The organism is Microbacterium xerophyticum, assembly GCF_053543555.1.
The window spans coordinates 137,322-193,618 of record NZ_JBLVOB010000006.1; the positions used below are offsets into that span (position 1 = coordinate 137,322).

Annotated in this window: 53 protein-coding genes and 3 tRNA genes (1 of these 56 only partly in view); 34 read left to right on the forward strand and 22 right to left on the reverse strand. The window is 68.1% G+C overall.

Annotated features, from left to right (window positions below; translation table 11 throughout):
• Nucleotides 1-47 precede the first annotated feature (47 nt).
• Entirely contained in the window at nucleotides 48-626 is a 579-nt protein-coding gene (locus ACNPNP_RS07230) for a hypothetical protein (RefSeq protein WP_448965378.1), read from the reverse strand.
• 13 nt (nucleotides 627-639) lie between these two features.
• The gene (locus ACNPNP_RS07235; RefSeq protein ID WP_448965379.1) at nucleotides 640-1,449 is read right to left on the reverse strand and encodes an inositol monophosphatase family protein; all 810 of its coding nucleotides are present in this window, start codon (nucleotides 1,447-1,449) and stop codon (nucleotides 640-642) included.
• 103 nt (nucleotides 1,450-1,552) lie between these two features.
• On the opposite strand from ACNPNP_RS07235, the gene ACNPNP_RS07240 reads away from it, so the two are divergent.
• Nucleotides 1,553-1,625: transfer RNA gene (locus ACNPNP_RS07240), tRNA-Lys, on the forward strand.
• 88 nt (nucleotides 1,626-1,713) lie between these two features.
• Here the strand turns inward: ACNPNP_RS07240 and ACNPNP_RS07245 are convergent.
• Genes ACNPNP_RS07245 through ACNPNP_RS07270 form a run of 6 tightly spaced genes read right to left on the reverse strand, consistent with a single transcriptional unit; the run spans nucleotide 1,714 to nucleotide 6,038 of the window.
• Nucleotides 1,714-2,154: a hypothetical protein gene (locus ACNPNP_RS07245; protein ID WP_448965380.1), complete on the reverse strand. Its 441-nt coding sequence runs from the start codon at nucleotides 2,152-2,154 to the stop codon at nucleotides 1,714-1,716.
• 3 nt (nucleotides 2,155-2,157) lie between these two features.
• Complete coding sequence (locus ACNPNP_RS07250) at nucleotides 2,158-2,997, reverse strand: SDR family NAD(P)-dependent oxidoreductase (RefSeq protein ID WP_448965381.1); 840 nt, start codon at nucleotides 2,995-2,997, stop codon at nucleotides 2,158-2,160.
• Between the two features lie 29 nt (nucleotides 2,998-3,026).
• Entirely contained in the window at nucleotides 3,027-3,509 is a 483-nt protein-coding gene (locus ACNPNP_RS07255) for a YbaK/EbsC family protein (protein ID WP_448965382.1), read from the reverse strand.
• Nucleotides 3,510-3,544: 35 nt separating this feature from the next.
• Nucleotides 3,545-4,777 (reverse strand): MFS transporter, encoded by a 1,233-nt coding sequence (locus ACNPNP_RS07260; protein ID WP_448965383.1) that lies wholly within the window; start codon nucleotides 4,775-4,777, stop codon nucleotides 3,545-3,547.
• Complete coding sequence (locus tag ACNPNP_RS07265) at nucleotides 4,774-5,217, reverse strand: MarR family winged helix-turn-helix transcriptional regulator (protein WP_448965384.1); 444 nt, start codon at nucleotides 5,215-5,217, stop codon at nucleotides 4,774-4,776. Before ACNPNP_RS07265 ends, ACNPNP_RS07260 begins: the two co-directional genes overlap by 4 nt.
• A 35-nt stretch (nucleotides 5,218-5,252) precedes the next feature.
• Nucleotides 5,253-6,038: an IclR family transcriptional regulator gene (locus ACNPNP_RS07270; protein ID WP_448965385.1), complete on the reverse strand. Its 786-nt coding sequence runs from the start codon at nucleotides 6,036-6,038 to the stop codon at nucleotides 5,253-5,255.
• A 104-nt stretch (nucleotides 6,039-6,142) separates the two neighbouring features.
• Between ACNPNP_RS07270 and ACNPNP_RS07275 the strand changes: the two genes are divergently transcribed.
• From ACNPNP_RS07275 to ACNPNP_RS07285, 3 genes are read left to right on the forward strand one after another with little or no spacing between them, the layout of a single operon-like run.
• Nucleotides 6,143-6,919: a CoA transferase subunit A gene (locus ACNPNP_RS07275; protein ID WP_448965386.1), complete on the forward strand. Its 777-nt coding sequence runs from the start codon at nucleotides 6,143-6,145 to the stop codon at nucleotides 6,917-6,919.
• 2 nt (nucleotides 6,920-6,921) lie between these two features.
• Nucleotides 6,922-7,575 carry a 3-oxoacid CoA-transferase subunit B gene (locus ACNPNP_RS07280; protein ID WP_448965387.1) on the forward strand — a complete coding sequence of 218 codons (654 nt, stop codon included), beginning with the start codon at nucleotides 6,922-6,924 and terminating at the stop codon, nucleotides 7,573-7,575.
• Entirely contained in the window at nucleotides 7,572-8,750 is a 1,179-nt protein-coding gene (locus ACNPNP_RS07285; protein ID WP_448965388.1) for an acetyl-CoA C-acyltransferase, read from the forward strand. The genes ACNPNP_RS07280 and ACNPNP_RS07285 overlap by 4 nt, the downstream gene beginning before the upstream one ends.
• Before the next feature lie 27 nt (nucleotides 8,751-8,777).
• On the opposite strand, the gene ACNPNP_RS07290 is transcribed toward ACNPNP_RS07285, so the two are convergent.
• Nucleotides 8,778-9,059: a hypothetical protein gene (locus tag ACNPNP_RS07290; protein WP_448965389.1), complete on the reverse strand. Its 282-nt coding sequence runs from the start codon at nucleotides 9,057-9,059 to the stop codon at nucleotides 8,778-8,780.
• Between the two features lie 134 nt (nucleotides 9,060-9,193).
• On the opposite strand from ACNPNP_RS07290, the gene ACNPNP_RS07295 reads away from it, so the two are divergent.
• The 7 genes from ACNPNP_RS07295 to ilvC are packed head-to-tail and all read left to right on the forward strand — an operon-like array spanning nucleotide 9,194 to nucleotide 17,871.
• Entirely contained in the window at nucleotides 9,194-10,429 is a 1,236-nt protein-coding gene (locus tag ACNPNP_RS07295) for an MFS transporter (RefSeq protein ID WP_448965390.1), read from the forward strand.
• Nucleotides 10,430-10,465: 36 nt separating this feature from the next.
• Nucleotides 10,466-11,878: an alpha,alpha-trehalose-phosphate synthase (UDP-forming) gene (locus ACNPNP_RS07300; protein ID WP_448965391.1), complete on the forward strand. Its 1,413-nt coding sequence runs from the start codon at nucleotides 10,466-10,468 to the stop codon at nucleotides 11,876-11,878.
• A 30-nt stretch (nucleotides 11,879-11,908) separates the two neighbouring features.
• Nucleotides 11,909-12,706: a trehalose-phosphatase gene (gene otsB, locus ACNPNP_RS07305; RefSeq protein WP_448965392.1), complete on the forward strand. Its 798-nt coding sequence runs from the start codon at nucleotides 11,909-11,911 to the stop codon at nucleotides 12,704-12,706.
• A 9-nt stretch (nucleotides 12,707-12,715) separates the two neighbouring features.
• The gene (gene ilvD, locus ACNPNP_RS07310) at nucleotides 12,716-14,434 is read left to right on the forward strand and encodes a dihydroxy-acid dehydratase (protein ID WP_448965393.1); all 1,719 of its coding nucleotides are present in this window, start codon (nucleotides 12,716-12,718) and stop codon (nucleotides 14,432-14,434) included.
• A gap of 48 nt (nucleotides 14,435-14,482) precedes the next feature.
• Nucleotides 14,483-16,285 carry an acetolactate synthase large subunit gene (locus ACNPNP_RS07315; RefSeq protein WP_448965394.1) on the forward strand — a complete coding sequence of 601 codons (1,803 nt, stop codon included), beginning with the start codon at nucleotides 14,483-14,485 and terminating at the stop codon, nucleotides 16,283-16,285.
• A 3-nt stretch (nucleotides 16,286-16,288) separates the two neighbouring features.
• Entirely contained in the window at nucleotides 16,289-16,798 is a 510-nt protein-coding gene (ilvN, locus tag ACNPNP_RS07320; protein ID WP_448965395.1) for an acetolactate synthase small subunit, read from the forward strand.
• Between the two features lie 44 nt (nucleotides 16,799-16,842).
• Nucleotides 16,843-17,871 (forward strand): ketol-acid reductoisomerase, encoded by a 1,029-nt coding sequence (gene ilvC, locus ACNPNP_RS07325; protein ID WP_448965396.1) that lies wholly within the window; start codon nucleotides 16,843-16,845, stop codon nucleotides 17,869-17,871.
• Between the two features lie 51 nt (nucleotides 17,872-17,922).
• Here ilvC and ACNPNP_RS07330 read toward each other — a convergent pair whose 3' ends face one another.
• A complete protein-coding gene (locus ACNPNP_RS07330; RefSeq protein ID WP_448965397.1) occupies nucleotides 17,923-20,772 on the reverse strand; it encodes an FAD-binding and (Fe-S)-binding domain-containing protein in 2,850 nt (949 codons plus the stop codon).
• Nucleotides 20,773-20,834: 62 nt separating this feature from the next.
• On the opposite strand from ACNPNP_RS07330, the gene ACNPNP_RS07335 reads away from it, so the two are divergent.
• Nucleotides 20,835-21,491 (forward strand): GntR family transcriptional regulator, encoded by a 657-nt coding sequence (locus tag ACNPNP_RS07335; protein WP_448965398.1) that lies wholly within the window; start codon nucleotides 20,835-20,837, stop codon nucleotides 21,489-21,491.
• A 2-nt stretch (nucleotides 21,492-21,493) separates the two neighbouring features.
• Here ACNPNP_RS07335 and ACNPNP_RS07340 read toward each other — a convergent pair whose 3' ends face one another.
• Nucleotides 21,494-22,438 (reverse strand): hypothetical protein, encoded by a 945-nt coding sequence (locus ACNPNP_RS07340; RefSeq protein ID WP_448965399.1) that lies wholly within the window; start codon nucleotides 22,436-22,438, stop codon nucleotides 21,494-21,496.
• 70 nt (nucleotides 22,439-22,508) lie between these two features.
• Between ACNPNP_RS07340 and ACNPNP_RS07345 the strand changes: the two genes are divergently transcribed.
• The 4 genes from ACNPNP_RS07345 to ACNPNP_RS07360 all read left to right on the forward strand — a co-directional run bounded on the left by ACNPNP_RS07345 (nucleotide 22,509) and on the right by ACNPNP_RS07360 (nucleotide 25,558).
• The gene (locus ACNPNP_RS07345; RefSeq protein WP_448965400.1) at nucleotides 22,509-22,994 is read left to right on the forward strand and encodes a hypothetical protein; all 486 of its coding nucleotides are present in this window, start codon (nucleotides 22,509-22,511) and stop codon (nucleotides 22,992-22,994) included.
• A complete protein-coding gene (locus ACNPNP_RS07350) occupies nucleotides 22,991-23,326 on the forward strand; it encodes a hypothetical protein (RefSeq protein WP_448965401.1) in 336 nt (111 codons plus the stop codon). The genes ACNPNP_RS07345 and ACNPNP_RS07350 overlap by 4 nt, the downstream gene beginning before the upstream one ends.
• Before the next feature lie 123 nt (nucleotides 23,327-23,449).
• The gene (gene serA, locus ACNPNP_RS07355; protein ID WP_448965402.1) at nucleotides 23,450-25,069 is read left to right on the forward strand and encodes a phosphoglycerate dehydrogenase; all 1,620 of its coding nucleotides are present in this window, start codon (nucleotides 23,450-23,452) and stop codon (nucleotides 25,067-25,069) included.
• A 21-nt stretch (nucleotides 25,070-25,090) separates the two neighbouring features.
• A complete protein-coding gene (locus tag ACNPNP_RS07360; protein ID WP_448965403.1) occupies nucleotides 25,091-25,558 on the forward strand; it encodes a DUF2867 domain-containing protein in 468 nt (155 codons plus the stop codon).
• Here ACNPNP_RS07360 and ACNPNP_RS07365 read toward each other — a convergent pair.
• A complete protein-coding gene (locus ACNPNP_RS07365) occupies nucleotides 25,555-26,097 on the reverse strand; it encodes a TetR/AcrR family transcriptional regulator (protein ID WP_448965404.1) in 543 nt (180 codons plus the stop codon). The two genes, ACNPNP_RS07360 and ACNPNP_RS07365, sit on opposite strands and share 4 nt — an antisense overlap.
• A gap of 47 nt (nucleotides 26,098-26,144) precedes the next feature.
• On the opposite strand from ACNPNP_RS07365, the gene ACNPNP_RS07370 reads away from it, so the two are divergent.
• From ACNPNP_RS07370 to ACNPNP_RS07430, 13 genes are all read left to right on the forward strand, one after another.
• Complete coding sequence (locus ACNPNP_RS07370; RefSeq protein WP_448965405.1) at nucleotides 26,145-27,677, forward strand: MFS transporter; 1,533 nt, start codon at nucleotides 26,145-26,147, stop codon at nucleotides 27,675-27,677.
• Nucleotides 27,678-27,747: 70 nt separating this feature from the next.
• Nucleotides 27,748-28,797 carry a 3-isopropylmalate dehydrogenase gene (locus tag ACNPNP_RS07375; protein ID WP_448965406.1) on the forward strand — a complete coding sequence of 350 codons (1,050 nt, stop codon included), beginning with the start codon at nucleotides 27,748-27,750 and terminating at the stop codon, nucleotides 28,795-28,797.
• Between the two features lie 45 nt (nucleotides 28,798-28,842).
• A complete protein-coding gene (locus ACNPNP_RS07380; protein ID WP_448965407.1) occupies nucleotides 28,843-29,937 on the forward strand; it encodes a branched-chain amino acid aminotransferase in 1,095 nt (364 codons plus the stop codon).
• A 47-nt stretch (nucleotides 29,938-29,984) separates the two neighbouring features.
• The gene (locus tag ACNPNP_RS07385; protein ID WP_448965408.1) at nucleotides 29,985-30,761 is read left to right on the forward strand and encodes a fumarylacetoacetate hydrolase family protein; all 777 of its coding nucleotides are present in this window, start codon (nucleotides 29,985-29,987) and stop codon (nucleotides 30,759-30,761) included.
• Nucleotides 30,758-32,014, forward strand: a complete 1,257-nt coding sequence (locus tag ACNPNP_RS07390) for an MFS transporter (RefSeq protein ID WP_448965409.1) — start codon at nucleotides 30,758-30,760, stop codon at nucleotides 32,012-32,014. The genes ACNPNP_RS07385 and ACNPNP_RS07390 overlap by 4 nt, the downstream gene beginning before the upstream one ends.
• Nucleotides 32,011-32,781 (forward strand): class I SAM-dependent methyltransferase, encoded by a 771-nt coding sequence (locus ACNPNP_RS07395; protein WP_448965410.1) that lies wholly within the window; start codon nucleotides 32,011-32,013, stop codon nucleotides 32,779-32,781. The genes ACNPNP_RS07390 and ACNPNP_RS07395 overlap by 4 nt, the downstream gene beginning before the upstream one ends.
• Before the next feature lie 32 nt (nucleotides 32,782-32,813).
• On the forward strand, nucleotides 32,814-34,319 hold the full coding sequence (gene gltX, locus ACNPNP_RS07400; RefSeq protein WP_448965411.1) for a glutamate--tRNA ligase: 1,506 nt from the start codon (nucleotides 32,814-32,816) through the stop codon (nucleotides 34,317-34,319).
• A gap of 127 nt (nucleotides 34,320-34,446) precedes the next feature.
• Nucleotides 34,447-34,521: transfer RNA gene (locus tag ACNPNP_RS07405), tRNA-Gln, on the forward strand.
• A 74-nt stretch (nucleotides 34,522-34,595) separates the two neighbouring features.
• Nucleotides 34,596-35,576 (forward strand): DNA topoisomerase IB, encoded by a 981-nt coding sequence (locus ACNPNP_RS07410; protein ID WP_448965412.1) that lies wholly within the window; start codon nucleotides 34,596-34,598, stop codon nucleotides 35,574-35,576.
• A gap of 80 nt (nucleotides 35,577-35,656) precedes the next feature.
• Entirely contained in the window at nucleotides 35,657-38,008 is a 2,352-nt protein-coding gene (locus ACNPNP_RS07415; RefSeq protein ID WP_448965413.1) for an FtsX-like permease family protein, read from the forward strand.
• A complete protein-coding gene (locus ACNPNP_RS07420) occupies nucleotides 38,005-40,683 on the forward strand; it encodes an ABC transporter permease (RefSeq protein WP_448965414.1) in 2,679 nt (892 codons plus the stop codon). The genes ACNPNP_RS07415 and ACNPNP_RS07420 overlap by 4 nt, the downstream gene beginning before the upstream one ends.
• A 17-nt stretch (nucleotides 40,684-40,700) precedes the next feature.
• On the forward strand, nucleotides 40,701-41,678 hold the full coding sequence (locus tag ACNPNP_RS07425; RefSeq protein WP_448965415.1) for an ABC transporter ATP-binding protein: 978 nt from the start codon (nucleotides 40,701-40,703) through the stop codon (nucleotides 41,676-41,678).
• On the forward strand, nucleotides 41,675-42,355 hold the full coding sequence (locus tag ACNPNP_RS07430; RefSeq protein ID WP_448965416.1) for an ABC transporter ATP-binding protein: 681 nt from the start codon (nucleotides 41,675-41,677) through the stop codon (nucleotides 42,353-42,355). The genes ACNPNP_RS07425 and ACNPNP_RS07430 overlap by 4 nt, the downstream gene beginning before the upstream one ends.
• Before the next feature lie 11 nt (nucleotides 42,356-42,366).
• On the opposite strand, the gene ACNPNP_RS07435 is transcribed toward ACNPNP_RS07430, so the two are convergent.
• On the reverse strand, nucleotides 42,367-43,062 hold the full coding sequence (locus ACNPNP_RS07435; protein ID WP_448965417.1) for a M23 family metallopeptidase: 696 nt from the start codon (nucleotides 43,060-43,062) through the stop codon (nucleotides 42,367-42,369).
• A 440-nt stretch (nucleotides 43,063-43,502) separates the two neighbouring features.
• Entirely contained in the window at nucleotides 43,503-43,706 is a 204-nt protein-coding gene (locus tag ACNPNP_RS07440) for a cold-shock protein (protein WP_033104556.1), read from the reverse strand.
• A gap of 291 nt (nucleotides 43,707-43,997) precedes the next feature.
• Here ACNPNP_RS07440 and pepN point away from each other — a divergent pair, with 291 nt between their 5' ends.
• Nucleotides 43,998-46,475, forward strand: coding sequence for an aminopeptidase N (gene pepN, locus ACNPNP_RS07445; protein ID WP_448965418.1), 2,478 nt, complete (start codon nucleotides 43,998-44,000; stop codon nucleotides 46,473-46,475).
• Here pepN and ACNPNP_RS07450 read toward each other — a convergent pair.
• Together ACNPNP_RS07450 and ACNPNP_RS07455 are read right to left on the reverse strand one after the other, a co-directional pair.
• On the reverse strand, nucleotides 46,453-47,361 hold the full coding sequence (locus ACNPNP_RS07450) for an aminoglycoside phosphotransferase family protein (RefSeq protein ID WP_448965419.1): 909 nt from the start codon (nucleotides 47,359-47,361) through the stop codon (nucleotides 46,453-46,455). The two genes, pepN and ACNPNP_RS07450, sit on opposite strands and share 23 nt — an antisense overlap.
• Nucleotides 47,362-47,363: 2 nt before the next feature.
• Nucleotides 47,364-48,002, reverse strand: a complete 639-nt coding sequence (locus ACNPNP_RS07455) for an MBL fold metallo-hydrolase (protein ID WP_448965420.1) — start codon at nucleotides 48,000-48,002, stop codon at nucleotides 47,364-47,366.
• A 153-nt stretch (nucleotides 48,003-48,155) separates the two neighbouring features.
• On the opposite strand from ACNPNP_RS07455, the gene ACNPNP_RS07460 reads away from it, so the two are divergent.
• A tRNA-Glu gene (locus ACNPNP_RS07460) sits at nucleotides 48,156-48,228 on the forward strand.
• Between the two features lie 65 nt (nucleotides 48,229-48,293).
• On the opposite strand, the gene ACNPNP_RS07465 is transcribed toward ACNPNP_RS07460, so the two are convergent.
• Nucleotides 48,294-49,313 (reverse strand): aldo/keto reductase, encoded by a 1,020-nt coding sequence (locus ACNPNP_RS07465; RefSeq protein WP_448965421.1) that lies wholly within the window; start codon nucleotides 49,311-49,313, stop codon nucleotides 48,294-48,296.
• Nucleotides 49,314-49,431: 118 nt separating this feature from the next.
• On the opposite strand from ACNPNP_RS07465, the gene ACNPNP_RS07470 reads away from it, so the two are divergent.
• The gene (locus ACNPNP_RS07470; RefSeq protein WP_448965422.1) at nucleotides 49,432-50,016 is read left to right on the forward strand and encodes a TetR/AcrR family transcriptional regulator; all 585 of its coding nucleotides are present in this window, start codon (nucleotides 49,432-49,434) and stop codon (nucleotides 50,014-50,016) included.
• A gap of 8 nt (nucleotides 50,017-50,024) precedes the next feature.
• Here the strand turns inward: ACNPNP_RS07470 and ACNPNP_RS07475 are convergent, their stop codons facing one another.
• The 5 genes from ACNPNP_RS07475 to ACNPNP_RS07495 form a co-directional block, all read right to left on the reverse strand.
• Nucleotides 50,025-51,257 carry an MFS transporter gene (locus ACNPNP_RS07475; protein ID WP_448965423.1) on the reverse strand — a complete coding sequence of 411 codons (1,233 nt, stop codon included), beginning with the start codon at nucleotides 51,255-51,257 and terminating at the stop codon, nucleotides 50,025-50,027.
• Nucleotides 51,254-51,808, reverse strand: coding sequence for an ArsR/SmtB family transcription factor (locus ACNPNP_RS07480; RefSeq protein WP_448965424.1), 555 nt, complete (start codon nucleotides 51,806-51,808; stop codon nucleotides 51,254-51,256). The genes ACNPNP_RS07475 and ACNPNP_RS07480 overlap by 4 nt, the downstream gene beginning before the upstream one ends.
• 59 nt (nucleotides 51,809-51,867) lie before the next feature.
• Nucleotides 51,868-52,932 carry a DUF4349 domain-containing protein gene (locus ACNPNP_RS07485; RefSeq protein WP_448965425.1) on the reverse strand — a complete coding sequence of 355 codons (1,065 nt, stop codon included), beginning with the start codon at nucleotides 52,930-52,932 and terminating at the stop codon, nucleotides 51,868-51,870.
• Entirely contained in the window at nucleotides 52,929-53,507 is a 579-nt protein-coding gene (locus ACNPNP_RS07490) for an RNA polymerase sigma factor (RefSeq protein WP_448965426.1), read from the reverse strand. Before ACNPNP_RS07490 ends, ACNPNP_RS07485 begins: the two co-directional genes overlap by 4 nt.
• A 79-nt stretch (nucleotides 53,508-53,586) precedes the next feature.
• A complete protein-coding gene (locus ACNPNP_RS07495) occupies nucleotides 53,587-54,240 on the reverse strand; it encodes a TIGR00645 family protein (protein ID WP_448965427.1) in 654 nt (217 codons plus the stop codon).
• 182 nt (nucleotides 54,241-54,422) lie between these two features.
• Here ACNPNP_RS07495 and ACNPNP_RS07500 point away from each other — a divergent pair, with 182 nt between their 5' ends.
• Both ACNPNP_RS07500 and leuC read left to right on the forward strand, forming a co-directional pair.
• Nucleotides 54,423-55,412, forward strand: a complete 990-nt coding sequence (locus tag ACNPNP_RS07500) for a TerC/Alx family metal homeostasis membrane protein (RefSeq protein ID WP_448965428.1) — start codon at nucleotides 54,423-54,425, stop codon at nucleotides 55,410-55,412.
• Between the two features lie 174 nt (nucleotides 55,413-55,586).
• Nucleotides 55,587-56,297: the start of a 3-isopropylmalate dehydratase large subunit gene (leuC, locus tag ACNPNP_RS07505; protein ID WP_448965429.1), read on the forward strand. The gene runs 747 nt beyond the window's last position; only the first 711 of its 1,458 coding nucleotides appear in the window; it begins with the start codon at nucleotides 55,587-55,589; its stop codon lies off the right edge, out of view.

The window sequence follows — 56,297 nt, forward strand, 5'->3', positions numbered from 1 at the left end:
CCAGGAGGGGGGGGCTTCTTCGTGCGCTGGCGAGGTCGCGGTCCGGCTCACTCGAACTCGACGAGGATGAGACTCCGCCTCGTGTCCGCGACCGTCACCCAGCCGTCGCCGAACTCGTACGTCATGCCGAAGCCCTCCTCATCGGGCGACATCGCGGTCTCAGGGTTCTCGGTGATGTACACGTGCCCGTCGGCATCGGCGCGCTGCCACCCTTCGGCGATGAGTCGCTGCTGAGCGGCGCTGGACGCCGCCTGATCGATCGGCGCCCATCCGAACACCTGGACATGGTCGGAAGGGACCGTGTAGTCGCCCCACACGCACTGGATGCCGCCTTCGACGATGTCCTCGCCCAAGCGGAAATCGTGCTCCTTGTACGTCCAGCCGTGCTCGCTCAGCGCCGTGATGGTACTGGGCGCGATGATCGTCTCGCACGTGGGTGCGGCGCCCGAGGTCTCTTCGGGAGTCGGTGTCGGAGTCGGTGTCGGAGTCGGTTCTGGTGACGCCGCGGCGGTCTCGGTGGGCGTCGACGTCGGCGTCGGCTCCGGTTCGGCTGCTGCGGCGCACGCCGACAGCGTCAGCGCGATCGTGACCGCCGCGAGTGCGGCGAGGGATATGCGGCGGATCATCTCTGCTTTCGGGTCAGGGCTTCGGCGCCGTGTCGGCGAGTTCGAGGAACGCGTCGTGCAGCAGGCCGTTGCTGGCCAGGGTCGAACGGTCTGCGATGGTGTCGACGCCGCTGAACGAGGTGAAGGTTCCACCGGCTTCGCGCACGATCGGCACGGCGGCGGCGATGTCGTACTCCTTGACGTCGAACTCCGCCACCATCTCGAGCCGCCCCTCGGCGAGAAGCATGTACGAGTAGACATCACCGTAGGCGCGGTCACGCCACACGCGCTCCGCGATGCGCAGCAGCGCAGGCAGGTGTCCGGCATCCGCCCACTGCGTGATGCTCTGGAAGCTCACCGCCGCATCGTCCAGAGATGACACCGCCGAGGTCTCGAGGCGCCGGGGACCGGCCTCCGTCGCCGTCCATGCGCCGGCGCCGGTCGAGGCCCACCAGCGCCTGCCCAGTGCGGGCATGCTGACGACGCCGACGTGGGGTACGCCTTCGACGGCGAGCGAGATCATCGTGCCCCACAGGGGCACACCGCGCATGAAGTTCGCCGTACCGTCGATCGGATCGATGATCCACTGCCGTCGGGTGTCGCCCTCGGTTCCGAACTCCTCGCCCAGGATGCCGTCGGCAGGGCGCTCCTCGGCGAGGAGGGCGCGGATGGCGCGCTCCGTCGCCAGGTCGGCGTCGGTCACGTGCGAGCGATCGGCCTTCGTGGAGATCCTCAGATCGCTCGCATCGAATCGGGGGAGGGACTGCTCATCGGCGACGTCGGCCAGTCGTAAGGCGAGGGCGAGATCGCTCGCGAGATCGATGGCTGCGGGGGAGTCGGTCACCCTTTCAGGATAGTCGTCGCCGGTGCCGGACCGTTGCCGCCTCGATTTCGCATGACGCTCCGAAACTGGTAATGTAATTCCTCGGCCGGGGAAACCGGGCCACGCACCTCTAGCTCAATCGGCAGAGCAATTGACTCTTAATCAATGGGTTCAGGGTTCAAGTCCCTGGGGGTGCACGGATCAGCCTCGTAGACTCTCGCCAGTCTTCGAGGCTTTTCTGCTTTCATGACGCCCGCGCCCCGTCGCCGCGCCCGCGATCCGCCCTCAGCGTGCCGTGCGGAACAGCTGGGATGCCCATCGCGCCGACCACGAGTCCTCGTGCGCCGCACGGCGGGCCATGGCCAGGAGTTCCTCCGAAGGCTGGCGTTCGCGGAAGTACAGATCGATCCCCGCGCTCGTGAACGGCGTGCGTGCGAACGCGGTGACGGCCCAGCCGTCAACGGCATCACCCGCGACGAAGCGCCAGTCGCTGTGAGCGAACCGGGTGACAGGTCCGACGCCGCGCCAACGCCATCCTCCGTCGGGTGAGCGCTGATCGATCCCGATGATCCGGCGCGGCGCACCGCCCCTGGTCCGGAAGGAGACGACGTCGATGAGGGCACCGTCTGGAAGCGCCGCGTACGTCACCGCCGGGCCGCTCCGCGTCCGCCAGAGCGAGAGGCTCGTCTCGACGATGTGCCAGCGGCCGACCGCCAGGGCGTCCATCGGTCAGCTCCTCAGTCCTGTCATCACCGCGCTGCGCTCCCAGAGCTCGTGCGCCAGGTCGTCGCGCGTGCTCTGCGGGTTCACGCGCGCCGCGATGGAGCGCTTCTCGTAGTAGAGACCGGGCACCCATGCCTGGCCGGGAACCGTCTCGGCGAGCCACACGAGCTGGTCGGCGCCCGTCTCCGGCGTGCCGAGGAATCTGCGTGCGAACCTGTTGTTGTACAGGAAGCCCATGGCCCTGCTGCTCGAACCCGCAGCGAATGCCGAGGCGATCACGCCTGGGTGAAACGCCGCCGCGTTCACGCCGTGGGACTGCAGGCGGTTGTGCAGTTCGCGGGTGAACAGGATGTTCCCCAGTTTCGCCGCGCCGTACGCCTTCATCGGCGTGTAATCGCGCCTGTTGTCGAGATCGGCCATGTCGATCCTGCCGAACAGCCTGGCGGCGATGCTCGCGGTCTGGATGACCGTGGCCCCGCTCGTGATCAGCGTGTCCTGCAGCAGATTCGTGAGCAGAAACGGGGCGAGGTGGTTCACCTGGAATGTCAGCTCGAAACCGTCGACGGTCTCGGTCCTGGCGCCGAACATGCCGCCGGCATTGTTGGCGAGGACGTCGATGCGCGGGTGCCTCGAAGCGAGCGATGACGCCAGCTCGCGCACATCGTCGAGCCGTGAGTAGTCGGCGACCAGATGGTCCGCCTTCAGCTCTCCCGCGATCGCGCGCGTCTTCTCGGGCGAACGCCCGACGACGACCACTTCATGCCCGTCGGCGTGCAGTCGCCGCGCGGCGGCGGCGCCTATCCCGTCGCTGGCGCCCGTGATCACCACGGTCTTCCGGTCTCGCATTCGGACTTCTCCCGCTCCTTCTCCGGCGCTCAACTCACGACGGCGATGACCGCGCCGCTGGTGAGGGTCCTCAGGAGCTCGAACGTCAACGGCATCACAGTGTGAGGATGGCCGGCCGCCGCCCAGATCTCGGCGTGGTCCGAGAGCGCCTCGTCGATGTAGGTGCGAAGCGGTGCGGGATGGCCGACGGGTGCGACACCGCCGATCGCCTGGCCGGTCGCCTCGCGTACGACGGATGCCGGTGCCATCGCCACGTCGTCGGCGCCGATGCTCTCGCGCAGCACGTCGAGGTCGACGCGGTGCCCACCGCTGGTCATCACCAGGATCGGTTCTCCGTCCGCGACGAGCACCAGGCTGTTCGCGATCGCCGCGACCTCGCATCCGATCGCTTCGGCGGCCTGGGCCGCGGTGCGGGCGGAATCGGGCAGGACGCGCACGTCGACATCCGCACCCGCGGCTGCAAGGTGCTGCACGACGATGATGCTCCGAGGGGGAAGCACGGTCTCACTCATGGGGCAACCGTACCGAATGGTGCGCTGCGCGGCGTTCAGCCTGCGTCCCCGACAGTGATCGCCTCGGCGTCCTCGAGCTCCGCATCCGTCGGGTGATCGTCGATGTGCGCGAGGGTCCTGCGGCCGAGGATGATCGTCAGCGTCGCCACCAGCACCGATGCTGCGGCGAAGAGGTAGGGCATCGTCGAGTCGAATGCGTGCCACAGCAATGCGGCGACCGGAGGTGCGATCGCTCCACCGATGAAGCGCACGGCCGAATACGCCGACGAGGCGACGGAGCGCGGCAGGTCGGTCGCCTCCATCACGGCCTCGGTCAGCACCGTGTTCATGACACCCAGGAGCAGTCCGCCGACGATGATGCAGATCACGAGCGCAGGTGCGGTCTCCGCCACGAGGCCCGCGATGATCAGATCGAGGGCGAGCAGCGGGAGCACAGTGACGAGCACAGTGGTCCGGCGCATGCGCCGCATCATCCACGGTGCGACCCACACGCTGGTGATCGCGAGCGCCACGCCCCAGCCGAAGAAGGTGAAGCCGATCCCCATGGCGCCGAAGCCCAGCGGGAACGGCGAGAACGCCAGCAGCACGAAGAACCCGATGTTGTAGAACAGTGCGGTGATGGCGAGGACCGCCAGGGCCGGTCTGCGCAGAGCCGTGAACGGCGCCGAGAAGGGCACAGGCCGACGCACCTCCCGTGGTCCTCGCAGCAGTGTGAGGATCGCGATGAACGCGATCGCCATGAGCGTGACGACACCGAAGAACGGACCGCGCCAGCTGAGCTCGCCCAACAGGCCGCCGAGCAGCGGACCGATCGCGATGCCGAGCCCGAGAGCGGCTTCGTACAACACGATCGCGGCACCGCTTCCGCCCGATGCGGACCCCACGATGGTCGCGAGCGCCGTCGAGATGAACAGGGCATTGCCCAGGCCCCAGCCCGCCCGGAATCCGATGATGGCGTCCACGCTGCCGCTCAGCGCGCACGCCAGCGCGAAGGCGACGATGAGTGCCAGCCCGATCATCAACGTGGCCTTGGCGCCGACGCGGCTGGAGATCCAACTGGTGAACAGCATCGCGACGCCGGTGACGAGCAGATAGCTGGTGAACAGCAGCTCGGTCTCGGTGGGGCTCGCCTCGAGCGACTCGGCGATCGCAGGGAGGATCGGATCGACGAGCCCGATGCCCATGAACGCGACGACGCTCGCGAAGGCGACCGCCCAGACCTGCGCCGGTTGCTTCCAGACCGAGGCGGTCGCCGTACCGCCGCTCACTCGCCGGCTCCCTTGCTCGGGAGGGTCTCTCTGCTGTGCGATGCGAGGATCTCCGCGGCGCGCGCCAGCGTTGCCCAGTCGACGACGTCCAGGTCGTCGAAGTGCGGAGCGAGGGTGACGCGGAACTCGTCACGCCATGCTCGGAGAGCGTCCGCTCCGGCGTTCGTGATGTGCACGACGGTCGCCCGGGAGTCAGCGGCATCGGCCGTGCGCGAGATCAGGCCGGCGCGCTCGAGCTCGCCGAGAAGCCGGGTCATGCCCGGCTGCGTGGTGCGCGCGGCAGCCGCGAGCGTTCCGACGCGCTGGCCGTCCTCACGCTCCAGGATGCTGAGCACCCTCCACTGCGCTGACGGCGCCTCGTTGCGCGCCTGCTGCGCAGCGATACGGGCGAGCGCATGAGCCGAGATGACGATGGAGGGGATGATCTCGTCACGTTGCATACCAAGAAGTATATACCTGTTGATATCCAGTGTCCTCAGCGCCTCGCGCTCGCGATGCGCGACGAGAGCTGATGCGCGTGCGCCAGCAATGTGCGACCGAGGTGCGCGATCCGATCGGGGCCGAAGCGGAACTCCACGCCCGTCAGGCTCAGAGCCCACTCAGGACGCCCGGCGCGATCGAACACCGCGGCGCCCATTCCCCAGCTTCCCTCCACGATGAGTCCCGGATTGATCGCGTACCCGCGCTCCTTGGTCTCGGCGAGCCTGGTGCGAAGCGGTTTCACGCCGTGCGTGCGACCCCAGCGCTCGCTGAGCTCAGGATGCCGCTCGAAGTAGGCATCCACATCGTGGTCAGGGAGGAAGGCGAGAATCGCGAGGCCGGCACTCGCGCCGCCGAGAGGGAATCGCACGCCTTCGCTGAGCACGAAGGAGCGGATCGGGAACGAGCCCTCCTCCCGCAGCAGACACACGGTCTCATCCGCACGTCGCACCGACAGGAACGCGCTCTCCTCGGTCTTTACGGCGAGCGAGCGCACGATGTCCCGCGCGAGCGCCGTGATGTCGTATCGGGCGGCAGCCACCGATCCCATGAGGAACAGCTCGGGCCCAGGCATCCATCTGGCTGTCTCGTCGTCGCGGTCGACGAGGCCCTCGGCGCGCAGGGCGCTCAGCAGTCGGTGGGTCGTCGAGCGTGACAGATCGGCGGAGCGCGCCAGTTCGTGCAGGCTCGCGCCTTCTTCACCGCTCGCCGTGACCAGACGCAGCAGACTCGCGGCACGCGCGACGGCCTGCGCGCCGGGCACTGAAGGCATCTTGTTCATGATGTGGACGCTATCCGCACAATCGCCCACATCGCAAGACGCCGTTTCGATTGCGCACGTGACAGGCGGATGCTGGAAGAAGACCTCACACGAAGGAGTGCTGCGTGATCGACAAGCAATGGGCCTCAGCCGCAGAGGCCGTCTCGGACATCCCGGACGGCGCGTCCCTCGCGGTCGGTGGATTCGGACTCTCGGGAAACCCGATCGCTCTCATCGAGGCTCTGCTCGCGCAGGGCACCACCGACCTCAGCATCGTCAGCAACAACTGCGGTGTCGACGACTGGGGACTCGGCGTCCTGCTGAACGCGAAGCGCATCCGCAAGATGACCTCCTCCTACGTCGGCGAGAACAAGGAGTTCGAGCGCCAGTTCCTCTCCGGCGAACTCGAACTCGAGCTGACGCCGCAGGGCACGCTCGCAGAGAAGCTGCGTGCGGGCGGCTCGGGGATCGCGGCGTTCTACACCCAGACCGGCGTGGGCACTCAGGTCGCCGAAGGCGGACTCCCGCGGCGCGACAGCGCCGACGGCTCGATCGCGGTGGCATCACCGGTCAAGGACGTCCGATCGTTCGAGGTGAACGGCACGTCCGAGGAGTTCGTCCTGGAAGAGGCCATCACGACAGACTTCGCCCTGGTGCACGCGATGGCGGGGGACCGGCACGGCAATCTCGTGTTCAACAAGGCCGCCCGCAACTTCAACCCGCTCGCGGCGATGTCCGGCCGGGTGTGCATCGCGCAGGTCGAGCAGCTCGTGGAGCCGGGCGAGATCGACCCCGACCGCGTGCATCTGCCTGGTGTGTTCGTGCACAGGATGGTCGAGGTCGGCACCGACATCGAGAAGCGCATCGAGCGTCGCACTGTCACGAAGACGGAAGGAGCCTGACCATGGCACTCACCCGCGAGCAGATGGCCGCGCGCGCGGCCGCCGAGCTCACCGACGGTTCCTACGTGAATCTCGGCATCGGCCTACCGACCCTGGTGCCCAACTATGTGCCGGAGGGCGTCACGCTGGTGCTGCAGTCGGAGAACGGCATTCTCGGGGTCGGCCCGTATCCGACCGAGGAGAACGTCGATCCCGACCTCATCAACGCGGGCAAGGAGACAGTGACGACCCTGCCCGGAACCGCGTTCTTCGATTCGGCCACGAGCTTCGGGATGATCCGCGCGGGCAAGATCGACGCCGCGATCCTCGGCGCCATGCAGGTCTCAGCCACCGGCGATCTCGCGAACTGGATGATCCCGGGCAAGATGGTGAAGGGCCCCGGCGGCGCCATGGACCTCGTGCACGGCGCCGGCCGTCTGATCATCCTCATGGAGCACGTGGCCAAGGACGGCTCGGCGAAGATCGTGAACGAATGCTCACTGCCGCTGACCGGCAGGGGAGTGGCGCACCGCATCATCACAGATCTCGCGGTGATCGACGTCACGGACGCCGGTCTCGTGCTGGTCGAGACAGCCCCCGGTGTGAGCGTGCAGGAGGTCGTCGACGCCACTGAACCTCCGCTGATCATCTCGGACGAACTCAAGGAGATCTCATGACCGACATCGTCATCGTCGCGGCGGCCCGCACCCCGCAGGGGCGGCTGAAGGGTCAGCTCGCGTCATTCACCGCGCCGCAGCTCGGCGCGTTCGCGATCAAGGGCGCTCTGACGCAGGGCGGCATCGATCCCTCCGCCGTCGACGCCGTGATCGTCGGCCAGGTGCTCGCCGCCGGATCCGGGCAGAACGCCGCTCGCCAGGCGGCGATCGGGGCCGGTATCGGGTGGGATGTTCCCGCGCACTCGGTCAACAAGGTGTGCTTGTCCGGACTCACCGCGATCATCGACGCCGCGCGCATGATCCGCACCGGAGACGCCACGACCGTGGTGGCCGCCGGCATGGAGTCGATGACCCGGGCGCCGCACCTTCTCATGGGATCACGCGACGGCTGGACCTACGGCAGCGTCGAGGTGCTCGATCACATGGCCTTCGACGGGCTCACCGACGCGTACGACAAGGAGAGCATGGGCGCGTCGACCGAGCGTCACAACGAGCGCTACGAACTCACCCGGCAGTCGCAGGATGCCGTCGCGGCGGCTTCGCACCAGCGCGCAGCGGCAGCGACCGATTCCGGGGTGTTCGATGCCGAGATCGTGCAGGTGGAGGTTCCCCAGCGCAAGGGCGACCCGGTCGTGGTGACGAAGGACGAGGGCATCCGTCCCGAGACCACAGTCGAGACGCTCGGAGCGCTGCGCGCGGCTTTCGCCGAGGGCGGGTCGATCACCGCGGGGAACTCGTCGCAGATCTCGGACGGTGCATCCGCGGTGATCGTGACCACGCGCGCGAACGCCGAAGCGCAGGGCTGGCCGGTGCTGGTGACCGTGGGGGCGAGCGGGCAGACGGCCGGTCCGGACAACTCGCTGCAGGCGCAGCCTGCCCGGGCGATCGAGCGTGCGCTGGAGAAGCAGGGCATCACCGCCGCCGATCTCGATCTCGTCGAGATCAATGAGGCGTTCGGCGCGGTCGTGGCGCGATCCGCCTCTGAGCTCGGCATCTCCGGTGACGTGGTGAACATCCATGGCGGCGGCATCGCCATCGGGCATCCGATCGGCGCATCCGGCAACCGCCTCGTCGTGCATATGGCGCACGAACTCGCCCGTCGCGGCAGCGGCACGGCCGCGGTCGGCCTGTGCGGCGGTGGTGGTCAGGGCGAGGCGCTCATCCTCACGCGTTGACAGCCAGTGTCAGGAAGCAGCGCAGGGTCAGTGCTTCTGCGCGGCCTTGAGCCGCTTCTCGAGCTGCTTCGATTCCTTCTTCGACCGTTTCGACTGCACCTTGGCGAAGGGGGAGTCCGCCGCGACCTCGATGCCGCGCTCATCGCGGCGCATGTCCACCGCGGCGCCGATCGCGAGCGCGAGGCTGATGCCCCAGCTGAGCCACGCGAGCGCCGCACGCCAGGTGATCGGCGTCTCGCGAGTGCCGCGGATCAGGGACACGCCCGTGGAGATCGCTCCGAAAAGTCCAGTGCTGAAGACGTAGCGCATACCTTCAACCTACCCGCAGACGCGTAGAATGGAAGGCGACGCTTCGGCGTCCGAAGCTGTGTATCAACCGGCCGCCGGCACCCCGGCGGACAACGGCGGCACCGGATCCCCGCGTCCTCGGACGCGCGAGAGTCATGACCCAGACACACACCGTCGGCCCGTCCCACCTGCTGCGCGAAGCCGGCCTCGCGTACTTCATCGTCGCCTTCGTCGCGCGCCTCCCCTTCGCGATGATGGTCGTCGGCGTCCTCACCGTCGCCGTCTCCGCCAGGGGATCGATCTCGCTCGGAGGCCTCACATCCGCGGCGGTCGGGATCGGCACCGCGTGCTTCGGGCCGCTGCTCGGCGCGGCGGCTGACCGCTTCGGTCAGCGTTTCGTGCTGCTCGCCCTCGCGGTAGCGAATGCCGCGATGCTCGTCGTCTTCACCGCCGTCATCTACAGCGACGCCGCGAATGTCGTGGTGCTGATGTCCGCCGTCGGCATCGGCGCCACCGCACCGCAGGGCGCGCCGATGTCGCGCTCACGACTGGTCACCATCATCTCCGAGCGGATGCCGGAGGCCGCACGTCAGCGCACGCTCTCCGGGACGATGGCATATGAGTCCGCTGCCGACGAGACCGTGTTCGTCTTCGGCCCGTTCATCGTCGGAGTGCTCGCGTCGTGGATCGCACCGTGGGCGCCGCTGGTCGGCGCCGCCGCCCTCACGTTGCTGTTCGTGAGCGCCTTCGCTCTGCACCCCACCGGCAGGCACGTCTCCCGCCACCGCGACGCCGACGGGCGCGCCCCGTCGCGCGTGACGGAGCTGTTTCGCCCCTCGCTGCTCGTCGTCGTGGCCGGCATCCTCGGCGTCGGGATCTTCTTCGGCACGATGCTCACCTCGCTGACCTCGTTCATGGCCGACCGCGGAGCGCCCGAACAGGCGGGGCTGCTCTACGGCGTGATGGGAGTGGGGTCTGCGATCCTCGCCCTCGGCGTGGCCTGGTTGCCGCCGCGGTTCTCCCTGCGTGCACGCTGGTCGGTGTTCTCCGCAACCCTCCTGCTCGGTTCGCTCCTGCTCCTCGTCGTCGACACGATCGGTGCGATGTCGGCAGCGCTGGCGATCATGGGCATAGGCATCGGGCCGACGCTCGTGACCCAGTTCAGTCTCGGTGCCGCACGCAGCCCGCTCGGCAGAACCACGACGGTGATGACGATGCTCGGCTCCGGCGTCATCGTCGGACAGTCGCTCGGTGCGGCGGTCGCGGGTGAGATCGCCGAGTCGGTCGGAACGTCCGCGGCTTTGATGCTTCCGGTGATCGCCGCCTCGATCACGTTCGCCGCCGGAGCCGTGAACTGGTTCCTCAGCCATAAGGGGCCCTCCACTCGATAGCCTGGGAGAAACCGACCGTCGACGTGAGGAATACCCATGACCACCGCAGATTTCGTCGTCGTCGCGAACCGGCTTCCCGTCGACCGTGTGGTGAGCGCCGACGGCGAAGAGGCCTGGCGCACCTCGCCAGGCGGTCTGGTCGCGGCCCTCGAGCCGGTCATGAAGCAGGTCGACGGCGCCTGGGTCGGCTGGGCCGGCCAGGCGGATCTCGAGCTCGAGCCGTTCACGGCGAACGGCATCCGGCTGATCCCGATCGCGCTGAGCGCGCAAGAGGTCGCCGAGTACTACGAGGGTTTCGCGAACGACACGATCTGGCCGCTCTATCACGACGTCATCGCGCCGCCGCAGTTCCACCGCGAGTGGTGGGACGCCTACGTCGCGGTCAATCGGCGCTTCGCAGAGGCGGCTGCGCAGGCTGCGGCCGAGAACGGCACCGTCTGGGTGCACGACTATCAGCTGCAGCTCGTGCCCGAGATGGTGCGGGCGCTGCGGCCGGACGTCACGATCGGGTACTTCCATCACATCCCGTTCCCGATGCACGGCCTGTACGCGCAGCTCCCCTGGCGGGACCAGGTGCTGCGCGGACTGCTCGGCGCAGACGTGGTGGGGTTCCAGCGCGCGCAGGACGCCACGTACTTCCTCGCCGCGGTGCGGCGGCGCCTCAGGTACGACGTGAAGGCGACCACCGTGGCGGTGCCGGGCGAGAACGGCGATCGCACCGTCATCGCCAAGGCCTTCCCCATCTCGATCGACACCTCCCCGTATCTCGAACTCGCGGCGCGTCCGGACGTGCAGGCGCGTGCACTCGAGATCAGGGAGAGCCTCGGCAACCCGAAGCGCATCCTGCTCGGCGTCGACCGCCTCGACTACACCAAGGGCATCAGGCACCGGATCAAGGCGTACGGCGAGCTTCTCGCGGCCGGCAGACTGAAGGTCGAGGACGTCACCCTCATCCAGGTGGCCAGCCCGAGTCGTGAACGCGTGGACGCGTACGTGCATCTGCGTGACGAGATCGAACTCGCGGTCGGCCGGATCAACGGCGACCACGACACCATGGAGCACACCGCGATCCGATACCTTCACCAGGGGTACCCGCGTGAGGAGATGGTGGCGCTCTACCTGGCGGCGGACGTCATGCTCGTCACGGCTCTCAGAGACGGCATGAACCTCGTGGCGAAGGAGTACGTCGCGTCACGGACGGACAATCGCGGAGTGCTGGTGCTGAGCGAGTTCACCGGGGCGGCGGATGAGCTCCGTCAGGCCGTGCGCGTGAACCCGCACGACATCGAGGACCTGAAGGATGCCATCATCACCGCCGTCGAGATGTCTCCCGGCGAGCAGGGAAAGCGGATGCGCTCTTTGCGGCGCCGGGTGCTCGAGCACGACGTGATCGCGTGGTCGTCATCGTTCCTGGAAGCGCTGTCGGCCGCCCGCTCATCCCGCCCATGAGACCGTGACCCGACACCGAGGAGAGACGCTGTGACCCGTACCTGGACCCCCGGCACCCCTGACGATGCTCTGAAGGCGATCGCGGGCACTGCGCGCCTGGTCATCGCACTGGACTTCGACGGCACCGCATCGCCGCTGGTGGACGAGCCCATGGCGGCACGGGCGCTGCCCGAGGTGAAGGCGCAGCTCGATCGGCTCGCGGCGCTCCCCGGCACATTCATCGCCTTCGTCTCCGGTCGCAGCCTGCATGATCTGCAGGCGATCACCGAGCACACGGCCGACTCGCGCATCGCCCTCGCCGGATCGCACGGCGCGCAGTACTGGTTCCCGGGGACCGGCGATGCCGATGCACCGGAGGCCGCCGCGGATGATGGATCGCGCGAGGAGCTCTGGGCCGCCGCGCAGCCGATCGTCGACCGCTATGAGAACGTGCGGCTCGAGCAGAAGACCTACGGCATGGGCATCCACACGCGCCGGGCGACTCCGGAAGTCGAAGCGGCGGTCTTCACCGAGGTCGACGCCCTGATGGCCGAGCGCTTCCCGCAGTGGCGCCGCAGGGCCGGCCATCGTGTGCTGGAGTTCTCCTCACGGGCCGAGGGCAAGGACGCAGCGATGAACGCACTGCGCGAGCACTTCGACGCCACCGGCATCCTGTTCGCCGGCGACGACGTCACGGACGAGGACGCCATGCGCGTGCTGCGACCGGGAGACCTCGGGGTGCGGGTCGGGCCGGGGGAGAGCGCCGCCATCCTGCGTGTGGAGAACCCACAACAGATGGCTGCGCTTCTGGAGGCGCTCGTGACCGAGCGGGTCGCCGGACGGGAATAGACTGCCGTCATGTCCCCGCAAGATCCTTCTTCGAACGCGCCCATCGACATCAAGCCCCGAAGCCGAGTCGTCACCGACGGCATCGAGGCCACGACCTCACGAGGAATGCTCCGTGCCGTCGGCATGGGCGACGCGGACTGGGACAAACCGCAGATCGGCATCGCGTCGAGCTGGAACGAGATCACGCCCTGCAACCTCAGCCTCGACCGCCTCGCACAGGGGGCCAAGGAAGGCGTGCACGGCGGCGGCGGCTACCCGTTGCAGTTCGGCACGATCTCCGTCTCGGACGGCATCTCCATGGGCCACGAGGGCATGCACTTCTCGCTCGTGTCGCGCGAAGTGATCGCCGACTCGGTCGAGACCGTCATGATGGCGGAGCGCCTCGACGGCTCCGTGCTGCTGGCGGGCTGCGACAAGTCCATCCCCGGCATGCTGATGGCCAGCGCCCGCCTCGACCTCTCCAGCGTGTTCCTCTACGCCGGCTCGATCGCACCGGGATGGGTGAAGCTCTCGGACGGCACCGAGAAGGACGTCACCATCATCGATTCGTTCGAGGCCGTCGGCGCATGCCGTGCGGGACTCATGAGCGAAGAGGACCTCAAGCGCATCGAGTGCGCGATCGCACCGGGCGAGGGCGCCTGCGGCGGCATGTACACCGCCAACACGATGGCATCCGTCGCCGAGGCGCTCGGCCTCAGCCTGCCGGGCTCCGCGGCACCGCCCGCCGCCGACCGTCGTCGCGACTACTTCGCGCACCGCTCCGGTGAGGCCGTCGTGAACCTGCTGCGTCAGGGGATCACCACCAGGGACATCCTCACCAAGGAGGCGTTCGAGAACGCGATCGCTCTCGCGATGGCACTGGGCGGCTCGACGAACGTCGTGCTGCATCTGCTCGCGATCGCCCGCGAGGCGGACGTCGACCTGAACCTGCACGACTTCAACCGCATCGGCGACAAGGTCCCGCACGTGGCCGACATGAAGCCGTTCGGAAAGTACGTCATGAACGACGTCGACCGACACGGCGGCATCCCCGTCATCATGAAGGCCATGCTCGACGAGGGGCTGCTCCACGGCGACGCGCTCACCGTCACGGGCAAGACCCTGGCCGAGAACCTCGCCGACCTCGACCCGCAGCCGATCGACGGTGAGGTCATCCACACCTTCGACAACCCGATCCACGCCACGGGCGGCCTCACCATCCTGCACGGATCACTCGCCCCGGAGGGCGCGGTCGTGAAGACCGCCGGTTTCGACGCCACGGTCTTCGAGGGCCCCGCCCGCGTCTTCGAGCGTGAGCGCGCGGCGATGGATGCTGTCGCGAACGGCGAGATCAACGCCGGAGAAGTCATCGTCATCCGCTACGAGGGACCCAAGGGCGGTCCCGGCATGCGCGAGATGCTCGCGATCACCGCGGCCATCAAGGGCGCGGGGCTCGGAAAAGATGTACTACTCTTGACTGACGGACGATTCTCAGGCGGCACAACCGGCCTGTGCATCGGCCACATAGCACCCGAAGCGGTGGACGCAGGTCCTATCGCCTTCGTGCGCGATGGTGATCTGATACGGGTCGATATCGCAGCTCGCTCTCTTGACTTACTCGTCGATGAGGCAGAGCTCGCCTCCCGCCGTTCCGGCTGGGAGCCGCTTCCCCCGCGCTATACCCGTGGCGTTCTTGCCAAGTACTCGCGACTCGTGCGTTCCGCTGCAGAAGGCGCGACGACCGGTTGATCCTCGTCGGCTGATTGCTGACGACTTCTCAGATCACCAAGGAAAGACATGACTGCTGATTCTGTTTCGGCCGTTCCACGGCCACCGTCCCAGAAGGCCGCCGCTCCGGAGATCACGGGGGCAGAAGCCGTCGTCCGTGCTCTCGGACTCCTCGGCGTCACCGATGTGTTCGGCATCCCCGGCGGCACGATCATGCCCGTCTACGATCCGCTCCTCGACGATGACACCGTTCGGCACATCCTCGTGCGCCATGAGCAGGGCGCTGGCCACGCGGCGGAGGGCTACGCCGCCGCGAGCGGTCGGGTAGGGGTCGCTATCGCGACGTCCGGTCCCGGTGCGACCAACCTCGTGACGGCGATCGCGGACGCGTACATGGACTCCGTGCCCCTCGTGGCGATCACCGGGCAGGTGTTCAGCCATCTGATGGGGACGGATGCGTTCCAGGAGGCGGACATCGTCGGCATCACCATGCCGGTGACCAAGCACTCCTTCCTGGTCAAGCATCCTGAGGACATCCCCGGGGCTCTGGCGGCGGCGTTCGAGATCGCCTCCACCGGGCGACCGGGTCCCGTGCTCGTCGACATCACGAAGGACGCGCAGCAGAAGTCGGCGCCGTTCGTGTGGCCGCCGAAGATCGACCTGCCCGGCTATCGTCCGGTGACCAAGGCGCACGGCAAGCAGATCCAGGCGGCGGCCGCCCTGCTGACCGAAGCGAAGAAGCCGGTGCTGTACGTCGGCGGCGGTGTCGTCCGCGGTCGCGCGGCGGCAGAGCTTCTCGCCCTCGCGGAGTCGACCGGCGCACCGGTCGTGACGACTTTGATGGCCAGGGGAGTGTTCCCCGACTCGCACCGCCAGCACCTCGGCATGCCGGGCATGCACGGCACGGTTCCAGCGGTGCTCGCGCTGCAGGAGTCCGACCTCATCGTCGCCCTGGGAGCTCGATTCGACGATCGAGTCACCGGGAAGGCCGCGGACTTCGCGCCCAATGCGAAGGTCGTGCACGTCGACATCGACCCGGCCGAGATCTCGAAGATCCGCAACGCGGACGTGCCGATCGTCGGCGACGTGCGCGACGTGCTGATCGACCTGGATGCCGCATTCCGCGGAGCGGTCGGCAGCGCGAAGCCGGACATCGCGGAGTGGTGGTCGTACCTGGACGGCCTGCGTGAGGAGTTCCCGCTCGGGTACTCGCCCACGGAGGACGGCCTGCTCGCCCCCCAGCACGTCATCCAGCGGATCGGCGAGCTCACCGGACCCGAGGGCGTCTACGTCGCGGGCGTCGGCCAGCACCAGATGTGGGCCGCGCAGTTCATCAAGTACGAGCGTCCGAACGCATGGTTGAACTCCGGCGGTGCCGGCACCATGGGCTACTCCGTCCCGGCGGCCATGGGCGCCAAGGTCGCAGAGCCCGATCGCGTCGTGTGGTCGATCGACGGCGACGGATGCTTCCAGATGACCAACCAGGAACTCGCCACCTGCGCGATCAACAACATCCCGATCAAGGTCGCGATCATCAACAACTCCTCGCTGGGCATGGTGCGCCAGTGGCAGACCCTGTTCTACGACGGGCGTCACTCCAACACCGACCTCAACACGGGTCACGGCACGATCCGCATCCCCGACTTCGTCAAGCTGGCCGAGGCGTACGGCTGCCTCGCGATCCGCGTGGAGAAGGAAGAGGAAGTGGATGCCGCGATCAAGCTGGCGCTCGAGACCAACGACCGCCCTGTCGTGATCGACTTCGTCGTCTCGGCCGACGCCATGGTGTGGCCGATGGTGCCGCAGGGCGTCAGTAACAGCTATGTCCAATACGCGCGCGACCATGCGCCCACGTTCGATGAGGAGGTCTGAGCGATGTCGACCCACGTACTGAGTCTTCTCGTCGAGGACACCCCCGGTCTTCTGACCCGTGTCGCCGGGCTCTTCGCACGCCGCGGCTTCAACATCGAGTCCCTCGCCGTCGGGGTGACCGAGGTGCCTGGCGTTTCGCGCATCACGGTTGTCGTCGACGTCGACCAGCTGCCGCTCGAGCAGGTCACGAAACAGCTCAACAAGCTGATCAACGTGATCAAGATCGTCGAGCTCGATTTCGCGACGTCCGTGCAGCGTCATCACGTGCTCGTCAAGGTGCGCACTGACAACGCCACCCGCTCGAACGTCATCGAGATCGTGAACCTGTTCCGCGCGGCCGTCGTCGACTACGCCTCCGACGCGCTGGTGATCGAGGTCACCGGCGACAAGGGCAAGGTCGACGCGATCCTGCGGGCGCTCGAGCCGTTCGGCATCAAGGAGCTGTCGCAGTCCGGCCTGCTCGCCATCGGCCGTGGCGGCAAGAGCATCACCGAACGCGTCCTGCGCGGCTGACCACCCAGACCATAGAACCTCCAGAAGGAAAGAGAAACACCAACGTGAGTACTGAGATCTTCTACGACGCCGACGCCGATCTGTCCCTCATCCAGGCCAAGAAGGTCGCGATCGTCGGCTACGGCTCGCAGGGCCACGCCCACGCGCAGAACCTGCGCGACTCGGGTGTCGAGGTCGCGATCGCGCTGAAGGACGGCTCGAAGTCGGCAGCCAAGGCGGAAGAGGCCGGCTTCCCGGTCAAGTCCGTCGCGGACGCCACCACCTGGGCCGACGTCATCATGATCCTCGCGCCCGACCAGCACCAGCGCACGATCTACTCCGAGTCGATCGCTCCGAACCTCACCGAGGGCAAGACGCTCGCGTTCGCACACGGCTTCAACATCCGCTTCGGCTACATCGACGCGCCAGAGGGCGTCGACGTCATCCTCGTGGCACCGAAGGCGCCGGGGCACACCGTGCGCCGCGAGTTCGTCGCCGGCCGTGGCATCCCCGACATCATCGCCGTCGAGAAGGATGCCTCCGGCCAGGCGTGGGCTCTCGCGCTCTCGTACGCGAAGGCCATCGGCGGCACCCGCGCCGGCGTCATCAAGACGACCTTCACCGAAGAGACCGAGACCGACCTGTTCGGCGAGCAGGCCGTGCTTTGCGGTGGCGTGAGCCACCTCGTGCAGGCCGGCTTCGAGACGCTCACCGAAGCGGGCTACCAGCCGCAGATCGCGTACTTCGAGGTGCTGCACGAGCTCAAGCTCATCGTCGACCTGATGTGGGAGGGCGGCATCGCCAAGCAGCGCTGGTCGATCTCCGACACGGCCGAGTTCGGCGACTACGTCTCCGGTCCCCGCGTGATCGACGAGCGCGTCAAGGAGAGCATGCAGGGCGTGCTCGCCGACATCCAGTCCGGCGCCTTCGCGAAGCGCTTCATCGACGACCAGGACAACGGCGCCGAGGAGTTCCTGGCGCTGCGTGCCAAGGAGGAGCAGCACCCGATCGAGGTCACCGGCAAGGAGCTGCGCTCGCTCTTCGCATGGAAGCAGCAGGACGAGGACTACGTCGACGGCAGCGCTGCGCGCTGACCCATCGCGTCACCAGAACGGGCATCCCTCGCGGGGTGCCCGTTCTGCGTCTCAGGGTCGCGTGAGCTCCTCGAGCACCTCGATCACGTGACGGTAGGGCTTGCCGGTCGCGCGGGTCATGCCGATCTCGCAGGTGCGGTTCGCCGACACGAAGGCGTCGAAGCCGTCGCGCGCGGCATCCGCCGCTGACACCTCGGCGGATTCGACGGCCGTGGCGCTCTCGGTGAGTTCGGGATGCAGCATCCCCCGGTCACCGGCGAAGGCGCAGCATCCCCAACCGTCGGGGATGTAGACCTCGTCGGCCACCGCCGAGGCGAGCACGGTGAGCGCACCCGTCGCGCCGAGGGCGGTCGTCGAGCACGTCGGATGCACGGCGATCGAGTCGAGCTTGCGTGAGACGGCGAGTCGGGGGAGCACCTCACGAGCGACGTAGGTCGTGGCGTCCTCGATGCGGAGCCCCGCGTACTCCGGATACTCGGCAAGGGACTTCGACAGCATGACGTGCAGCCCTTCCGTGCAGGAAGCCGCATCGCAGACCACCGGGAGCTCACCGTGACGGCTGGCCTCCCAGAGCGATGCGAGGACGCGCTCTGTCATCCGGTCGTACCCCGACAGATGCCCCTTGGACTTCCACGGTGTGCCGCAGCAGAGCCCGCCCGCGTCGTCGGGGACCACGACCGGGATGCCGGCACGGTCGAGCAGGGCTCCCAACGCCGCACGTGAACCGTGTCCTTCGCCCTCCGGGCCGAACATCGTGCCGATGCAGGCGCCGAAGAACACGGCCCGAGCATCGGCGGGTGCTGTCGGTTGCGGCGCCTTCGTGCCACCGCGGGGGAGTCCCGCGTCGTAGAGCGGCATCGTCTCCGCGCCGACGACAGCGCGGCCCAGGCGGGTGACGCCCGTCACCAGAGGAGCAGGGAGCGCATCGGCGACGGTCAGTGCCATCCCGCCGATCCGGGTCACGGCGCCCCAGCTCTTCGCCGCGGCATCCCATACGCCGTCCTCGATCTTCGAGGCTTCTTCGGCGCGCAGCCTCCGCACGAGGTCACCCGTGTTGATGTCGACAGGGCACGCGACGGCGCACATGCCGTCGACCGCGCACGTCTGCACGCCGTCGTAGTCGTAATCGGTGCGCAACTCCTTCAGCAGCTCGGTGTCGCCGCGTTCCTCGGCCCAGGCCATGTCGCGCCGCAGCACGATGCGCTGACGCGGTGTGAGCGTGATGTCCTTGCTCGGGCACGTCGGCTCGCAGTAGCCGCATTCCACACAGCGGTCGACCTCGCTCTCGACGGTCGGCACGCGCTTGAGATCGTGCAGATACGACTCGGCATCGTCGGAGAGCACGACGCCGGGGTTCAGGATGCCGTCCGGGTCGATCAGGCGCTTGATGTCCCACATGATGTCGGTGAGGAAGTCACCGTACTGGCGACGGACGAAGGGTGCCATGATCCGCCCTGTGCCGTGCTCGGCCTTCAGCGACCCGCCCTGGGCCAGCACGAGATCGACGAGATCCGCGGTGAACAGGCGGTACCTCTCGATGCTCGCCGGGTCGTCGAAGCGCTCGTTCAGCAGGAAGTGCACGTTCCCGTCCTTGGCATGGCCGAAGATCACCGAACCCTCGTAGCCGTGCACCGCGAACAGAGCGATCAGCTGCTCGCAGGTTGTGAGCAGGCGATCGACGGGAACGACGATGTCCTCCAGCAACGCGGTCGTGCCGGACGGGCGAGCACCCGCAACGGCCGTGTAGAGCCCCTTGCGCACCGTCCACAGCGATGCCCGTTCCGCAGCATCCGTCGTGAGCGTCGGCACGACCGCCAGCGGCAGCGCGTCGAACTCGTGCAGCGCCGCGTCAGATGCGACGGCGAGCTCCTCAACACCTGATGCGTGCACCTCGACGAGCAATGCCGCGTGGCCTTGCACGTCGATGCCCGCGATGGCGGCGGGAACATCGCTGAGCCGCTGCGCGACACGGAGGGACGCGGCATCCATGAGTTCGATCGTCGCGAGGCCGTGGCCGGCGAACTCGGGGCGAGCAAGACCGGGCAGAGCCGCCATGGCATCGGCGAGGGTCTCGAAGACGAGCAGGGCCGTGGCGATCTGCGGACGGATCTCGATCGTGCGGAAGCGGGCCTCGGCGACGAACGCCAGAGTGCCCTCGGAACCGATCACCAGGTGCTCGAGGATGCGGACGGGATCATCGAAGTCGACGAGCGCGTTGAGCCCGTAGCCCATCGTGTTCTTCATCGCGAACTGCCGCCGGATGTACTCGGCGTCCTCGGGGGAGCCGAGCAGGCGATCGCGCAGCGCGAGCAGGCCCTCGGCGATCTGCGGCTCGGCCGCCTGCAGCTGCGACAGAGCATCAGGTGCGCCCGTGTCGAGGATCGTGCCGCTCGGCAGGACCAGTACCAGCGACTCGACGGTCCGATAGGAGTTCTCGGTCACACCGCACGCCATGCCGCTGGAGTTGTTCGCGATCACGCCGCCGATCGTGCAGGCGATCTCGCTCGCCGGATCCGGCCCGAGCTTGCGCCGGTATCGTGCGAGCCGGGTGTTGACCTGCCGCACAGTGGCGCCGGGTCCGACGCGCACCGCGCGTCCGTCGTCCTCGACACCGATCCCGCGGAAGTTGCTGCGCGTGTCCATGAGGATGTCTCCCGAGACGCCCTGACCTGACAGGCTCGTGCCGCCGGAGCGGAACGTCAGCGTGCGTCCGGCCGCCCGCACTGCGGTGAACGCGGCCGCGACGCCAGCGGCGTCCGCCGGGGTGAGCACGGCATCGGGGATCAGCAGGTAGTGCGACGCGTCGTGGGCGCGGGCGAAGCGGTCGATCGAGCGGGAACTGAGCGCGGTGTCGGCGCCGAGCAGCGCGGTGTCCAAAGGGTGCGCGAGTGTCGTCGACACGGATCTCCCAAAGTTGTCTGACAAGAATACTGAGGAGTCTAGTCTCGTTTAGGCTGGATGCCATGATCCTCGAGGACCGCTCACTCGGCGTCGTCGGCATCGTCGACGCCGTGACCCGTCAGCTGCGCGCGCGCATCCTCTCCGGAGAGATCTCGGCGGGCACGCCGCTCACAGAGGCGAAGGTCTCGAAGCTGTTCGGTGTCGCCAGGCCCAGTGCGAAGGCGGCCATCGAGCAGCTGGTCTCGTCAGGACTGCTCGTGCGCACCGCGCATCGCAGTGCACGCGTCATCTCGATCGACCCGCGGATGGTGCGCGACGTCTACCGCACGCGCACCAGACTCGAGAGCGCCGCGCTGCGCGAGCTGGCGGCGTCGAAGAACGTGCCGGCCGCAGCCGCCGACGCCAACGCCCAGCTGCTGCGGATGCCCGAGGGGCCGAGCCCTGAGACCGTCGATCCCGATCTCCGCTTCCACACCGCACTCATCGACGGCATCGCCAGCGAACGCACCTCCCGCATGTACCGCAGCGTGCTCGACGAGGTGCGTCTGTGCATGGCGCAGGTGCAGGGACGGCGGCTCCTCGCGGCGGACGCGATCGCCGCACAGCACGCCGAGATCCTCGATGCCGTGGCCGCCGGCGACGGCGATCGTGCGGCGCTCCTGCTGGCCGAGCATCTGGGATCGGCCGAGGAACGCCTCGTGGAGGCGCTGGGGGAGTAGGACTACTCGGTGTCAGACTCCGGCGCCGCATCCTCCACCTGGATCGGGGCGTCGGCCGGATCCGCCCACACGGGAGCGGGCAGCAGCGTGTCGGTCGCGCCGCCCTGGATCGCGCGCAGAGCATCCGCGATCTCGTCGGCGTTCTCGGGTACGGCGAGCCCGCACGTGTTGAGCTCGGACGCGAACTTCAGCGTGAGACGGATCTTGCCCGCCTCGACGGCCTCGGCGGTGGTGCCGGTGCGCTTCTCGCTGCCGGTCTGGATGTCGGAGACCTCGTCGCAGACGTGGTAGACGCTTCCGCCGTCGACCCACACGACCTCGTCCTGTCCGAGCAGCTGGATGACGGTGGACTGATCCGCCGTGTACTGCTCGACCGACGGGGGGTTGTAATCGATGCCGAGCGCGACGGCGGCGAGGGCGAGGACGACGCCGATGATCCCGGCCGTGGTCTTCTGGCCCTTGTCCATGTCCTTGTTCAGGAAGATGAGGATGATCAGCGGCAGGAATGCGATCACCGCGATGATCGCGCCGAGCTGGTTCTGCACGAAGAAGCGCACCTTGTCGGACTTCTTCGCGGGGTCGAGGCGGTTCGCCTTCTTCCAGAGGATCGAGCCGGTGATCGACAGTGCAGCGATGACGACGAGCGCGACGATGAGGGTGATGAACGCCCACTGCGGGAACTGCGCGGTGACGTTCTGCTCCTCGAGGAGGCCGGTGTCCGGGTTGCGGACGAGTCCGCCGTCCTCTCCGACGAACTCGCGCTGACGAAGAAGCCAGAAGATCGCGACGGCTTCGGCCGCGATGGCGACGAACCAGAGCACCGCAGCGATCCAGCGCAGCGTCGTGGCCTTCTGCTTCGAGCCCGCCGTCGGCTTCCAGTCCGCCGCGGCCGCGCCGTCGGCGTCCGACGTCGCTGACGCGACGGCCTTCTCATTGCGCTCAGCCACGGTGAGTTCCCCTCTTTCTGTGAACGACCTGAGCATATCGGGCACCGCGGGGGCTCGCTACGCTGGGGTCATGACATCGGATGCTGACGACGCCCTCAGCTGGGAGGGCGATGACGATCGGCCGACGCAGAAGCCCGCCCCTGATGCAGCGGAGCAGAAGGCCGCGCTGCCGCGGGGCTGGAACGCCGTGGGCAGGCGCAGTGAGACCGTGGGCCGGATCGAAGACGACGGCACGATCAGCGAACCGGTCGAGCGTGCACCGCTCAGCACGCCGATGCTGCTGCTCGTCGGCATCGTCGGCGGCATCTATCTGCTCTACACGGTCGGCTGGACCATCGGCGGGCTCACGCTGCAGAGCAGCGCGATGTTCCTGATCCCGGATGTGATGTACCAGGTCGCGCTGTGGGCAGCCGTGCTCGCTCCTGCGCTCTGGTTCGGCGCCGCGTGGGTGCTGACCAGGCGTTCGGCCTCCTGGGTGCGCGTCGCCGGGCTCCTCGCCGGTGTGCTGCTGCTCGTGCCGTGGCCGTTCGTGATGACAGGGGCGGTGGGCGCATGACGGACAACGCGGTTTCCGAGGCGCAGCCGCTCGGGCTGTGGAAGAGCATCGTCGTCGGGCTCGCCGGACTCTTCTACGCGTATGCGGTCTGGAACGCCCTGTCGTACACCTTCACGGTCGCGCCGGCGGGGATCAACGCCTACGGGTGGTTCGTGCTGATCTTCTCGGTGCTGTTCCCGATCCTCGTGTTCGTCATCGTGTACGTGCTCGCGCGCCGTCGCTCCGCCGGCGAGCTGACGATCGCGATGATCGCCGGCCTGGCGCTCGTCGCGGTGTTCTGGATGAATGTGGCCGCCCTCAGCATGCTCACCACTTCGTTCCTGTCCGTCTGACCGGCGTCACACGGCGCGGGACGGCGTGCACGCTCGGGTAAGGTTGACACGATCGCGCCCCGACGGTGTGCGGCGCATCGATCCCCACCCGCGCGTACCCACGCTCATCCCGAAGGATCCTCTGTGCCGAAGACAACCGCGCCGAAGCCCGTCGTGCTCATTGCCGAAGTTCTCTCACCTGCGACCATCGAGGCGCTCGGGCCGGACTTCGACGTCCGTCAGGTCGACGGCACGGATCGTGAGGCGCTGTTCTCGTCACTGGCGGACGCGGATGCCGTACTCGTCCGCTCCGCGACGAAGATCGATGCGGAGGCACTCGGCCACGCACCGAAGCTGAAGGTCGTCGCGCGTGCCGGTGTCGGACTCGACAACGTCGACATCCAGGCATCCACCAAGGCCGGCGTCATGGTCGTCAACGCGCCCACATCGAACATCATCTCGGCCGCTGAGCTCACCTGCGGCCACATCCTCAGCCTGGCGCGTCACGTCCCCGCCGCGCATGCCTCACTCGCCGCCGGTCAGTGGAAGCGCAGCGCGTACACGGGCACCGAGCTCTACGAGAAGACGCTCGGCATCGTCGGCCTCGGACGGATCGGTGCACTGGTCGCCGCCCGGATGCAGGGCTTCGGGATGAAGATCGTCGCCTTCGATCCGTACGTCACCAGCGCACGCGCGCAGCAGCTCGGGGTCGAGCTGCGCACCCTGGACGAGCTGGGCGCCGAGGTCGACTTCCTCACGATCCACATGCCGAAGACGCCCGAGACCACGGGCATGATCGGTGCAGAGCAGTTCGCGGCCATGAAGAAGACCGCCTACGTCGTCAACGTCGCTCGCGGTGGCCTGATCGACGAGGTCGCTCTGCGCGAAGCGCTGCTGGCCGGCGAGATCGCCGGTGCCGGCCTCGACGTGTTCACCTCCGAGCCCCCGGCAGAGGGCGGTTCGGCGCAGGAGCTGCTGGATCTGCCCAACGTCGTCGTCACCCCGCACCTCGGAGCGTCGACGGATGAGGCGCAGGAGAAGGCCGGCATCTCGGTGGCCCGCTCCGTGAAGCTCGCGCTCGAGGGCGATCTGGTTCCGGATGCCGTCAACGTCGCCGGCGGTGTGATCGATCCGTTCGTACGCCCCGGCATCGCACTGGTCGAGAAGCTCGGTCAGATCTTCAGCGGCCTCACCACCTCCGCGCTGACGAGTCTCGACATCGAGGTGCGCGGCGAGCTCGCGGACTACGACGTGAGCGTCTATCGGCTGGCCGCGCTCAAGGGCGTGCTCTCCAACGTCGTGAGCGAGAACGTCTCCTACGTCAACGCGCCGCTGTTCGCCGAGCAGCGCGGCATCGAGGCGCGTCTGATCGTGGACAAGGAGAGCCCCGAGTACCGCAACCTCACCACGCTTCGCGGCGCCCTCGCCGACGGAACGGTGCTCACGGTCGCCGGCACGCTCGCCGGCACCCGGATGGTGCAGAAGATCGTCGGGATCAACGGTCACGACATCGAGGTGCCGATCGAGACGCATCACGTCGTGATGCAGTACACGGACCGTCCGGGCATCGTCGCGATCTACGGCCAGAAGTTCGGCGAAGCCGGGATCAACATCGCCGGGATGCAGGTCGCACGACGTGAGGCCGGCGGTCAGGCGCTCACCGTCCTGACGGTCGATTCCCGAGTGCCCGAGGAGCTGCTCTCAGAGGTCGGCGAGGCCATCGACGCCAAGGTGATCCGTTCGATCGAGATCACCGAGGTCTGACCGGATGATGCGGCGCCCGACATGAACGAGCCCGCATTCTCCAGCCTCGCGTTCGGCGAGGGACGGTTCGACCACGGCGATGTCGTGTTCATTCCGATACCTCCGCACGCGAGCGTCGACCCCCGTGTCTGGGCGGAGACTCTGTTCTCCCGTGCATCGATCCCGAAGCCGGTGCAGGCGCTGTTCGGGGTGCGGATGATCTTCGCGTCGCTGCTGGGGCTCCGTCCGGCGCCGGACGGTGTCTTCGAGGTTCGTGAGGTGGTCGGAGACGAGGCCCTCATGAGCTTCGACGATGCCCATCTCGACTTCCGCTGCGCGGTCGGCGTGGACGCCGAAACGCGCGTGGTCCGAGTGACGACCGTGGTGCGCCTGCACGGATGGCGGGGCCGTGTGTATTTCACGCCGGTGAGTCTGCTGCATCCGATGATCGTGCAGTCGATGCTGCGCCGCACTCGACGCATCCTCTCGGGACGGGCCCCCGGACTCTAGGACGTCGCGCGGACCACCAGTTCGACGAGCGCGCGCAACTCCTGATCGCGGGGGACCAGCCGGTCCGGACCGTTGATGTCGAGCGAATTGTTGAAGTACAGCCCGTCTCCGACGAGCAGCACGAGGTCGAGCGACGCCTGATCGCGCACACGAGGGCGGATCGCATCGGCCCAACTGCTGCGGGTCTCGCGCAGTGCATCGCCGGCGGCGCTCGATCCGCCCTGCGCGAGCCGTGAGACGGCGATGAGCGCGCGGTCGAGCGGCTCGTTCTCCATGACCGAGGTGCGCACGTAATAGGCGACGGGCCCCTCCGGTGCGACGTTCATCTCGGTCAGATCTTCGTCGACGAGACGCATCAGCCGCTCGATCATGCCGGTCGTGAGGTCGTCCTTCGAGGCGAAATGGTAGAGCAGGCCGCCCTTGGACACACCGGCCGCCTTCGCGGTGGCGTCGAGGGTCGCGGTGCGCTCACCAGAGGAGATGAGGATCTCCTCGAAGGCGTCGAGCACGCGCTCTCGAGCGAGGGGAGGTCTGGCCATATCTGTTACTATACCATCTGGACGGTTTACTATCGAAAGAGGATGAGATGGCCCAGATCGGGGTCGAGACGAGCGGGATCAATGCACCACGTGCGGGGGCACGGGCGTGGCTGGCGCTCGTCGTGCTCATGCTGCCCGTGCTGCTGGTGTCGGTCGACAACACGGTGCTGAGCTTCGCGCTGCCCGAGATCGCGATCGCGCTGGCGCCGTCCGGCGCCGAGCAGCTGTGGATCATCGACGCGTACCCACTCGTGCTCGCCGGACTCCTCGTCACGATGGGCACTCTGGGCGACCGGTTCGGCCGTCGCCGGATGCTGCTGATCGGATCCACCGGGTTCGCCGCGGTCTCCGTGCTCGCGGCGTTCGCGCCGACGGCAGCGCTTCTGATCGCCGCGCGTGCGCTGCTCGGGTTCTTCGGCGCGATGCTGATGCCCTCGACCCTGTCGCTGCTGCGGTCGATCTTCCAGAACCGCGACCAGCGGCGGATGGCGATCGCCGTGTGGGCGTCGGCCTTCTCCGCCGGTTCGGCGCTCGGCCCGATCGTCGGCGGGTTCCTGCTCGAGCACTTCGCATGGGGTTCGGTCTTCCTCATCGCCGTGCCGGTGCTGATCCCGCTGCTGGTCGGGGCGCCGCTGCTGGTTCCGGAGAGCCGCGACCCGGCCCCGGGCAGGATCGATCCGATCAGCATCGCGTTGTCCATGGGGACGATGATCCCGGTGGTCTACGCGATCAAGGCCGTGGCCGTCGACGGCATCACGGTGGCCGCCGTGCTCTGGGCGCTGCTGGGCGTCGCGATGGGCTGGCTGTTCGTGCGCCGTCAGCTGCGCGCCAAGACGCCGATGCTCGACATGGCGCTGTTCCGTCGGGGGTCGTTCTCCGGCGCGATCCTGGTGAACCTGCTCAGTGTGGTGGCGCTCGTCGGGTTCCTGTACTTCGTGCCGCAGCACCTGCAGCTGATCCTGGGGATGTCGCCGATGATGGCCGGTATCGCCCTGGTGCCGGGAATGCTCGCCGTGATCGTCGCAGGGCTGAGCGTCGTCCCTGTGTCACGCCGCGTTCCGCCGCACATCCTGGTCCCTTCGGCCCTCGCATTCTCTGTCGTCGGATACCTGCTCGTCGCATTCACGACGGCGGGGCACGGTGCGCTCCCGCTGATCCTCGCCTTCGTCGTGCTCGGGATAGGCATCGGCGCCGCCGAGACGATCTCGAACGAGCTGATCCTCTCGAGCGCACCCGCGGCGAAGGCCGGCGCCGCGAGCGCGGTGTCCGAGACCGCGTACGAACTGGGTGCGGTGCTGGGCACGGCGGTGCTCGGCGGCATCATCACGGCGTTCTACCGCTCGGCTCTCGTGGTTCCGGAAGGCGTTCCTTCCGGCGTCGCCGAGGCCGCGCGTGAGACCCTCGCCGGGGCGTACACCGCGGCCGAGGAGTTGCCGGATGCGCTGGGATCGGCGCTGTGGGAGGCCGCGGCATCCGCCTTCGACTCCGGGGTGCTGGTGACCTCGCTGATCGGCGCGGTCCTGGTCGTGGGGGCCGGCACGATCGCCGCCGTCACACTGCGCACGAAGGCCGCACGCTGACCAGTACGCTGGTGGATACGTGCCCCCGCGCGAAGTCGCGCCACGGGCGATCCCGGTGCAAGGAGTGTCAATGTCGCGTGTCGTGAAGCTGGCCGTCATCCCCGGTGACGGCATCGGTCCCGAGGTCGTCGCCGAGGCGGAGAGGGCGCTCGACGCCGTCACCGCCGGCAGTGACGTCACGTTCGAGAAGACGCACTTCTCGCTCGGTGCCGCGCGATACCTCGAGACCGGAGACACCCTCACGGACGAGGATCTCGCCGCGATCAGGGCTCATGACGCCATCATCCTCGGCGCCGTCGGCGGAACGCCGGGTGACCCGCGGCTGAAGGACGCGAACATCGAACGCGGTCTGCTGCTGAAGCTGCGCTTCACGTTCGATCACTACGTCAACCTGCGCCCGTCGAAGCTCTATGCCGGAGCTCCTGGGCCGCTCGCCGATCCCGGCGACGTCGACTTCGTCGTCGTGCGCGAGGGCACGGAAGGGCCGTACGTCGGCAACGGCGGCGCGATCAGGGTCGGCACGCCGCACGAGATCGCGAACGAGACCAGCGTGAACACCGCCTACGGCATCGAGCGCGTGGTGCGGTACGCCTTCGAGCTGGCGGGGCGTCGTCGGCAGAAGCTCACCCTCGTGCACAAGACCAACGTGCTCGTGCACTCGGGTGGCATGTGGAAGCGCATCGTCGACGAGGTGGCGACCGAGCACCCTGACGTGGCCGTAGACTATCTCCACGTCGACGCGGCAACGATCTTCCTGGTCACGAACCCCTCCCGCTTCGACGTGATCGTCACCGACAACCTCTTCGGCGACATCCTCACGGATCTGGCAGGCGCCGTCACCGGTGGCATCGGCCTCGCCGCATCGGGCAACATCAACCCCGACGGCACGTTCCCCTCGATGTTCGAGCCCGTTCATGGTTCGGCGCCCGACATCGCAGGCCAGCAGAAGGCCGACCCCACTGCGGCGATCCTGTCCGTCGCCCTGCTGCTCGATCACCTCGGGCTCGCGCAGGAATCCGATCGCCTCACACGTGCGATCGAAGCCGACATCGCAGCACGGGCCGGTTCCCGTACCACCAGCCAGACGGGCGACGCGATCATCGCACGGCTCCAGGCGTAGTCTGAGACCACGCGCACGCCGCCCGCAACGAACGCAGGATGTGACATGACAACGACCGAGACCGAACTCGCCCCGCTCGAGTTCTCCGTGACCAAGAACCTCGCTGCACGCTCCGCCGCGCAGCGCGATGAAGCCCTCGCCAACCCGGGCTTCGGCACGATCTTCACCGACCACATGGTCGACATCTGCTGGTCGGCGCGCGGGGGATGGCACCGACCGCGTGTGCAGCCGTACGGCCCGATCTCGCTCGACCCCGCAGCTGCCGTGCTGCACTACGGCCAGGAGATCTTCGAAGGCATCAAGGCCTATCGCCACGCCGACGGTTCGATCCACACCTTCCGCCCCGACCAGAATGCGGCGCGTCTGCAGCGCAGCGCCCGCCGGATGGCTCTGCCAGAGCTCCCCGCCGACTACTTCCTCCAGTCGCTGCGCGAACTCATCGCGGTCGACGGGGCCTGGGTGCCGTCAGGAGAGGACCAGAGCCTCTACCTGCGCCCGTTCATGTTCGCGAAGGAGGCGTTCCTCGGTGTGCGCCCGGCGCAGAAGGTCGCGTACTACGTGATCGCGAGCCCCGCGGGCTCCTACTTCAAGGGCGGCGTCAAACCGGTGCGCATCTGGCTCTCCGAGACGCATGCCCGTGCCGGCAGGGGCGGTACGGGAGCGGCGAAGACGGGCGGGAACTACGCCTCCAGCCTGCTGCCGCAGGCCGAAGCCTACGACAAGGGCTGCGACCAGGTCGTGTTCCTCGACCAGGACGGCAATGTCGAAGAGCTCGGCGGGATGAACGTCGTGTTCGTGTTCAAGGACGGACGCGTCGTCACGCCGGAGTCCGACAGCATCCTCGAGGGCATCACACGCAACTCGCTGCTGCAGCTCGCCGAGGATCGCGGCCACACCGTCGAGCGCCGTCCGGTCTCCCTGCAGGAGTGGCGCGACGGTGTCGCGTCCGGTGACATCGTCGAGGTGTTCGCATGCGGCACGGCCGCCGTCGTCACACCCATCGGTGCACTGGTCACGGCCGACTTCGAGGATGTGCAGCCCACCGGCGAGCTCGCCCTCTCGCTGCGCGAGGAGCTCACCGACATCCAGTACGGTCGGGCGACGGACAAGCACGGCTGGCTCCACCGCCTCGACGCCTGACCTCGTCCCACCCGTACCGGCGCCGGTACCCGGGCTAGGCTGGAGCGGTGAAGATCGCTCGGTTCAGCCACAATGACGCCATCCGCTACGGCATCGTCGACGAGCAGGAGCTCGTCGTCCTCGCCGGAGACCCGATGTTCGCGGGGTACGAGACCACGGGCGAGCGCGTGCCGCTCGCGGATGCCGCGCTGCTCGCACCCGTGATCCCTCGGTCGAAGGTGGTGTGCGTGGGCAAGAACTATCACGATCATGCCGCCGAGATGGGGGGAGTGGCACCGGAGGAACCGCTCCTGTTCCTCAAGCCGAACACCTCGGTGATCGGCCCCGGTGACACGATCGTCCGTCCGACGATCTCGGAGCGCACCGAGCACGAGGGCGAGCTCGCGGTGGTCATCGGCCGGATCGCGAAGAACGTCACGGCGGAGAACGCACTCGACTACGTTTTCGGGTACACCGTCGCCAACGACGTCACTGCGCGCGACCTGCAGAAGAAGGACGGCCAGTGGACGCGCGGCAAGGGGTTCGACACCTTCTGCCCGCTGGGGCCCGTCATCGAGACGGACTTCGTCCAGACGGATGCCACGATCGAGACGCGGGTCAACGGCGAGGTGCGCCAGCACGCACCGCTCAGCGACATGATCCATTCGGTTGCGGCGATCATCGAGTACGCGTCCGCCGTGTTCACCCTGCTGCCCGGTGACGTCATCCTCACGGGCACGCCGGCCGGCGTCGGCCCGTTCGAGGCAGGCGACACGGTCGAGGTCGAGGTCTCCGGTCTCGGCATCCTTCGCAATTCTGTGCGCGACGCCATACCCGTGGCATGACGACGCTGCCGGCTCTCGACCAGGCGGCGATCCAGCGGCGGACAGTCCTCGTCCTGTCGCTCGGACAGGTGCTCGGAGGCATCGCGTTCGGCGCGACGGTCTCACTCGGAGCGCTGCTCGCGGCCGACCTTTCCGGCGACGATGCGCTGTCGGGCCTGGCGACGGCCGCTGTCACGCTCGGCGCCGCACTGTGCGCCATCCCGCTGGCCCGACTCGCGAGTCGTGTCGGACGCAGGCGGGCACTGACACTCGGGAACCTGTTCGCACTGGTCGGCATCGGCGTCGTCATCCTGGCCGCCGCGATGCGGGTCTTCCCGCTGCTGCTCGTCGGCATCCTGATGATCGGCGCCGGCAACGCGGGCAATCTGCAGTCCCGCTTCGCGGCGACCGACCTCGCCTCGCCGACGCACCGCGGACGCGACCTGTCGGTCGTGGTGTGGGCCACGACGATCGGCGGGGTCTCCGGTCCGCTGCTGCTCGGCCCCGGAGAGATCGTCGGCCAGGCCATCGGCATGCCGCCGCAGACCGGCTCCTACCTCTTCTCTCTGGTCGCCCAGACGGCGGCGTTCGTCCTCTATGTCGTCGCTCTGCGGCCAGACCCGCTTCTGACCGCGCAGCGGCTCGCGAAGGATGCCGCGGCATCCCTCTCAGCACCCGTCGTCGTGCCGGATCGCCCGACGGTCGCCCGCTATGCGATCTTCGCGATCGCCGGGTCGCATGTCGTGATGGCCTCGGTGATGGCGATGACACCGATCCATCTGTCCCATATGGCGCACGGCATGCACGCAGGTCATGCGTCGAGCGCGGACATCTCACTGCTGGTCGGCTTCACGATCGCCATGCACGTCGCCGGCATGTACGGGCTGTCACCGGTCTTCGGCATCCTCGCCGACAGGTGGGGGCGGCTGCGTGTCGTACTGCTCGGACAGGCGATGCTCGCCGGAGCGCTCGCGTTCGCCGTCCTCGTGAACGATCAGGCGTGGGGCGTGATGGTCGCGCTCATCCTGCTCGGCCTCGGCTGGAGCGCCGCCACCGTCGCCGGAGCGGCGCTGCTCACCGAGGCGAGTGCGCCGGAACTGCGCACCCGGCGTCAGGGGCGCAGCGATTCGCTCATGAGCCTGTCGGCCGCCGCCGGTGCGGTGCTTGCCGGCGTGGTGCTCTCGAACTTCCAGTACTCGGGACTGGGGATCGCGGCATCCGTGCTCGTCCTCGCGATCGTCGTGCTCGCGCCACTGGGGCGGGCCAGGGCGTGAAGTCATGGGCGGGCGTCGGCGAGGCCTACGCCGCCTCCTACGCCGCGCTGTGCGAGGGGACTCACGACGAGATCGTGCGCGGGCTCGGACCGGCGAGAGGCCGTCGGCTGGTGGATGTCGGAGCCGGCACCGGAACGCTCGCGGCACGACTGATGGATGCCGGCTGGTCGGTCACGGGCTGCGAACCGGAGTCGTCGATGCGGGCCGTCGCCGCACGGGATCATCCACGCGTGCCGATGGTCGACGGTGCGCTGCCCGGCCTGCCGTTCGATGACGCCGTGCACGATGCCGTGACGGCGAACTTCGTGCTCAACCACGTGCCGGATCCGCGTGCTGCGGCGCGCGAGCTCCGGCGGATCGCGGCGCCGGATGCCGTGCTGGTCGCCACGATCTGGATCGTCTCGCCGTCGTGGTTCTGGCAGAGCGTCAGCGACCGCGCCGGTCTCGTGGCACCCGCCGGCGGACGACTCGCGCCGGACAAGGACTTCGAGCGGACCTCGGAAGGATTCGGACGGATGCTCGCGGACGGCGGGTGGCGTGGGGTCGAGGTGAGCGAGCACAACTGGACCTGGCACGTGGAGACCGAAGCGCTCTGGCGCTCGGCGGTGGGCGGTGTCGCCTCCGCCGGCGCGTTGTACCTCTCGCTCGATGCGGCCGAACGAACGCGGTTCGCGCGGGCGTTCGACCAGCTGTGCGCGGAGCATTCGAACGGCTCGCGGGTCGCGCTCGAGCACACTGCGGCCGTCGCTGTCGGCGGCGTGGGTTGAGCCGGCATCCGCACGCGTAGGATTGAGAGGCTATGGCTACCCCGCATCCTCTCACCACGACCGCTTCAGGCGCCGACGTCCGCGTCCGCTTCTGCCCTTCGCCGACCGGCCTTCCGCACGTGGGGATGGTGCGCACCGCTCTGTACAACTGGGCGTACGCGCGACACAACGGCGGCAAGCTCGTCTTCCGCATCGAGGACACCGATGCCGCTCGCGACAGCGAGGAGAGCTTCCAGCAGCTCGTCGACGCGCTGACCTGGCTGAAGATCGACTGGGATGAGGGCGTGCAGGTCGGCGGACCCCACGAGCCGTACCGCCAGTCGCAGCGTCACGACATCTACCGCGGCGTGATCGACAAGCTGCTCGCCTCCGGCGCACTGTACGAGAGCTTCTCGAACGCCGAGGAGATCGACGCCCGCAACGAGGCGAACGGGCGCGCGAAGCAGCTCGGCTACGACAACTTCGACCGCGACCTCACCTACGAGCAGAAGGCCGCCTTCCGCGAGGAGGGCCGGCTGCCCGCCCTACGCCTGCGGGTGCCGGAGGAGGACCTGACCTATGTCGATCTGATCCGCGGCGAGGTGACGTTCCCCGCGGGGTCGTTCCCCGATTTCGTGGTGGTGCGGCCGAACGGCGTCCCGCTCTACACGTTCGTGAACCCCGTCGACGACGCGTTGATGGGCATCACGCACGTGCTGCGCGGTGAAGACCTGATGCCGTCGACGGCGCGTCAGCTGGCCCTGTACGCCGCGCTCATCGAGGCGGGCGTCACCACCTTCGTCCCGCGCTTCGCTCACATGCCGCTGGTGCTGGGTGAGACCGGCAACAAGAAGCTCTCCAAGCGCGACCCGCAGGCCGACCTCTTCCTGCATCGCGAGCGCGGCTTCATCCATGAGGGACTGCTCAACTACCTCGCGCTGCTCGGCTGGTCGATCGGGCCCGACCGCGACATCTTCTCGCTGGACGAGTTCATCGCCGCGTTCGACATCGAGAACGTCAACCCGAACCCCGCGCGCTTCGACCAGAAGAAGGCCGAGTCGATCAACGGCGACCACATCCGGATGCTGGAGGTCAAGGACTTCGCCGAGCGCACGATCCCGTACCTCGCCGCTGCAGGGCTCTTCGAAGAGCCGACGCACGAGCAGCTGGTCCTCGCGTTCCGAGCAGCACCGCTGGTGCACGAGCGCGTGCAGCTTCTCGGAGAGGTGCCCGGCATGCTCGGCTTCCTCTTCACCGACGAGATCTCGTACGACGCGGACGCGCTCAAGGGCCTGCCCGCCAACGCGGTGGACGTGCTCGAGGCGTGCGTCACGGCGCTCGAGCCGGTGACGGAGTTCACGCCGGAGAAGATCCAGGAGGCTCTCGCGACCGCGCTGGTCGAGAACCTCGAGCTCAAGCCCCGGGTGGCCTACGGGCCGCCGCGCGTCGCGATCACCGGACGCCGCATCTCGCCGCCGCTGTTCGAGTCGATGGAGCTGATCGGCAAGGACGTCACGCTGCAGCGCCTGGGTGCATTGATCGCGCTTCTCCGCTCCTAGGCGCGACCGGCGTGTCGTGCCCTGAGTCGCACGACGCGCCCGGAGGTCCGCTGAGCCGGGGGCGTTTTGGCGGCGACGTTCGGATCGGGTAGAGTAGTACCTCGGTGCGAGGCTCAGGTTTCGCCCTTGGGGTATGGTGTAATTGGCAACACAGCGGTTTCTGGTACCGCCATTCTTGGTTCGAGTCCAGGTACCCCAGCCACAGAAGAACCCCCGCTCAGGCGGGGGTTTTCTTGGTTAAGGCCAGGCGTCGCAGCATCCGACGGGGAGGATCTCATGTCACGACTGCCCATCACCCGTGAGACCGACGGCGATCGCGTCGTGTACCGCGACGCCGGGCGTCGGATCACGCGCGAGCGCGAGATCGCGAGACTGGATTCCCTGGCGATCCCGCCGGCCTGGACGGATGTGGAGATCTCGCGCTCCTCGTCCTCCAAGGTGCTGGCACGCGGAGTCGATGCGGCAGGTCGCCGCCAAGCCCTCTACAGCCCCGCGTACCGTCGGCGGCAGGAGAAGAAGAAGTACGCGCGCGTGCTGGAGTTCGCCGAACGACTGCCACGTCTGCGCAAGCAGCTGGATCACGACCTGCGCAGGCGCAGACTCGGCGAGGACAAGGTCATCGCCTGCATCGTCAAACTGATCGACCAGGAGTTCTTCCGCGTCGGCAATCCCGAGTACGCCCGGAAGTACGAGCACTACGGGATCACGACGCTCCGGCGCAAGCACACCGACGTCTCCTCGAACGCCGTGACCTTCGACTTCATCGGCAAGAGCGGGAAGCGGCACGTCAAGACGGTCCGCGATCCGCAACTCGTCAACGTGATCCGCCGGCTCAACGAGATGCCAGGGCACGAGATCTTCCGCTTCCTCGATGAGGACGGAATCATCCACGACATCGACAGCCGGAGAGTGAACGCGTACGTCAAGAGGCACATGGGCCGCGACTTCTCGGCGAAGGACTTCCGCACGTGGGGCGGCACGCTGCTCGCGACCTCCGCCTTGCTCGCGGTCGAGCGCGAACGGGGCGACGCGGGTGAAGACGCCGCGGTGGTCCGTGACGTCGTGGCGCGGGTGGCCGACCGCCTCGGCAACACTCCTGCGGTGACGAAGGACTCGTACATCGACCCGCGCGTCTTCGCCGCGTTCGAGGACGGCGTGACGATCCCCGCGGTCCGCCGGGCGATGAGCCGGATGCGGCCCCGCAAGTACCTCACGGTCGAGGAGCAGTGCGTTCTCAAGGTGCTGCGCAAAGGCTGAGCCGCTCTGCGTCGTCGGCATTGCGCCTGTTCGCAGATCGGGCCAGGATGTTCTGCAGTGCGTGCAGTGGATGAGGACCGATGACGTTTGCAGTGAGGCGGGCCGGCGAACACATCGGTCGACTGTCGCTGCTCGCGCTCGTCGCGGCTCTCGTCGTCGGCGGCATCGGCGCGATCGACGCGGTGTCCGAGCGGCTGCTCGCCGCCGGATCGTCCCGAATCCTCGCGGACGCGGAGCCGGCGGCCCGTACTCTTCGCGTCGTGGCGCTCCAGGCCGCAGACGGCGCTGCGCAGGACGCCGAGGTCCGCGCAGCGATCCAGGCGACGTTCCTCGACACCGACATCTCCATCGCCCGTCAGGCCGAGGTCGACGCCGCGGTGACGACGGCGTCCGGAGACGTGCTCGACCTGCGCCTGCTCGAAGACGCGCGCGTTCCCGATCTCGGCCGCATCGCGGAAGGGGAGTGGCCCCGTGCGCCCGATGAGATCGCGATGCTGAGCGCCGCGGCGGAGCGCTACGACCTCGGCGTGGGCGACACCGTCACCCTGAACAGAGACGGCGAGAGACTCACGGTCGTGGGCCTGTGGACCGCCGACGACCCCCAGGACCCCGCCTGGCACGGCGAGACGGCCGTGGCATCCGGTGAGACCGACGGCGTGATCGGTCCGGCGATCGTCGCCGACGACGCCCTACTCCGACTTCCCGGCACGGCGCGGATCACGTGGGAGATCGAGCCGGATCGGGTCGGACTCGACGAGATCCCGAAGCTCCAGCGCGCGAGCGCGGCTCTGAGTGGATTGCCCGAAGAAGTGGATCCCCAGCGCGCGCAGAACACGCGCATCCTGGGAAGCCTCGGCGACACACTGCAGCGGGCATCGACAGCAGTCCTCGCCACGCGCGGTCTGCTCGTCGCGCCGCTGCTCATCATCGCGCTGCTCGGCGTCCTGGTGCTGAGCCTCGCCCTCTCGACCCTCGCACTCGCGCGCGGCGAGGAGCTGCGCCTCCTGCGCGCCCGCGGGGCGTCTTCGCTGCGGCTGGCTCTCAGCGCCGCGACCGAGGCTGCCGCATTCGTGGCCGCGGGGGCGCTCATCGCGCTCGTGCCGCTCGCGGTGACTGTGGGGATCAGCGTGGTCGCGCTGCTCACGGCTGTCGGCGCGGTGGTGCTCGCGGCTGCCGCTGCGGCGCTGTTCACCGTGCGCAGCGCGGGTGGTGCCGACACCGTGCGGCCGGAATCGGTGCGCGGGGATGCGAACGTGCGCATGCTGCGCACAGGGCTCGTCCCCGTGGGCTCGATCGTGTGTCTGGCCGCGCTGTCCGCCTGGCAGCTGTTCACGAACGGCGCAGTGATCCGTCCCGATGGGTCACCGGATCCGCTCGCCGCGGCCGCTCCGGCACTGTTGATCATCGCCGCGTGCACCGTGGCTCCCGTGACAGCGGGACTGCTCGCCGGACTGGCGGAGCGGCTGCTGCGCCGCACACGCGGAGCTGTGCCGATCCTTCCGCTCCGTCAGATCGCTCGTCGCATGGGCAGCATCGCGGTGGCGATCCTGTGCCTCGCCCTCGCCGCCGCGTCGTCGGCCCTGGCCGCGGCCGCTCCTACCGCCGCGGGCGCCGCTGAGCACCGCGCGCAGGTCGCGCTCCTCGGCGGAGACATCCGCATGATCTCGGACGACGGCGTGCACGAGGTCGCCGCCGCTGCTGCGACGTGGGACGAGGTGACGAAGGCGACAGAACTCGTCCGCATGCCCGTCACCGTCGGGTCCGACACCGCAGTGCTCCTCGCCGGCCCGCCTGCCGCACTGGGGATCGAAGACGGGCTCGCATCGGAAGCGCCGGGCACGATCGCCGCCGCGGTCACACGAAGCCTGGCAGATCATCTCGGAGCCGAGGAGGGCACCGTCTTCACGGCACGGATCCGCTCGGTCGCCCGTCCTGTCTCGATCGAGATCGGTCGCATCGTCGACGCCCTGCCTGGTGTGGGAAGCGGATTCGGCATCGCGGCCGATCCTGAGGAGCTGCACGCCGCGGGCGCCGACCTGCGTCCCAACGAACTCTGGCTGCGCAGCAGCACACCGGTCGACACCGCGGCGCACATGCTGACGCAGGCGACGCATCCGGCACGGATCCTCACCGCAGCGCAGGTGAGCGCCGCGCCCGTCGTCTCCATCGCCCCGGCATTGCTGGCGGCGGGTGCGCTCGTCTCCGCCGTCCTGGGGGTGATCGGATTCCTCGCCGCGATGTCGGCCACGGCCCGTGCGCGCCGCGGGGAGTCTCTCGTACTGCGTGCGCTCGGGCTGCGGCCGGCACGTCAGCGCGCTCTGCGGATCGGGGAGACCCTCGGTGTGGCGTTCTACGCCGTGCTCATCGGCACCGTGCTGGGCATCGCCGTGGCGGCAGCTGTTCTGCCCGTCGTTCTGGGAGCAGGGACATGAGCGGCCGCATCCCCGTGCTGATGCGCGGAGCCTTGACCACGCCGGCTCTGTCGTCGTTCCTCGTGATCGTGATCGCCGCGCTGTCGTACATCGGCGTCGCAGCTCCCGCTTTCCTCGCGGACGGGCGCACCGCGACCATCCAGCGCAGTGTCATGTCGCTGCCGGACCTCAGCCGATGGCTCTCTGCGACCACGCCGGGACTGCCGGCGATCGATCCCGTTTCGGACGGGGGATCCGGCGTGTGGGGGAGCGCGCTCGAGGTGCTCGCGCAGAAGCGCCAGGATCAGCCCGAGCCATTGCGCGCGCTGCTGGGCGCGCCCCGGATGACCGTGACGGCCGACGCGCAGCCCACGCGCGATGACGACCCCGACCGTGACTCCCCGGTGCCGAACAACAGAGTCGGGCTCGTCTCCGATCCTGGGCTCACGGCGCGCGCCGACCTCGTCGAGGGACGCCTCCCTGAGCTCACGGATCCCGCGGACGGCATCGAGATCGTGCTCACCGAGACGGTCGCCGACCAGCTGGGTTGGCGCCCTGGGACCGAACGCCGTTGGGAGGATACGACGTTGATGCTCACGGGCATCGTCGCCCCCGGTGAGCGGGATCAGGGCGACTGGGCGTTCATCAGCGGGTCAGCGCGCCCGCTCGTCGAGGTCGAAGGGGGTGGGGATCGCGTCCTCGTCGCCGCCGGGTTCATGCACGTGGACCAGGCCGCTGCGATGGTGGACCGCGTCCGCGACATGAAGGTCACGGCATGGATGCCGTTCGATACCGACGCGATCGAAGCCGGCGACGCCGAGACCACTGCCGCACAGCTGCGTCAACTGGCGGCGGACCCCGCTGAGATCCCGATGTACGACGAGACCTTCTACAACAACGGGCTCGCGTTCAGCTCGTCGCTTCCGCAGGCGATCGGCGCAGGGGTGGCCCGTGGCGACGCGATGGCCGCAGTCGTGACGGTCTCGGCCGTGGGCCCGATCGCGGTCGCGCTGGTGGTGCTCGCCTTCGTGAGCCGCTTGATCGCCGTCCGTCGCGTCGTCGCCGCCCGGATGCTGCGCGCGCGAGGTGCGTCCACGTCTCGCCTGATCGCGCTGCTGGGCGGCGAGGGAGCCGCGCTGGGTGTGATCGGGGCCGCGATCGGCGCGGGCGCCGCCGGCGCGTGGCCGGGATGGGCGGCGACGTGGGTGCTCCTCGTGCCGTGCGCCCTTGTACTCGTGCCCGCGGCCGTGGTGCCGTGGGGCACGCTGACCGATGCCGAGCATCGCGGGCGTCAGGACTTCGGCGAGACGAGTCGCGACAGAGTCGGCAGGGCGGTGCTGCACATCGCGATCGTCGTGGTGACGGCCGTGCTCGCGTCCCTGCTTGCGGTCCGGGCGGCTGGAGGCGTCGATCCGCTCCTTCTCGCGCTCCCGGTGCTCCTCGGCGCATCGGGGAGCATTCTCACGCTGCGCCTTCTGCCGTCGCTGCTGCGGACGGCCGAGCGGCGCGGTAGGCGCAGCACCGCGCTCGTGGGGCTTCTGGGGCCTGCACGCGCGCGTCGGGATCCGATCATGCGCACGGCGCCGGTGCTCGCGGTCGTGATCGGTCTGGGAGTGGCCACGTTCTCCGTCGCATTCGGCGTCACGGTCTCGGACGGCATCGCACGCTCGTCGGCGATCAGCGTGGGGGCCGACGTGCGCATCGATGCCGCGTACATCACTCAGGACGGAGCGGATCGAGTCTCAGCTCTCGACGGCGTCGCGTCGTCGGCAGCGCTTCGCGGCAGCACGACGGAGGACGCGTCCTCCGTCACGCAGAAGGTGCGGGCGCAGGTCTACACGGTCGACCGTGACGAGCTTCTCTCCGTCCAGCACGATCCGACGACGGCGATCGTCCTGCCCGCCGCTCTCGCCGAGCCGACGGAGGGGGCTGTACCGGTGGTGGTGTCTGAGGGCCTGCGGGACCGTCTGGAATTGGGCGACGGCGAAGAGCAGGTGCTCGAGGTCGGAGGGAAGCAGGTGCGCGTCGTCGGGATCGCTCCGTCGCAGGTGCCTTTCGGCGCCGCAGAGCTGTGGGTGATCGTCGACTCGGCCAACGCCGCGGCCATCGGCGCGCAGAGCACCGGCTTCTCGCAGCTCTTCCTCGCCCTCGACCCCGGCGCCGATCCGGAGGACGTGGGAGAGGCGGCCGTGGCGACGCTCGGCGGAGACGCCGCGTTCGAGACACCCCGGCGCATCTCGACCGTCCGCGAGGAGGACCCGGCCCTCGGCCTCGTCCGCATCGCACTGTGGTCGGCGAGCGCCATCGTCGCCGTGCTCCTCGCCGTCGGCGTCACGGCAGCGCTCGTGCTCGGAGCTCCGTCTCGCGCACACATGCTGGCGATCCTCCGGGCGCTCGGTCAGCCGCGCGGCGCCGCTGGGCGCCTGGTCGTATGGGAGGTCGCACCGGCGCTGCTGCTCGCGGTGCCGTTCGGTGTGGGAACGGGTATGGCCATGGCATGGCTCGTGATTCCGCGACTGGACCTGCGCGAGTTCATCGGCGGTGTCGTTCAGCCGCCGGTCGCGCTGGGCGGTGCATGGCAGTTCGTGGTGGTCGGCGGCTTCGTCATCGTCACGGCCGTAGCGGTCGCCGCCGCGACGAAGCTGGGATCACGGTTGGCAGCGGCTACTGCAGCAGGCGACGACAGGACGTTGTGATGGAAAGGGGAGTGGCGATGAGCGATGACGCGCTCGACGGTGTGATCGTCTGCGAGGGGCTCGTGCGGATCTTCACCGCACAGGGTGTGGAGGTGCAGGCACTGCAAGGCCTGGATCTGCGCATGTCGACGGGGGAGATGGTGGCTCTGGTCGGCGCATCCGGCTCGGGCAAGAGCACTCTGCTCGGCATCCTCGCCGGCCTCGATCGACCGACTGCGGGGTCGGCGAGCGTGGCCGGGCACGACCTCACGACGATGAAGGGTGCCGAGCGTCTGGAGTACCGTCGCCGCAGCGTCGGGTTCGTGTGGCAGCAGTCCGCGCGCAACCTGCTCCCATACCTGACAGCACGGGAGAACATCGCGATGGTGCACGAGGTCGCCGGACTGGTCCGGCGCGCCGAGCGCGCCTCGACGGGCGACGAACTGCTGGAGATGCTGGGAGCGGCCGAAGTCGCTGACAGGCGACCGGCCGACATGTCCGGCGGTCAGAGGCAGCGTGTCGCGATCGCCGTCGCCCTCGCGAACAGGCCCCGGGTGCTCCTCGCCGATGAGCCGACGGGTGAGCTCGACGAATCGACCAGTGCCGAGGTGCTCGCGGCCATGGAGACGGTGAATCGCGAGCGCGGTGTCACGACTCTCATCGTCACGCACGACGCGGGCGTGACGGAGCATGTCGAGCGCACGGTGCGCATCCGCGACGGTCGCACCTCGACCGAGACCCTGCGTCGTACCGGGATGGACGATGCCGGGCGGGCGGTGAGGACCGCGCACGAGTACGCCGTGCTCGATCGCGCGGGGCGCATGCAGCTGCCGGCCGACTTCGTGTCGGCGCTCGATCTGCGCGACCGCGTCCGGCTCACGCTCGAGCCCGATCACGTGCGAGTCGCATCCGGGCAGGAGCGCACTGTCCGTTCCGGCGGTGAGGTCGGCGACCTGGACGCCGATACCGGAGATCGCGACGACAGCGAAGAGGATGAAGGAGAGGACCGATCATGACCGTCGTGCTGCGAGCCGAATCGCTCTCCCGCGTGTTCACCAGTCCTGCCGGTGAGGTCAGAGCCGTGCAGGACGCGGATCTGACGGTCGAGGCGGGAGAGCTCGTGGTCGTCGCGGGTCGCTCAGGCGCAGGAAAGACGACACTGCTCACGATGCTCGGCGGACTGGATCGCCCATCGGCGGGGCGGGTGCTCGTCGACGGCGTGGATCTGGCCGATCCGGCGGTCGACTCCTCGGCGCTGCTCGGCTCCCGCATCGCCTCGATCTTCCAGACCGCAGGTCTCATCCCCGTGCTCTCCGCGGCCGAGAACGTCGAGGTCCCGTTGCGCATCCGTCGGGTCGATCCCGTTCAGCGCGACCGCAGGGTCGCTGAGGCGCTGCGCAGCGTCGGCCTCGAGGAGCACGCCGCGCAACGACCGGGGGAGCTCTCCGGCGGTCAGCAGCAGCGGGTCGGCATCGCGCGTGCGCTGGTCATGGCGCCGGGGATCCTGCTGGCCGATGAACCGACCGCCCAACTCGACAGCGAGACGGGCGCGCAGATCATGGAGCTCATCGCGCGCCTCGTGCACGACAGCGGGACCGCCGCCGTCGTCGCCACGCATGACTCAGCGATGCTCCAACGAGCGGATCGCGTGCTCGAACTGCATGACGGCATCCTCAGGGAACGAGTGCCCTGAGCCGGGGCGTGTCAGCCGACGCGTGCGGTGAGCCAGGGCATCGGATCCACCGGCACGTTCGAGATGTGCACCTCGAAGTGCAGGCAGGAGCCGAACACGTAGCCCGTCGAGCCCACGTCGCCGATGTACTGGCCGGCAGTGACGCAGTCGCCGACCTGCACCGCGCGCGTGCCGTAGTTCATGTGCGAGTAGACGGTGCTGACGGCCTCGCCGTCGATGACGCTCTCGATCTGGATCGTCACGCCGTAGCCCTCGAAGCTCTCAGTGGAACGCGATACGCAACCATCCATCGCGGCATTGATCGGTGCTCCGACGGGCGCGGCGAAGTCCTGTCCCATGTGCGATCGTCCAGGGCGTGATGCGCCGAATCCGTCGGTGAAGGAATAGCTCCCCGCGGCCATCGGCATCACTACATGATCTGCAACGGGGATCTCGACGGCGCTGCCCAACGGCATCCCGGCGGCCAGCGCAGCGGCGACGGCGCGCGAACGGGTCTCATCGATCTCGGTCGGCGTCGTCGCGGAGAAGTTGCCTCGTGGTGCGATCTCCGCGCGGATCTCGTCCGTGGAGCTGTACGTCTGCGCGTCGCCCGCGATCGCCGCTGCGGTGCCCGCAGCAGTGGTGGCGGCGACAGGCTCGGCGTTCGGACTGAGCGAGGGCAGGGCGATTCCCGTGATCAACGCGCCGACGGCAAGCACCGACCCCATCGCCTTCGTCTTCGCCCAAGGGCGACGTGCGGGCCGGGGCGCTGACGCACGCGGCGCAGAGGGCGGGGGCGTGGTCGCGCGCTGGGTGGTCGCGCGCAGCGGTGTGATGGGCTCCCGCGGGGCTTCCTGCTCAGGTGCTGCGGCAGCGGGGGTCGCTCGCTGACGCAGGTCGCGCCGCAGTCGCGGGCGAGAAGCGTGGGGGGTGTCTGGTTCTTCCGAGGCGGAGTCGTGTGCGCGCTCGGGTCGCACTGAAGTCGTGAGGGATCCTTCCGACGCAGATCGGGTTGCTCTGCAGGGGTGGTCCCTTCGGGCGAGACCGTTACCGAGCTGTAATCTACGTGTCGAGCCCCCGGGTCGTCAAATCGACGGCCGGGTCACTGGTGACAGCAGAAGGCCCGACCCCCGCGTGATGCGGGGATCGGGCCTTGGAGCGCTCTGGTTCAGAGAGCGGTGATGTTCGTCGCCTGGGGACCCTTGGGGCCCTGCTCCGTGTCGAACTCGACCTTCTGTGCTTCCTCGAGGTTGCGGTGTCCGCTGCCCTGGATCGCGCTGAAGTGCGCGAAGACATCGGCGGATCCGTCATCGGGAGCAATGAAGCCGTAGCCCTTGTCGGAGTTGAACCATTTGACAGTGCCAGTGGCCATGCTGTGTTTCCTTTGTGTTCGTGGGCCGAGCTTCGACCCGTAATGCCTCGACGATGTTCGGCTCGGCAGCTTGAGGGCTCTCAGTGCGACGGCGAGGTATCGCTGCGTCGCTCGTCTGGGAGCGTGAGGTAGGTGAAGGACGATGATCGAGTGGCCACCGTGCGGGTTGCAGTCGGGCCGAAGAACAGCCGGAGATTCCGGAAGTCAACGTGAAGGTGTCGCTTCAGCCTAGCCCATTCGTGAGACATCGTGTTGACCGGTGTGGAGTTCGCGCATGAAACGATGGACGGCATGACTTCAGCGAACCTCACCAGGCAGGAGACCGCGTCGAGATCGGCGATGGTCACGGTGCACGATCTCCGGGTCGAACTCGACGTGCGAGAAGCTCCGGTTGCGGAGCAGGTCGGGTTCCGCACGACCACCACTGCGCGCTTCGACGCGTCCGCGTCCTCCACCTGGATCGACTTCATCGGCGAGTCAGTCGCTCACGTGACACTCAACGGCGTCGAGATCCCGATCGAGTACGACGGGGCGCGCATCACTCTGAACGGTCTCGCCCCGACCAACACCGTCGTGATCGAGGCGGTCGGGCTCTACAGCCGATCCGGCGAGGGGCTGCACCGGTTCGTCGACCCCGTCGACGGCCAGACCTACCTCTACACGCAGTACGAGCCGGCCGATTCGCGCCGCGTGATGGCGTGCTTCGAACAGCCGGACATGAAGGCGTCGTACACGTTCGTTGTGCACGCGCCGACCGGATGGCGCGTGCTGTCCAACCAGAGCGTCGTGAGTGCGCGTGACGCGGACGGGGCGCAGACGGTCGAGTTCGCGCCGACCTTGCCGATCTCCAGCTACATCACGGCGATCGCTGCCGGCCCGTACCACCGTGTCGACGGCGTGTGGACCCGTGGCGAGCAGCAGGTCGAGCTCGGTGTGCTCTGCCGCGCCTCGCTGGCGGCGCATCTGGAGGCGGACGAGATCATCGAGGTCACCCGTCAGGGGCTGGACTTCTTCACCGACGCGTTCGCGTTCGCATATCCGTGGGGCAAGTACGACCAGATCTTCGTTCCCGAGTACAACCTCGGTGCGATGGAGAACCCTGGTCTGGTCACCTTCACCGAGGCGTACATCCCCCGCGGTGCCGCGACCGACGCGCAGCGCGGCGCGCGCGCCAACACGATCCTGCATGAGATGGCGCACATGTGGTTCGGCGACCTCGTCACGATGCGCTGGTGGGACGACCTGTGGCTCAAGGAGTCGTTCGCCGACTACATGGGCTCGCACGCGTCTGCGGCGGCGACCCGATTCACCGACGCGTGGGAGCGGTTCGCGGCCAACCGCAAGGCGTGGGCGTACCAGCAGGATCAGCTTCCGACCACGCACCCGATCGTCGCCGACATCCCTGACCTCGAAGCGGCGAAGCTCAACTTCGACGGCATCACGTACGCGAAGGGCGCCGCCGTGCTCAAGCAGCTCGTGGCATTCGTGGGCGAGGAGGAGTTCTTCGAAGGGGCGCAGCGCTACTTCGCCGCGCACGCGTACGGGAACACGACGCTGGAGGATCTCCTCGTGCAGCTCGAGGACGTGTCCGGGCGAGACGTGCGTGCCTGGTCGAAGGCATGGCTGGAGACGAGCGGGGTCTCCACGCTCTGGCTGGAGACCGACAGCGCGGGGGAGAGGATGCTGGTGCAGAGCGATCCGCGGCCGCATCGGCTGCGCGTCGGGCTGTACGACCTGACGGAGGACAGGCTCGAGCTGCGTGAGCAGGTGGAACTCGACATCTCGGCCGAGCGCACCCCCGTCTCGTTCGCGGATGCCGACCTCGTCCTCCTGAACGACGCCGACCTGAGCTACGTCAAGGCCCGCCTCGACGACTCGTCGACGGCCGCGGTCAGGACGGCCCTGTCCACTCTGGCGCCGCTGCCGCGCGCGCTGGTCTGGTCATCACTGTGGAATGCGACGCGCGATGGCGAGATGTCGGCTGCGGAGTACCTGGAGATCGTGCGTCGGCATGCGCCGGCAGAGGAGAACATGGGGCTCCTGTCGGGTGTGCTCGCCAACGCCGCCTACACGATCGGGCACTTCGTGCCCGCGTCGGCGCGCGATGCCGAGCGCGAGGCATGGCTCGCGGCTGCGCGGATGGCACTGGATGAGGCAGAGCAGGGCAGCGATGCACAGCTCGCGTGGGCACGCGCATTCGCCGCGGCTGCGGCCTTCACCGCGACCGATGCCGACCGCGTCCGCATGATCCTCGACGGCGACGGACCCGCGGGGCTGCCGGTCGATCCTGAGCTGCGTTGGTCGCTGATCACGGCACTGGCGACGACGGGGAACGCCTCAGAGCAGACGATCGCGCGAGAACTCGCGAACGACGACACCGCTGACGGACGCACGGCGGCGATGCGAGCACTGGCCTCGAGGCCGACGCCGGACGTCCGCGCCTCGGCATGGGACCGGGCATGGAGCGATCAGAGCCTGAGCAACGACCACCTCGATGCGATCATCGCCGGCGTGCGGGCCGGTGCCCGCCGTGATCTCATCGCACGATTCGACGACGAGTACTTCGCGTGGATAGCCGGCGTCTGGGAGTCGCGCAGCATCGAGATCGCCAGGAGGCTGGTGATCGGGTTGTTCCCCGGGACCGAGACGACGGATGCCGTCGACGCCTGGCTCGCGGCGAACGGCAGTGCGCCTTCGGCGCTGCGCCGGCTCGTGATCGAGCAGCGCGATCATCTCGCCAGGGCGATCAGGGTGCGGGCGCTGGGATGATCTTCTCGGCCAGGAGTTCCGCGGACGTCGCCTGGCCGAGCGTGAGGTAGTCCTCACGGTCATCGCTCTGAGTGAGCAGGATGGCGGCCACGCAGGCGGCCCACGCGCGCGCCCGTGTCCATGTCGCCTCGTCGTAGCGCGTCTCAGTCTCCCGGCGGAACAGCGCGCGGCCGTCCGCGTCGAATGCCATCCAGGCGGCCGCGAGGTCGTAGGCAGGGTCTCCGGCGGTCACATCACCGAAGTCGATGAGTGCGGCGAGGTGATCTTCTTCGATGATGATGTTGCCGGGGTGGAGATCACCGTGGATCCATACACGCTCTGAGCTGGGTGGCGCGGCGATTCCGGCTGTCCAGGCTCGGGCGAGCGCCTCCGATGTCGGCGCGGAGATCTGCGCGAGAAGCGCACTCATCCGTTCGTCGCGCTCGATGAGCGGGATGCCGCGGACAGCGTTGCGGGGTGCGTTCGCCGGCGCCGGCCGGTGGAGCGCGCCCAGAGCACGGGCGAGTTCGCGCGCCCAGCTTCCGTTCTTCGAGCGGGGACGTTCGAGCGCACGGGCGCCCGGTATCCAGGGGACGATGGACCAGGGCCAAGGGAACTCGGATGTCGCCTCACCAGCGACGACGGGAACGGGCGTCCGGACACCGACGGCGTCGAGCATTCGCCCGATGATGGGCAACGATTGCTGCTCATGCTCGATCAGCGACGCGGCGAGGCTGCGGCGAGGCACGCGCACTGCGAGATGGTCCCCGAGCCGCCAGGTCGCGTTGTCCCAGCCTTCGTCCACGAGTTGCAGTGCGAGATCTGCGAGGTGCGGTGCGCCCTGTCTGACCAGCATTCGGACCTCGGGCTCGTCGAGCGTGCGCTCGGCGGTCGGTGAGACGCTCACGGTCACAGGTCGAGCGCGTCGCTCGGGTCGAGTTCGAAGAACTCGCCGCGGTGCTGCTCTGTCGCCCACTTGAGGCGCGAGCGGTGCATGTCGCGCCCGATGACGGACAGCGTCATGTCATGCACACCGAACGCACGGCGCGGTCTCACTGCGAGCACGAAGTCCATCGCCTCACCGATCTTCAGCCAGGGGGCGCCGAGGGGCGCTGCCAGCGTGCCGACCTCCACGCCTTCGGGAACCGCGTAGGAGTCGCCCGGATAGTAGAGCTCCTCGTTGATGAGGACACCGACGTTCTGAACGCGCGGCAGCGACGCGTGGATGACCTCGTGATCGCCGCCGAAGAAGCGCAGTGCGAAATGACCGGCGCTCACGGCGTCACCTGGTTCGACCACGGTGATCTCGTGATCCGCCGATGCCGCGGCGACCCCGGCCGGGGCGAAGATCGGCGTGCCCGGCGCGTCTCTGAGGATGCGATCGAGGTGGTCGGGTGTCCAGTGGTCCGGATGCTCGTGAGTGATCACGACGGCGACGAGCCCGGAAAGATCCGCGAGCGGGCTCGTGAACGACCCCGGATCGACGATCAGGGTATCGCCGCTCAGATCGACGCGGAGGGTGGCATGTTCGAACTTCGTGACGCGCATGAGAAGAGTCAACTCCTTCCGCGACCCTGCGGCAAACGGCGATCGCACGATGACGCGCCCGGGATCTGCGCACGGGCGGGCTCGATTTTGCGGAGGGTCAAATCCCATGGCATACTTGAACGGTTGTCGCGGGGCGGAAACGCCCGGCAAGACGGCCCCATCGTATAGCGGCCTAGTACGCTGCCCTCTCACGGCGGTAACGCGGGTTCGAATCCCGCTGGGGTCACACAACACCAGAAAACCCCCGGATCTCCGGGGGTTTTCTTCGTCTACCGCACGAATCCGCCGATGCTACGAAGCGGAGCGGTCCTGCTCGATCCTGCGACGCAGGGCGGCGGAGACGATCGCCGGGGTGTCGTACTCCTGATCCATCCGGCCCACCCCGGTACCGGGGGCGACGATCTCGTCGATCCGATCGAGCACCTCATCCGGGAGTCGCACCTCGGCAGCGGCGAGGAGATCGTCGAGCTGCGCCATCGTGCGCGGGCCGATGAGTGCCGACGTCACACCGGGGTGCGCGATCACGAAGGCGAGCGCCAGGTGCGTCAGCGAGAGTCCGGCGTCCGCCGCGAGCGGGATGAACTGCTCGACGGCGTCGATGCGGCGTTCGTCGCGAAGCGCAGCGAACAGACGGGTGCGGCGCAGGTCGGAATCCTGGCCGCGCCGGACGCGTCCGGTCAGCATCCCGCTGGCCAGCGGGCTCCAGATCACCGTTCCCATGCCGTAGCGCTGCGCGACGGGGAGCACCTCCCGTTCGATCGACCGATCCAGGAGCGAGTAGTGCGGCTGCTCGGTGCGGAAGCGTTCCAGCCCCCGTCGTTCGGCGACCCACTGGGCTTCGACCATGTCGGATGCGGGCATGTCGGACGAACCGATCGCACGCACCTTGCCGCTTCGCACCAGATCCGTGAGGGCGGACAGGGTCTCTTCGATGTCCGTCTCCGGATCGGGGCGATGCATCTGGTAGAGATCGAGATGATCTGTGTTCAGTCGGCGGAGCGAGTTCTCCACGGCTGTGGTGATCCAGCGCCGCGAGCCGCCCTGGTGGTTGGGGTCGTCGCCGATCGGGCGGGCGAACTTCGACGCGAGCACGACATCGTCTCTGCGTCCCTTCAGCGCCTTGCCGAGCATCTCCTCGGATTCTCCGTAGGCGTCGGCCGTGTCGATGAAGTTGACGCCGGCGTCGAGGGCACGGGCGACCATCCGGTCGACCTCGGTCTGATCGCCGTTGCCGAATGAACTGAACATCATCGCCCCGAGGGCGAAGGGCGAGACGCGGATGCCGGTGCGGCCGAGTGGGCGGTAGCGCATGATTTCTCCTTGAAACGATCGATGGTGGCGAGCGCCGAGCGGTTACACTCGAGTAAGCGGAACGCTCGTCCGCAACTATACGGAACAATGTTCCGGTTGTCACGCGAGAGGCATCATCATGACTGCACCGGCACAGGAGGCCGCTGTCCCGAGGCGCAAGCGGGCGGATGCGGTGCGCAACACGGAGACCGTGCTCGAGGCGGCGAAGGCGATGTTCGCCGAGGTCGGTGTCGACGCACCGATGCGCGACATCGCTGCGCGTGCGGGCGTCGGTGTGGGAACGATCTATCGCAACTACCCTCAGCGCTCCGACCTGATCATCGCCGTGTTCCGACGCGAGGTCGACGCGACTGCTGCTGAGGCAGAACGTCTCCTCGGCGAGTATCCACCGCCGGAGGCGCTTCGGATGTGGACCGCGAGTTTCGCGAGGTTCGTCGCGACCAAGCGTGGTTTCGCGAGCGCGTTGCATTCCGGAGACCCCGCGTATCAGCCTTTGCCCGGGTACTTCGTCGGGACGCTGGCCCCGAAGGTGCAGGACATCCTCGATGCCGGTGCCGAAGCGGGCAGCATACGCCCCGATGTGAGTGCTGACGATCTCATCCATGCGCTGAGCCGACTCGCGCACGATCCCCCCGGGGCCGCGGGAGTTCAGAGCACCCGCATGACCGACGTGCTGCTGGACGGTCTGCTCGTGAAGCCCTGAGACGTCTCTCAGGCGCGCAGCGTCGACTCCCGCAGCTGCCGATTGCGCAGGGGGAAGGCCATCATCAGCATGAGTGCGCCCCCGAAGACGACGAACGGCACCCAGGTCGCCGTCGCGGATGCGAGCCCGCCGAACGCGGCCATCGCCAGCGGCATCAGCACGTCGTCGCCGACCCTCGTGATGGAGCTCATCCGCCCGAGGTACGCCGTGTCGACCGTCGCCGCGAAGGTGGCGCTGAGCAGCACCGAGGCGAAGCCGGCAGTCAGGCCGATCACGAAGCATCCGGCCGCCGCCGTCCACGGCGGGCCCACGCCGATCAGGACGATGCCGCCCCCCTGCACGACGAGCGCCCGGAACCCGCCACGCGCCTCATGAGCGGGCCGCCATCTGACGACCGAGATGGCGCCGAGAGCCGCGCCGAGGCCGATGAGCGCTTCGAACAGACCCACCGCCGGCGCGCCCCATCCCTCGTCGTGCGCGCGCAGGGCTATCCCGATCCCGACCGCCGGGCCCACGGCGAGATTGAGCCCTGACAGGGCGATCACCAGTGTCCGTGTCGTGGGGGCGTTGCTCAGATGCGCGAATCCGCGCCGGATGCCGCGCAGCATGGATTCGGGAGCGACCCGATCCAGCGCGAACCGCGGACGCAGGACGATCGCGATGAAGGCGATCACCAGAGAGAACGTCAAGGCGTTCAGGGATGCGCTCCCGCTGAGTCCCGCATACGCGACGAGGAAACCGCCGATCGCCGAGCCGCCCATCGTGCCGAGCCTCGTCGCGGTCTGCATGACCGCGCTGTACGACGGCAGGTCTGCGGTGCGCACCAGCTGTCGGCCGATGGTCGCCGCGGAGGGCTCGTAGAAGGCGTCGCAGATTCCGAAGGCGACGGCGGCGAGCAGCAGCACGAGCACGGACGGCGGATGGGTGAGCGCCCACAGCGCCACGACGACCAGGAGGGCGACCCGTAGAGCGTTGAAGACGATCATCACCGTCCTGGCGTTCGCACGGTCGGCCAATGCGCCGCCGAAGAGCAGGATGAGGGCGCGGGGGATCGTTCCGGCGGCGACGATGACTCCTGCGATCGCCGGAGAGGTGATCTGCACCGCCGTCCATGCGAGCGCGATCGTCCAGATCGCATCACCGGCATCCGAGAGAGCCTTGACGGCGATCCAGCTGTGGACCGCGACGTCGCGGGAGAAGCGCGGTGGCTCTCTGAGCAGCGTCGGCTCTGCGGCGCTCATGGCGTCGTCGGGAACCCGTGCGCGAACACGAAGACGGGGCGACGCGCGGCGCCGTCCTCGGTGTCTATGCCGGCGCGCCAGGATTCGAGCGTCTCGCGCAGCGCCTCGGACAGCACGGCGAGCTCGTCCGGCGTCGCCCAGGCGAGCGTGTCCGTGCTGAACGCGGCGCGGGACCACTCGGGATCGGGTCTCTGCGACTTGGTGCTGTGCCAGTGCTTCAGCCGTCGCAGCTGCGTGGAGATGTTCGTCCGCTCGGCTTCTCGTGCGAGCAATGCGGCGGAGGGCGAGTCCTCGAAGTCATCGGCCGACCAGGTGAAGCTCCGGCGTGCCTGTTTCCACCAGCTCGTGCGTCTGTCCGCGTCAGGAGCATCGGCGCGCTCGACGACGCCGGCGCGTTCGAGCATGCGCAGGTGATGACTGATGCTGCCCACCTGCTGCTCCAGCGCTCGGGCCAGAGCGGTGACCTGGCTCGCGCCGTAGAGCCCGAGGTGGTCGACGATTCGTCTTCGCACAGGATGGTGTATCGCGGTGATGGCCTGGATATCTTCCACGCCACCAAGGCTATGAGGGCACGCTCATCTCGACAAGAGTTCTTGTATACCCCGGAAAATCAAGGATTCTGACGTTCGATGCGAGAGCGGCGGCGGCGGCGGATCAACCAGATCACCGTGACGACGACGCCGGCGATCACCAGCCAGGGGAGCAGGAACCCCGCAGTGATCACGAGCGCGTTCAGCGAGACGATGAGCCCGTTCCATCCCGCGAGGAGTCCAGCGCCGAACCCATCCGGCTCCGGTGCGGTCGCGGAGTCCTCGGGTGTGAGCTGCACCTGAAGCGACGACATGGCGACCTGGTCCTCGAGAGCGGCCAGCTGCTGCTCGTACGACTCGAGCTGCGCCTGTCGATCGGTCAAGGCGACCTCCGCCTCGATCAGCTCGGAGACACTGCCGGACTGCGCCATCAGCTCCGTGAGCCGCGAGACGGATGCGCGGGTGGCTTCGACCCGTGCCCGCAGATCGACGGCCGTCGAGGTGACGTCCTGCTTGGACAGCGAGGAGGACACGACTTCACCGGTCTCACCGAGTTCGTCGATGACCGACGTGAGATCTTCCGAGGGCACGCGGATGCTGATCCACCCGTACCCGCCACCGGGCTGTTCCGGCAGACGAACGTCCTCCGAGGTCATCGGTTCGGCGGACACGTCCGTGCTCTCGACGTACCCGCCTCGTGCCTCTGCGAGGGAGGAGATCTCGTCGACCGCTGCGGGGATGTCCTCGACGCGCACCGTCGCCTGCGCTGTCGCGATGATCTCCCGCTCGGCGCTGTCGGCCTCGGCACCGCCCACGGTCGACGTGGCTGCGTCGACGCTCTCCGGGACGGCCATGTCGCCACCCGAGCGATCGGCCAGACCGACGACGCTTCCGCCACCGTCTGCCGTCGACACCCCGACGGTGTTCAGAAGCGGGGGAGTGATGAGCACTCCGGCGATGAAGGCGGCCGCGACGCCGACGGCTGTCAGCCATCCTCGACGTCTGCTCTTCGTGCCGCGCTGCGCACGTTTCGGGGAACGTTCGTGCGCGATCTCGGCGAAGACCGCCTTCTCGATGCGGTCCACGCTCTCCTGCGAGAGGTCCGGCAGCTCCATCGCGGAGGCCGTGGGTGTCTGATCGTTCATGCGTCTCTCACTTCTTCCTCGACAGCGCTCCGCAGTTGCGTGCGCACCCGTGAGAGACGGTTCCGAACGACTCCGTGGCTGACGCCGAGCTCCTCTGCCGCAGCCTGGTAGGCGTAGCCTTCGCTCGCGCACAACCGGAAGATCTCCTGATCGAGCGGGCTCAGCGTGCCGATCTCGGTCGTGATCCGCTCCGCCAGTGCTGCGGAGATGACCTGCTCCTCGACGCTGACGGTGTCGGCGAGCTCGTCATCCACGGCATCCGTCGTGTGCGCGTGATCACGCCGGCGCTGACGAAGGCGATTGGCCGCCTGGAAGCGGCATATCGTCGCCAGCCACGGCAGGGCGGATTCCCCGACGAGCTTCAGGCCGGGAAGCTTGCGCCACGCGACCACGAAGGTCTCCTGCGTCACGTCCTCGGCGTCGTCCGCTGAGCCGAGGATGCCGTGGGCGATCCAGTAGACAGGGCGGACGTGTGCGCGATACAGAGCCCGGAAGGCACCCTCGTCGCCCGTCGCGGCGCGCGCCACCCTGATCTGATCCTCGGACCGCTGTTCGTCTTCGACTGGCTCGGACATCGTGCTCCGTTCGGTGTCTCTCACCAGAGAAGTGTCAAGAGATGCCCAATCGTCTCAGATCCGTGCCGGATCTCGTCGGTCAGGGCTTGTCCGCGTGCGCCGCGGCCAGTGTCTGCTGCGACATGCGGTCGATCCATGCAAGCGCCAGCGCGGAGACGATGAACACCATGTGGATCACGACCTGCCAGAGCACGCCCGTCGGCGTGTAGTTGCCCAGGCCGTCGACCTCGTCAGACCTGATGCCGTCGGCATCCATGTTCCCGACGGCGATGAACGTCTTGAGCAGATGGATGGACGAGATCCCGATGATCGCCATGGCGAGCTTCACCTTCAGGACGTTCGCGTTGACGTGGGAGAGCCATTCGGGCTGGTCAGGGTGCCCGTCGGTGTTGATGCGCGACACGAACGTCTCGTACCCGCCGATGATCACCATGATGAGCAGGTTGGCGATCATCACGACGTCGATGAGCCCGAGCACGCTGAGCATGATCGTCGCCTCGTTGATGTGGGTGATGCCGCCGATCACGTCATCCACGATGAGGTGATAGAGCTCGACCATGAACACGACCACGTAGACGAGCTGCGCGATGATGAGGCCGATGTAGAGGGGGGCTTGCAGCCAGCGGCTGACGAAGATCAACGAGCCGATCGAACGCGCCCACGGATTCCTGGGGGCGGTCTCGAGCGGGGCGGTGCCGGGCGCGGTCAGTTCTGACGGGGTTGGCGGATTCACGTCGACTATTTCACCACGCCTCGAAAGCTCCGGTAGCATCTATTCAGCGAGAGGGAGTATCCCGAATTTCACGCGATCGTCATCACGAGCACCGACATTGCTGCTCCGGGCGCGTGGCGCACTGAGTGCGGGGGAGAGACTTTCGATCTTTTCCCGACCCTCCCGAAAGGTGCTGAGCACCCTTGAACATCCCTGTCTGGTTCGAGATCACCGCCCTGGTGGTCCTGACCGTCATCCTCATCGCCGATCTGCTTCTCATCCTGAAGCGTCCGCACATCCCCTCGACGAGGGAATCCAGCCTCTGGGTCGCCTTCTACGTGACCCTCGCGCTGATCTTCGCCGCAGTGCTGTTCTTCATCGGCGACGCGAAGACATCTCTGGACTTCCTCACCGGCTGGGCGATGGAGTACAGCCTCTCGATCGACAACCTGTTCGTGTTCGTGCTGATCATGACGCAGTTCTCCGTTCCGCGCCGCTATCAGCAGGAGGCGCTGATGGTGGGGATCATCATCGCCCTCGTGCTGCGTGCGGTCTTCATCCTGATCGTCGGCGCCGCCGTCGAGCACCTCAGCCCGATCTTCTACCTGTTCGGTGCCTTCCTCGTCTTCACCGCCATCCGCCAGGCGATGCCGGACAAGCACGAGGAGGACGAGCAGACCGAGAACTTCATCATCCGGATGCTGCGTCGCGGAATCGACATCAGCGACGACTACGACGGATCGAAGATCCGCACCGTCGTGAACGGCAAGAAGATCTGGACGCCGATGCTGATCGTGTTCGTGTCGCTCGGTGTGACCGACCTCATGTTCGCGGTCGACTCGATCCCTGCGATCTTCGGCGTCACCCAGGACCCGTTCATCGTCTTCACGGCGAACCTGTTCGCCCTGATGGGACTGCGCCAGCTCTACTTCCTGCTCGGCGACCTGCTCGAGAAGCTCAAGTACCTGCACTACGGCGTCGCGTTCATCCTCGGCTTCATCGGCATCAAGCTCATCCTTCACGCGATGCACGAGAACGAGCTGCCGTTCATCAACGGCGGCCATCCGATCGAGTGGGCACCCGACATCAACAACTGGGTGTCGCTCGGTGTCATCTTCGCCTCGATGGCGGTCGCGACCATCGCGAGCCTGATCTCGTCGTCGCGTGAGAAGCGTGCGGCCCTGAGCGAGTGAGCATCGCCGGCGTCATCGCATGACGCCGGCGCGCGGAGCACCCGTCGCCGCGGTGTAAACTGACCGGCATGCGGCGAGTGTTCCTTCTCCTTAGTGGCCGCGACGAGACCTCGATCTAGGCCTTCTCGTCGCGGAGTCCAGTGTGGCCGACCACCGACTTCTGGAGATTACGACATGACCTCAGCTGCTCCCATCGCCGCGTCGCGTCCGCGCACGCTCGCCGAGAAGGTCTGGGACGACCATCTCGTCGTGAAGGGCGAGAACGGCGAACCGGATCTGATCTACATCGACCTGCACCTGGTGCACGAGGTGACGAGCCCGCAGGCCTTCGACGGACTGCGCACGGAGGGCCGTCCGCTGCGGAGGGTTGATCTGACGATTGCCACCGAGGATCACAACACTCCGACCCTCGAGATCGACAAGCCGATCGCCGACCTCACCAGTCGCACGCAGATCGAGACGCTGCGCCGCAACGCCGAGGAGTTCGGCGTGCGCATCCACTCGCTCGGCGACGCGGAGCAGGGCATCGTGCACGTGGTCGGGCCGCAGCTCGGACTCACCATGCCCGGCGTCACCGTGGTGTGCGGCGACTCGCACACCTCGACGCACGGCGCGTTCGGTGCGATGGCCTTCGGCATCGGCACCAGCGAGGTCGAGCACGTCATGGCGACGCAGACGCTGCCGCTCAAGCCGTTCAAGACCATGGCGATCACGGTCGAGGGAGACCTCAAGCCCGGCGTGAGCGCGAAGGACATCATCCTCGCGGTGATCGCGAAGATCGGCACCGGCGGCGGGCAGGGCTACGTGCTCGAGTTCCGCGGAAGCGCCATCCGCGCCCTCTCCATGGAGGGGCGCATGACGATCTGCAACATGTCGATCGAGGCC

Bases quoted from the DNA above. Each gene is read 5' to 3' on its own strand.
- ACNPNP_RS07230 (WP_448965378.1), bottom strand. From the start codon at position 626: ATGATCCGCCGCATATCCCTCGCCGCACTCGCGGCGGTCACGATCGCG.
- ACNPNP_RS07245 (WP_448965380.1), bottom strand. From the start codon at position 2,154: ATGGACGCCCTGGCGGTCGGCCGCTGGCACATCGTCGAGACGAGCCTC.
- ACNPNP_RS07250 (WP_448965381.1), bottom strand. From the start codon at position 2,997: ATGCGAGACCGGAAGACCGTGGTGATCACGGGCGCCAGCGACGGGATA.
- ACNPNP_RS07255 (WP_448965382.1), bottom strand. From the start codon at position 3,509: ATGAGTGAGACCGTGCTTCCCCCTCGGAGCATCATCGTCGTGCAGCAC.
- ACNPNP_RS07265 (WP_448965384.1), bottom strand. From the start codon at position 5,217: ATGCAACGTGACGAGATCATCCCCTCCATCGTCATCTCGGCTCATGCG.
- ACNPNP_RS07270 (WP_448965385.1), bottom strand. From the start codon at position 6,038: ATGAACAAGATGCCTTCAGTGCCCGGCGCGCAGGCCGTCGCGCGTGCC.
- ACNPNP_RS07280 (WP_448965387.1), top strand. From the start codon at position 6,922: ATGGCACTCACCCGCGAGCAGATGGCCGCGCGCGCGGCCGCCGAGCTC.
- ACNPNP_RS07285 (WP_448965388.1), top strand. From the start codon at position 7,572: ATGACCGACATCGTCATCGTCGCGGCGGCCCGCACCCCGCAGGGGCGG.
- ACNPNP_RS07290 (WP_448965389.1), bottom strand. From the start codon at position 9,059: ATGCGCTACGTCTTCAGCACTGGACTTTTCGGAGCGATCTCCACGGGC.
- ACNPNP_RS07295 (WP_448965390.1), top strand. From the start codon at position 9,194: ATGACCCAGACACACACCGTCGGCCCGTCCCACCTGCTGCGCGAAGCC.
- ACNPNP_RS07300 (WP_448965391.1), top strand. From the start codon at position 10,466: ATGACCACCGCAGATTTCGTCGTCGTCGCGAACCGGCTTCCCGTCGAC.
- ilvD (WP_448965393.1), top strand. From the start codon at position 12,716: ATGTCCCCGCAAGATCCTTCTTCGAACGCGCCCATCGACATCAAGCCC.
- ACNPNP_RS07315 (WP_448965394.1), top strand. From the start codon at position 14,483: ATGACTGCTGATTCTGTTTCGGCCGTTCCACGGCCACCGTCCCAGAAG.
- ilvN (WP_448965395.1), top strand. From the start codon at position 16,289: ATGTCGACCCACGTACTGAGTCTTCTCGTCGAGGACACCCCCGGTCTT.
- ACNPNP_RS07335 (WP_448965398.1), top strand. From the start codon at position 20,835: ATGATCCTCGAGGACCGCTCACTCGGCGTCGTCGGCATCGTCGACGCC.
- ACNPNP_RS07345 (WP_448965400.1), top strand. From the start codon at position 22,509: ATGACATCGGATGCTGACGACGCCCTCAGCTGGGAGGGCGATGACGAT.
- ACNPNP_RS07350 (WP_448965401.1), top strand. From the start codon at position 22,991: ATGACGGACAACGCGGTTTCCGAGGCGCAGCCGCTCGGGCTGTGGAAG.
- ACNPNP_RS07360 (WP_448965403.1), top strand. From the start codon at position 25,091: ATGAACGAGCCCGCATTCTCCAGCCTCGCGTTCGGCGAGGGACGGTTC.
- ACNPNP_RS07365 (WP_448965404.1), bottom strand. From the start codon at position 26,097: ATGGCCAGACCTCCCCTCGCTCGAGAGCGCGTGCTCGACGCCTTCGAG.
- ACNPNP_RS07370 (WP_448965405.1), top strand. From the start codon at position 26,145: ATGGCCCAGATCGGGGTCGAGACGAGCGGGATCAATGCACCACGTGCG.
- ACNPNP_RS07375 (WP_448965406.1), top strand. From the start codon at position 27,748: ATGTCGCGTGTCGTGAAGCTGGCCGTCATCCCCGGTGACGGCATCGGT.
- ACNPNP_RS07380 (WP_448965407.1), top strand. From the start codon at position 28,843: ATGACAACGACCGAGACCGAACTCGCCCCGCTCGAGTTCTCCGTGACC.
- ACNPNP_RS07390 (WP_448965409.1), top strand. From the start codon at position 30,758: ATGACGACGCTGCCGGCTCTCGACCAGGCGGCGATCCAGCGGCGGACA.
- gltX (WP_448965411.1), top strand. From the start codon at position 32,814: ATGGCTACCCCGCATCCTCTCACCACGACCGCTTCAGGCGCCGACGTC.
- ACNPNP_RS07410 (WP_448965412.1), top strand. From the start codon at position 34,596: ATGTCACGACTGCCCATCACCCGTGAGACCGACGGCGATCGCGTCGTG.
- ACNPNP_RS07415 (WP_448965413.1), top strand. From the start codon at position 35,657: ATGACGTTTGCAGTGAGGCGGGCCGGCGAACACATCGGTCGACTGTCG.
- ACNPNP_RS07420 (WP_448965414.1), top strand. From the start codon at position 38,005: ATGAGCGGCCGCATCCCCGTGCTGATGCGCGGAGCCTTGACCACGCCG.
- ACNPNP_RS07425 (WP_448965415.1), top strand. From the start codon at position 40,701: ATGAGCGATGACGCGCTCGACGGTGTGATCGTCTGCGAGGGGCTCGTG.
- ACNPNP_RS07430 (WP_448965416.1), top strand. From the start codon at position 41,675: ATGACCGTCGTGCTGCGAGCCGAATCGCTCTCCCGCGTGTTCACCAGT.
- ACNPNP_RS07435 (WP_448965417.1), bottom strand. From the start codon at position 43,062: ATGGGGTCGGTGCTTGCCGTCGGCGCGTTGATCACGGGAATCGCCCTG.
- ACNPNP_RS07440 (WP_033104556.1), bottom strand. From the start codon at position 43,706: ATGGCCACTGGCACTGTCAAATGGTTCAACTCCGACAAGGGCTACGGC.
- pepN (WP_448965418.1), top strand. From the start codon at position 43,998: ATGACTTCAGCGAACCTCACCAGGCAGGAGACCGCGTCGAGATCGGCG.
- ACNPNP_RS07455 (WP_448965420.1), bottom strand. From the start codon at position 48,002: ATGCGCGTCACGAAGTTCGAACATGCCACCCTCCGCGTCGATCTGAGC.
- ACNPNP_RS07465 (WP_448965421.1), bottom strand. From the start codon at position 49,313: ATGCGCTACCGCCCACTCGGCCGCACCGGCATCCGCGTCTCGCCCTTC.
- ACNPNP_RS07470 (WP_448965422.1), top strand. From the start codon at position 49,432: ATGACTGCACCGGCACAGGAGGCCGCTGTCCCGAGGCGCAAGCGGGCG.
- ACNPNP_RS07475 (WP_448965423.1), bottom strand. From the start codon at position 51,257: ATGAGCGCCGCAGAGCCGACGCTGCTCAGAGAGCCACCGCGCTTCTCC.
- ACNPNP_RS07485 (WP_448965425.1), bottom strand. From the start codon at position 52,932: ATGAACGATCAGACACCCACGGCCTCCGCGATGGAGCTGCCGGACCTC.
- ACNPNP_RS07490 (WP_448965426.1), bottom strand. From the start codon at position 53,507: ATGTCCGAGCCAGTCGAAGACGAACAGCGGTCCGAGGATCAGATCAGG.